Annotated in this window: 44 protein-coding genes and 3 tRNA genes (2 of these 47 running past the window's edge); 35 read left to right on the top strand and 12 right to left on the bottom strand. The window is 60.3% G+C overall.

The window, feature by feature from the left end; translation table 11 throughout:
- A protein-coding gene (locus TU74_RS02730) for a ribonucleotide-diphosphate reductase subunit beta (protein ID WP_047280794.1) crosses the window boundary here: on the bottom strand, nt 1-210 show its beginning. It extends 1,023 nt beyond the left edge of the window; the window shows 210 of its 1,233 coding nt (coding positions 1-210); it begins with the start codon at nt 208-210; its stop codon lies beyond the left edge, outside the window.
- A 219-nt stretch (nt 211-429) separates the two neighbouring features.
- Between TU74_RS02730 and TU74_RS02725 the strand changes: the two genes are divergently transcribed.
- Nucleotides 430-1,344, top strand: a complete 915-nt coding sequence (locus TU74_RS02725) for a LysR family transcriptional regulator (protein WP_048374974.1) — start codon at nt 430-432, stop codon at nt 1,342-1,344.
- Nucleotides 1,345-1,347: 3 nt separating this feature from the next.
- Here TU74_RS02725 and TU74_RS02720 read toward each other — a convergent pair whose 3' ends face one another.
- The gene (locus TU74_RS02720) at nt 1,348-2,289 is read right to left on the bottom strand and encodes a cupin domain-containing protein (protein ID WP_048374972.1); all 942 of its coding nucleotides are present in this window, start codon (nt 2,287-2,289) and stop codon (nt 1,348-1,350) included.
- 895 nt (nt 2,290-3,184) lie between these two features.
- Between TU74_RS02720 and TU74_RS02715 the strand changes: the two genes are divergently transcribed.
- Nucleotides 3,185-3,985 carry a glucose 1-dehydrogenase gene (locus tag TU74_RS02715; RefSeq protein ID WP_048374970.1) on the top strand — a complete coding sequence of 267 codons (801 nt, stop codon included), beginning with the start codon at nt 3,185-3,187 and terminating at the stop codon, nt 3,983-3,985.
- A complete protein-coding gene (locus TU74_RS02710) occupies nt 3,978-5,804 on the top strand; it encodes a glycoside hydrolase family 15 protein (RefSeq protein WP_048374968.1) in 1,827 nt (608 codons plus the stop codon). Before TU74_RS02715 ends, TU74_RS02710 begins: the two co-directional genes overlap by 8 nt.
- A gap of 55 nt (nt 5,805-5,859) precedes the next feature.
- On the opposite strand, the gene TU74_RS02705 is transcribed toward TU74_RS02710, so the two are convergent.
- From TU74_RS02705 to TU74_RS02685, 5 genes are all read right to left on the bottom strand, one after another.
- Nucleotides 5,860-8,337, bottom strand: coding sequence for a TonB-dependent siderophore receptor (locus TU74_RS02705; RefSeq protein WP_048374966.1), 2,478 nt, complete (start codon nt 8,335-8,337; stop codon nt 5,860-5,862).
- Nucleotides 8,338-8,505: 168 nt separating this feature from the next.
- Nucleotides 8,506-10,170, bottom strand: a complete 1,665-nt coding sequence (locus TU74_RS02700) for a cyclic peptide export ABC transporter (protein ID WP_047294319.1) — start codon at nt 10,168-10,170, stop codon at nt 8,506-8,508.
- A 213-nt stretch (nt 10,171-10,383) separates the two neighbouring features.
- Nucleotides 10,384-11,253, bottom strand: a complete 870-nt coding sequence (gene pvdO / locus TU74_RS02695) for a dihydropyoverdine dehydrogenase (protein WP_048375037.1) — start codon at nt 11,251-11,253, stop codon at nt 10,384-10,386.
- A 15-nt stretch (nt 11,254-11,268) separates the two neighbouring features.
- Nucleotides 11,269-12,618: a pyoverdine-tailoring dipeptidase-like protein PvdM gene (gene pvdM, locus TU74_RS02690; protein WP_048374964.1), complete on the bottom strand. Its 1,350-nt coding sequence runs from the start codon at nt 12,616-12,618 to the stop codon at nt 11,269-11,271.
- Nucleotides 12,619-12,735: 117 nt separating this feature from the next.
- A complete protein-coding gene (locus TU74_RS02685; protein WP_082149800.1) occupies nt 12,736-13,644 on the bottom strand; it encodes a LysR family transcriptional regulator in 909 nt (302 codons plus the stop codon).
- A gap of 95 nt (nt 13,645-13,739) precedes the next feature.
- Between TU74_RS02685 and TU74_RS02680 the strand changes: the two genes are divergently transcribed.
- Nucleotides 13,740-14,606, top strand: coding sequence for a pirin family protein (locus TU74_RS02680; RefSeq protein WP_047282711.1), 867 nt, complete (start codon nt 13,740-13,742; stop codon nt 14,604-14,606).
- Between the two features lie 88 nt (nt 14,607-14,694).
- Entirely contained in the window at nt 14,695-15,321 is a 627-nt protein-coding gene (ycaC, locus tag TU74_RS02675) for an isochorismate family cysteine hydrolase YcaC (protein ID WP_047294313.1), read from the top strand.
- Between the two features lie 97 nt (nt 15,322-15,418).
- Here the strand turns inward: ycaC and TU74_RS02670 are convergent, their stop codons facing one another.
- Nucleotides 15,419-16,600 (bottom strand): acetyl-CoA C-acyltransferase family protein, encoded by a 1,182-nt coding sequence (locus TU74_RS02670; protein ID WP_047276448.1) that lies wholly within the window; start codon nt 16,598-16,600, stop codon nt 15,419-15,421.
- A gap of 205 nt (nt 16,601-16,805) precedes the next feature.
- Here TU74_RS02670 and TU74_RS02665 point away from each other — a divergent pair, with 205 nt between their 5' ends.
- Nucleotides 16,806-17,264: a lipocalin-like domain-containing protein gene (locus TU74_RS02665; RefSeq protein WP_053069953.1), complete on the top strand. Its 459-nt coding sequence runs from the start codon at nt 16,806-16,808 to the stop codon at nt 17,262-17,264.
- 11 nt (nt 17,265-17,275) lie between these two features.
- On the opposite strand, the gene TU74_RS02660 is transcribed toward TU74_RS02665, so the two are convergent.
- Nucleotides 17,276-20,536, bottom strand: coding sequence for a bifunctional diguanylate cyclase/phosphodiesterase (locus TU74_RS02660; protein WP_048374959.1), 3,261 nt, complete (start codon nt 20,534-20,536; stop codon nt 17,276-17,278).
- A gap of 37 nt (nt 20,537-20,573) precedes the next feature.
- Nucleotides 20,574-21,470, bottom strand: coding sequence for a LysR family transcriptional regulator (locus tag TU74_RS02655; RefSeq protein ID WP_047275578.1), 897 nt, complete (start codon nt 21,468-21,470; stop codon nt 20,574-20,576).
- 130 nt (nt 21,471-21,600) lie between these two features.
- Here TU74_RS02655 and leuC point away from each other — a divergent pair, with 130 nt between their 5' ends.
- The 28 genes from leuC to TU74_RS24070 all read left to right on the top strand — a co-directional run bounded on the left by leuC (nt 21,601) and on the right by TU74_RS24070 (nt 54,354).
- Nucleotides 21,601-23,019, top strand: a complete 1,419-nt coding sequence (leuC, locus tag TU74_RS02650; protein WP_048374957.1) for a 3-isopropylmalate dehydratase large subunit — start codon at nt 21,601-21,603, stop codon at nt 23,017-23,019.
- Nucleotides 23,020-23,029: 10 nt separating this feature from the next.
- Nucleotides 23,030-23,671, top strand: coding sequence for a 3-isopropylmalate dehydratase small subunit (leuD, locus tag TU74_RS02645; protein ID WP_047294301.1), 642 nt, complete (start codon nt 23,030-23,032; stop codon nt 23,669-23,671).
- A gap of 30 nt (nt 23,672-23,701) precedes the next feature.
- A complete protein-coding gene (locus TU74_RS02640; protein WP_048374955.1) occupies nt 23,702-24,469 on the top strand; it encodes a class I SAM-dependent methyltransferase in 768 nt (255 codons plus the stop codon).
- Nucleotides 24,470-24,536: 67 nt separating this feature from the next.
- Entirely contained in the window at nt 24,537-25,619 is a 1,083-nt protein-coding gene (gene leuB, locus TU74_RS02635) for a 3-isopropylmalate dehydrogenase (RefSeq protein ID WP_048374953.1), read from the top strand.
- Nucleotides 25,620-25,687: 68 nt separating this feature from the next.
- Nucleotides 25,688-26,800: an aspartate-semialdehyde dehydrogenase gene (gene asd / locus TU74_RS02630; protein ID WP_047275568.1), complete on the top strand. Its 1,113-nt coding sequence runs from the start codon at nt 25,688-25,690 to the stop codon at nt 26,798-26,800.
- Nucleotides 26,801-26,951: 151 nt separating this feature from the next.
- Nucleotides 26,952-27,962, top strand: a complete 1,011-nt coding sequence (locus tag TU74_RS02625; protein ID WP_048374951.1) for an aspartate-semialdehyde dehydrogenase — start codon at nt 26,952-26,954, stop codon at nt 27,960-27,962.
- Nucleotides 27,963-28,149: 187 nt separating this feature from the next.
- On the top strand, nt 28,150-30,756 hold the full coding sequence (locus TU74_RS02620) for a motility hub landmark protein FimV (protein WP_048374949.1): 2,607 nt from the start codon (nt 28,150-28,152) through the stop codon (nt 30,754-30,756).
- A 195-nt stretch (nt 30,757-30,951) separates the two neighbouring features.
- Nucleotides 30,952-31,776: a tRNA pseudouridine(38-40) synthase TruA gene (gene truA / locus TU74_RS02615; RefSeq protein ID WP_048374947.1), complete on the top strand. Its 825-nt coding sequence runs from the start codon at nt 30,952-30,954 to the stop codon at nt 31,774-31,776.
- A 63-nt stretch (nt 31,777-31,839) separates the two neighbouring features.
- Nucleotides 31,840-32,463: a phosphoribosylanthranilate isomerase gene (locus TU74_RS02610; protein WP_048374945.1), complete on the top strand. Its 624-nt coding sequence runs from the start codon at nt 31,840-31,842 to the stop codon at nt 32,461-32,463.
- A gap of 272 nt (nt 32,464-32,735) precedes the next feature.
- Nucleotides 32,736-33,656: an acetyl-CoA carboxylase, carboxyltransferase subunit beta gene (gene accD, locus TU74_RS02605; RefSeq protein WP_047294292.1), complete on the top strand. Its 921-nt coding sequence runs from the start codon at nt 32,736-32,738 to the stop codon at nt 33,654-33,656.
- Complete coding sequence (gene folC, locus TU74_RS02600) at nt 33,653-34,960, top strand: bifunctional tetrahydrofolate synthase/dihydrofolate synthase (RefSeq protein ID WP_048374943.1); 1,308 nt, start codon at nt 33,653-33,655, stop codon at nt 34,958-34,960. The genes accD and folC overlap by 4 nt, the downstream gene beginning before the upstream one ends.
- A complete protein-coding gene (locus TU74_RS02595) occupies nt 34,944-35,573 on the top strand; it encodes an SPOR domain-containing protein (RefSeq protein ID WP_047275554.1) in 630 nt (209 codons plus the stop codon). The genes folC and TU74_RS02595 overlap by 17 nt, the downstream gene beginning before the upstream one ends.
- A gap of 106 nt (nt 35,574-35,679) precedes the next feature.
- Nucleotides 35,680-36,237, top strand: a complete 558-nt coding sequence (locus TU74_RS02590) for a CvpA family protein (protein ID WP_047275552.1) — start codon at nt 35,680-35,682, stop codon at nt 36,235-36,237.
- Nucleotides 36,238-36,278: 41 nt separating this feature from the next.
- Nucleotides 36,279-37,784, top strand: a complete 1,506-nt coding sequence (gene purF, locus TU74_RS02585) for an amidophosphoribosyltransferase (protein ID WP_048374941.1) — start codon at nt 36,279-36,281, stop codon at nt 37,782-37,784.
- 95 nt (nt 37,785-37,879) lie between these two features.
- A complete protein-coding gene (locus TU74_RS02580) occupies nt 37,880-39,091 on the top strand; it encodes an O-succinylhomoserine sulfhydrylase (protein ID WP_047276463.1) in 1,212 nt (403 codons plus the stop codon).
- Between the two features lie 8 nt (nt 39,092-39,099).
- A complete protein-coding gene (locus tag TU74_RS02575; protein ID WP_371057587.1) occupies nt 39,100-39,867 on the top strand; it encodes an SDR family oxidoreductase in 768 nt (255 codons plus the stop codon).
- 143 nt (nt 39,868-40,010) lie between these two features.
- A tRNA-Val gene (locus TU74_RS02570) sits at nt 40,011-40,086 on the top strand.
- Nucleotides 40,087-40,141: 55 nt separating this feature from the next.
- A tRNA-Asp gene (locus TU74_RS02565) sits at nt 40,142-40,218 on the top strand.
- 100 nt (nt 40,219-40,318) lie between these two features.
- Nucleotides 40,319-40,395, top strand: a tRNA-Asp gene (locus tag TU74_RS02560).
- Nucleotides 40,396-40,936: 541 nt separating this feature from the next.
- Nucleotides 40,937-43,747, top strand: coding sequence for a bifunctional glycoside hydrolase/polysaccharide deacetylase family protein (locus tag TU74_RS02555; protein ID WP_048374940.1), 2,811 nt, complete (start codon nt 40,937-40,939; stop codon nt 43,745-43,747).
- Complete coding sequence (locus TU74_RS02550; RefSeq protein WP_048374938.1) at nt 43,725-47,336, top strand: tetratricopeptide repeat protein; 3,612 nt, start codon at nt 43,725-43,727, stop codon at nt 47,334-47,336. Before TU74_RS02555 ends, TU74_RS02550 begins: the two co-directional genes overlap by 23 nt.
- A 28-nt stretch (nt 47,337-47,364) precedes the next feature.
- Complete coding sequence (locus tag TU74_RS02545; RefSeq protein ID WP_048374936.1) at nt 47,365-47,883, top strand: hypothetical protein; 519 nt, start codon at nt 47,365-47,367, stop codon at nt 47,881-47,883.
- Nucleotides 47,884-47,888: 5 nt separating this feature from the next.
- Nucleotides 47,889-49,253: a PelD GGDEF domain-containing protein gene (locus TU74_RS02540; protein WP_047276471.1), complete on the top strand. Its 1,365-nt coding sequence runs from the start codon at nt 47,889-47,891 to the stop codon at nt 49,251-49,253.
- A complete protein-coding gene (locus TU74_RS02535; RefSeq protein ID WP_048374934.1) occupies nt 49,231-50,217 on the top strand; it encodes a HEAT repeat domain-containing protein in 987 nt (328 codons plus the stop codon). The genes TU74_RS02540 and TU74_RS02535 overlap by 23 nt, the downstream gene beginning before the upstream one ends.
- Nucleotides 50,214-51,731 (top strand): GT4 family glycosyltransferase PelF, encoded by a 1,518-nt coding sequence (gene pelF / locus TU74_RS02530; protein WP_048374932.1) that lies wholly within the window; start codon nt 50,214-50,216, stop codon nt 51,729-51,731. The genes TU74_RS02535 and pelF overlap by 4 nt, the downstream gene beginning before the upstream one ends.
- Nucleotides 51,732-53,102, top strand: a complete 1,371-nt coding sequence (gene pelG, locus TU74_RS02525; protein WP_048374930.1) for an exopolysaccharide Pel transporter PelG — start codon at nt 51,732-51,734, stop codon at nt 53,100-53,102.
- A gap of 135 nt (nt 53,103-53,237) precedes the next feature.
- Nucleotides 53,238-54,131, top strand: a complete 894-nt coding sequence (locus tag TU74_RS02520; protein WP_047294278.1) for a DUF2242 domain-containing protein — start codon at nt 53,238-53,240, stop codon at nt 54,129-54,131.
- A gap of 40 nt (nt 54,132-54,171) precedes the next feature.
- Nucleotides 54,172-54,354: a hypothetical protein gene (locus TU74_RS24070; protein WP_139145704.1), complete on the top strand. Its 183-nt coding sequence runs from the start codon at nt 54,172-54,174 to the stop codon at nt 54,352-54,354.
- 21 nt (nt 54,355-54,375) lie between these two features.
- Here the strand turns inward: TU74_RS24070 and TU74_RS02515 are convergent, their stop codons facing one another.
- Nucleotides 54,376-55,410, bottom strand: a complete 1,035-nt coding sequence (locus tag TU74_RS02515; RefSeq protein ID WP_048374928.1) for an AraC family transcriptional regulator — start codon at nt 55,408-55,410, stop codon at nt 54,376-54,378.
- A 3-nt stretch (nt 55,411-55,413) separates the two neighbouring features.
- A complete protein-coding gene (locus tag TU74_RS02510; protein WP_048374926.1) occupies nt 55,414-56,544 on the bottom strand; it encodes a carbon-nitrogen hydrolase family protein in 1,131 nt (376 codons plus the stop codon).
- Between the two features lie 211 nt (nt 56,545-56,755).
- Here TU74_RS02510 and TU74_RS02505 point away from each other — a divergent pair, with 211 nt between their 5' ends.
- On the top strand, nt 56,756-57,671 hold the 5' end (the start) of the coding sequence (locus TU74_RS02505) for an NADPH-dependent 2,4-dienoyl-CoA reductase (RefSeq protein WP_048374925.1). It continues 1,121 nt past the right edge of the window; the window shows 916 of its 2,037 coding nt (coding positions 1-916); it begins with the start codon at nt 56,756-56,758; its stop codon lies off the right edge, out of view.

The following is a 57,671-nucleotide window of genomic DNA, read 5'->3' as shown; positions in this document are numbered from 1 at the left end:
GCCTTCCAGTTCGGCCAGGCCTTCTGCGATGTCCAGTTGGTTCAGCGCGGCCTTGGCGCGCAGCGTGGCGGGTGTATCGTCAGCTGTCGCCTGACGTGCTTTGGCCGCCTCCTGATCGCCGACGCGGTTGAGTGCATCCAGCGCAGGCGAGGCGGGTCGCACTGCTGATGTGCCAGAGGCTTCGTTGTCAGAACTGTCCCAATTCAACATAGGGGTTTCCTTTCGGGGGAGGCGGGTACGGCCACGAACAAGCTCGTGGAATAGAGTGAGTCAAACGCTAAAAACACATCATGTAGTGTGTCTTTGTGTTTCTTGGCACACCATATAGTCGATGCCCCGAAGGGTCAACCCGAAATTCCCCGGCGGTTTGCACGATCCAACGGGTGAATCTGATAGCCTTTGGCGACTTTTCCTTAGTGCAGGCCTGACATGGACTATTTCGCAGCGCTGAGTGCTTTTGTTGAGGCGGCACAGGCCAATAATTTTTCCCGGGCAGCCGAAAAACTGTCGATCAAAGCCTCGACGGTCTCGCGTTACATCAAGGACCTTGAGCAGGATCTGGGCATTGCCTTGTTCAACCGTTCAACCCGTACCTTGCGCCTGACCGAAGGCGGAGAGACGTTCCTGCACCATGCGTTGCGCGTACTCGACGCGCTGGATCACGCCAAACAGGCAACGTCTTCGCTTAATCAGCACCCGCGTGGCCTGTTGAAACTGAATCTGCCCCCGGCATTCGCCCGCCAGCACATCCTGCCGGTACTCGGTGAGTTCATGTCGCGCCATCCCGAAGTCCGGCTGGACCTCACGCTGGACGACCATCACGTGAACCTGATCAATGCAGGGGTTGATCTGGCCGTGCGCATCGGGGTCTTGCCCGATTCCACCCTCAAGGCGCGCAAGCTGGCCAATGAACGTACGCTGGTGTGCGTCAGTGCGGCCTATGCCCGGCAAAACGCGCCGCCGGCAACGCCCCAAGAGCTGAGTGGCGTGTTATTGAATGGCAATCTGCCGGATGAGGTGTTTTTCGTGCCCGCTGAAGGTTTTGCCCACGGGGTGCAGCGCGTGGCGGTGGCGGGGCCTTTGCGGATCAATGACCTGGAAGCGCAGTTGCGGGCGGTCGAACAAGGGTTGGGCGTGGCGTGCTTGCCCGACTGGCTGGTGGCCGGGCAACTGGCCTCGGGCGCGCTGGTTCAATGGTTTGCGCAGTGGCAGGTACAAGCGACGCACGTGCCTGCGTCGCTGTGGCTGGTGTACCCGCCCAAGCGCACCGTGTCCTCCAAGGTGCGCTGTTTCATCGACTTCATGGTCGAGCGGGTCGGCAGCCCGGCCTATTGGCAGCTCTGAGCGTCAGCTGAAACGGATATCCAGCGCCCGCAGGTAGGTTTGCAAGCCTGCGTCCTGAATAGGAATCAGAAAGGCCTCATCGTCCGACTCGTTGAAGTGCGCATGCCAGTAACCGGGCGGCGTGACAAACGCCAGCCCCGGCGCCCAGTCGACCCGGGTCGGATTACGGATCTGCCCGTTCTCGTCGATGTCCGTGCCCACCAGGGTGTAACACCCGGCCGGGCAATCAATGATGAAATCCAGTGCAATGGATTGGTGGCGATGGGGTTTTTGCACTGAACCGGCGGGCAAAATCCCGTACATCGCCCACAACACATGGGTCACCGTGCGTGTCTGGGGAAAATGCCGATTGCCCAGCAAGATACTGATCCGGCTCCGGTCCTGCGCCCGTGGGTCATCCGCCGCCTCACGCAGCTTGGCGTTGGCTGTTTGGGCCGGGTACAGCGTGGCGCTGAAGTGCTGTTGGGTGGGCGTGACGCCCAGATAACGCAACAGCGGCTCATCGTGAACGTAATAAAAACGTGCATCTTCATGGGCACTCAGTTGCAGCTCTTCCAGCCCCGGCACGGCAATAAAGCAGCCTTTTTCCCATTCAAACGCCACATCGCCTTGCACCAACTCACCGCGTCCGGCGATGACATACAACACCTGGGACGTCGCCGTGGGGGCTAAGGTTAGGTGGTCACCGGCATTGAGCCGGATAAAATTCGCCAGCAGCCCCGGCCCGGTTGCCGGCCCTTCGCAGCCCAGTGCCTCACTCAGGTCTAAAGGGACAAGACGGCTAGGGCCAGTGTCATACAGCGAGGATGGAAAGTTCTGGTAAGGAATACGCGAAATCAACCCGGCACTGATCGGATTCGCGGCCTTGCTGTATTCGAAATATTCAGCGTCATGCTCGGCATCCAGCAGATCGACGTGGTGCAGTGAGGCGTTCAGGCTATTCATGCAAACCCCTTCTTCTTGTGAGTGGCATAACGGGTACAGGTGCAAGCCACTATACGAAGCGCGGGTCCGCCCATTAAGGCCTCAAACGGAACAGCAGTTGTGCAGGGAAGGGGTCATGCGGTTTGGCGCAGTGAAAAGTTAATTCGAAGATAAACGACTGCTCAGGTTAGTCAGGCTACTGTCCTGACTCGGGCTCGACCTAGTTATTAGGAGTTTCAGATGTAGAAGTCCAGATGTGAGCTGGCAGTTTCTGAATTGGCCGTCGTGAGGTCAGTTAAATTCAGTTAGTTATGTTGGCCTGCCAGAATTTTTGCCATCCTCAACTATCATTGCCTGCAAGCGATCACAGCACTCAATACCTTTTTTCTTGATCATTCCAATCATTATTGTAGTGTGTCGGCACAAGGCACGATCAATCTACCTGCGCTTATAACCGCCCTGACACGCTCATATAATGTTCGCCTTATATCGAAGGTCTTGTTGTGGCTACACCGTGGATCATAAGTGTTAGCGCTTATTTATGTGTTGGGTTCTAAGTGTGTATCGATATTATTAGGGGGTGTTGTTGTCGTTATTGATATGGCTGAACAATAAGTGTGCGGTGTGTGGGTTGTAGGGTGATTAATGGTTTTTCAATGTTCGTTTTAAATATGATCGGGTCTGGTTTTTAGTTTTCTGAAGTTATAGTCTGGTGAAGTATGAAATGGGTATTTTCTTGTGGCTTAACGCCTCTGTAGGCTTTAAATATTCAGCGTTGAGTGTTTAAGCCGTTATTTAAATTCCCACGCGTGTAACGGGCTGCGCGGTGAGTACGTGGCGCTGATAGCGCATTGAACTCCTGCCTGCTTCTACCAGTCAGCACTCCAAGCCCACTCACAAACAGGTGCTGACACTCATGCAAATTTCTCTCGCGCAACAGGTGGCGCTGGTCACTGGCGGCAGTTCCGGGATTGGCGCGGCCAGTGCCCGGGCGCTGGCGGCGGCCGGTGCGGCGGTGGTGGTGCATTACAACGCGCAGGCGGAACCCGCGCAGGCGTTGGCGGCCGAGATCAAGGCGGCCGGGGGCAGGGCGATTGCTCTGGGCGGGGATGTGTCGAAAGAGGCGGACGTGGAGCGTTTGTTCGAGCAGACGCTGGAGGCGTTCGGGTACCTGGACATTCTGCTGGCCAATTCGGGCATTCAGCAGGACGCCCCGGCAGTCGACATGACGCTGGAGCAATGGAACGCCGTCATCGGTGTCAACCTGACCGGGCAGTTTCTGTGCGCGCGGTCGGCGCTGCGGATCTTCAGGCGTCAGGGCATTCGCGAAGGGGTGTCGCGGGCGGCAGGCAAGATTATTCACATGAGTTCGGTGCACCAGGTGATTCCCTGGGCCGGGCATGTGAATTACGCAACCTCCAAAGGCGGGGTGGACATGCTCATGCGCAGTCTGGCGCAAGAAGTCAGCCATCACAAAATCCGCATCAATGGCATTGCGCCGGGGGCGATCCGTACGGCCATCAACCGTGATGTGACTGAAGGCGAAGCTGAACAGGCGCTCCTGAAGTTGATCCCCTACGGCCGCGTAGGCGAGGCCGAGGAGGTGGCCAACGCGGTGGTGTGGCTGGCCAGCGATATGTCCGATTACGTGGTGGGCAGCACGTTGTTTATTGATGGCGGCATGAGCCTTTATCCGGAGTTCCGTGGCAATGGTTAAACCCGATACCGACACCCAAAGTCACATCGAAGCCCACGGCATCATTGGCGACATGCGCACCGCCGCGCTGGTGAATGACAAGGGCAGTGTGGATTTTTTCTGCTGGCCGGAGTTCGACAGTCCGTCCCTCTTCTGCGCGTTGCTCGACAGCCCTGAGGCGGGCATCTTTCAGTTGGCACCGGACATGCCCGACGCCCGGCGTGAACAGATCTACCTGCCGGACACCAATGTTCTGCTGACCCGCTGGCTGGACAACGAGGCGGTGGTGGAGGTCACTGACCTGTTGCCCGTCAGTGATTGTGCCGATGAGTTGCCCGTACTGATGCGCCGGGTGCGGGTGGTCAGTGGCCGGGCGACTTTCACGTTGCGCTGCGCGGTGCGTCATGACTACGCCCGTGCAGACACCCACGCCCGAGTAGAGGGCGCGGATGTGTGGTTTGAGGCCTCTGGCCAACCGGCGTTGCGCCTGGCAGCCAGCCAGCCGTTGAGCGTTGAGCATCAGGCGGCGTGCAGTACGTTCGCGTTGGCGCAAGGGCAGACCGCCGAGTTTGTCCTGGGCGCGGCTCAAGATCCGCGTGTCCGTGTGGGCAGCAGCGATTTGGCGTTGCAGCACACGGTGCAGTTTTGGCGGCAGTGGATTGCACAGTCGACCTACCGCGGGCGCTGGCGCGAGATGATTAACCGCTCGGCACTGGCGCTCAAACTCCTGACGTCTCGCAAAGAGGGGGCGATTATTGCCGCCGCCACGTTTGGCTTGCCCGAAACCCGCGGCGGCGAGCGCAATTGGGACTACCGCTACACCTGGATTCGCGACGCTTCCTTCACGGTGTATGCGTTTGTCCGACTCGGTTTTGTCGAAGAAGCCAACAACTTCATGCGCTGGTTGCGCGGTCGTGTCGGGGATGGCTGCGACCAGCCGCTCAAACTCAACATCATGTACGGCATCGACGGTCGTCGTGAGCTGCCGGAGCGGGAGCTGACTCACCTGGCCGGCCACGGTGGCGCCACGCCTGTGCGCGTGGGCAATGGCGCGGTGGATCAAGTGCAATTGGACATCTATGGCGAGTTGCTGGACGCGGTGTATTTGACCAACAAGTACGGCGAGGCGATCAGCCATGAAGGCTGGCAGCACGTGACGCAACTTGTTGATGAGGTGTGTGAGGTCTGGGATCAGAAAGATGTAGGCATTTGGGAGATGCGCGGCGAGAAGCATCACTTTCTGCATTCGCGGCTGATGTGCTGGGTGGCGCTGGACCGGGCCATCCGCCTGGCGTCAAAACGCTCGTTGCCCGCCCCCTTTGAGCGTTGGAACGCTGCGCGTCAGGCCATTCATGCCGATATCTGGGACAACTTCTGGGACGCTGAACGCGGGCATTTTGTGCAATACAAAGGCGGCACGGCGCTGGACGGCTCCATGTTGTTGATGCCGCTGGTGCGTTTTGTCGGCGCCACCGACCCGCGCTGGCTGGCGACCTTGCAGGCGATCGAACGCACGCTGGTGCGCGATGGCATGGTGTACCGCTATCTGAATGAGGAGGAGGTCATGGACGGCCTTGAAGGCACCGAAGGGGCGTTTGCTGCCTGTTCATTCTGGTACGTGGAATGTCTGGCGCGAGCCGGACAGGTAGAAAAGGCGCATCTGGAGTTCGAACAGTTGCTGCGTTATGCCAACCCGCTGGGCTTGTATGCCGAAGAGTTCGATTGCCACGCCCGGCATCTGGGCAACACGCCCCAGGCGCTGACGCATCTGGCGTTGATCAGCGCCGCCAGCTTCCTGGACCGCAAGCTTGATCATCAGAAAACCCAGTGGCAACCCTGAACGCACAAGCCCCGACGCAGTTGCGCCGGGGCTTGTCGGGTGAGGCCAGTGACGCTTAGAACGTGTACTTGGTGGTCAACATCAGGCTGCGCGGCTCACCGTAGTAGGTGGTGTTGAAGTTGCCCAGACCGGTCAGGTACTTCTTGTCGAACACGTTGTTGGCGTTGAGGTTGAACGTCAGGTGTTCGTTGTACTCGTAACGGGTCATCAGGTTGACCAGCGCGTAGCTGTCTTGCTCGATGATGTCGTAGTCGCCTTTGGCATTGTTGTAGATCTTGCCGTAGAACGGGCTTTGCCAGTTCACGCCACCGCCGACGGTGACCTTGTTCAACACGCCCGGCAGGCGGTAAGTGGTGAACAGTTTGGCCACGTTTTCAGGCTTGGTGGTTTCCAGCGGATAACCGTACACGCGCTCACCGTCGTCCGAGCGGGTCTGGGCGTAGGTGTAACCGGCGCTGATGTTCCAGTCCGGCATGATTTCACCGCTCAGCTCGAATTCCACACCCTTGGTGGTCGCACCGTCGAGGGATTCGAAAATGCCTTCGTTGGTATTGGGGTTGGTGCCGACCTGGATCGGCAGTTTCTTCTGCTCGGTGCGGAACGCCGCAATGCTGGCGTTCAGGCGACCGTCGAAATATTCGCTTTTGAGGCCGATTTCGTAGCTGTTGCCTTCCGTGGGCGCCAGGGTGGTGCCCGAAATGCTTCTGTCGGTGACCGGTTTGTAAATCGAGGTGTAGCTGGCGTACACCGAGTATGTGTCGTTGATGTCATACACGGCACCGGCGTAAGGCGTCACCCGGCCATGCTGTTTGGACGTGGTTTTGTTGTCCTCAAAGGTAGGCGGTGCCTGTACGTAGTACTTGTAGGTGCTGTTGTACTGGAAGTCGCTGACACGGGTGCCGAGGATCAAAGACAGGTCGTCGGTCGGTTTAAAGCGTGCGGCGATGTAAGCGCTGTTCTGGTTTTGATTGGTCTCGTACTTGCCGTTTTTCGGGAAGTCCGGCTTCGGGTATTTGCCCCTCCAGTCGAAAATACTGCCCGGCACTTTTTGGAACAGGCTGCCGTCAAAGGTTGCTCCGGTTTGACGGGACGCTTGGGAGGTATAGCCTACGACCATCTCATGTTCGCGGCCAAACAGGTTGAAGGGGCCGGTTGCGTTGAGATCGAATGTGTTCTGGACACGGTGGCCTTCCCATTTGCCCCAATAGAAGAACATGCCTTCACCCGTGACCGGATCGGGCATGTCGCCACTGGCCGATCCCAACTGTGTGTCGTGATCGTTGACCTGCTGGTTCAAGGTGCCTTTGATTTTCCAGTCATTGGCGAACCGGTGTTCCAGCGACGCGAACGTGGTACGCGCCTGCACGTCGCGACGGCTCCAGTCGGTGGCCGGATTGAACGAGCGGCTGAAATCGGTCTTGGTGTAGTTGGAGAAGTAGTACGGGTTGCCGGTCCAGGACGAGCCCCGCGGCTTGATGTCCTGGTAGTCCATGCCAAAGGTGAACAGCGTGTCGGGTGTGATGTCGGCTTCAAGAATGCCGTAGAACACCTGGTTCTTTTTTGAGTAATGGTCGAGGTAGGAATCGGCGTCCTGAAGCGCGGTGACGAAACGCCCGCGCACGCTGCCGTCTTCGTTCAGCGGCCCGGAAACATCGCCTTCAGTGCGGTAGTTGTCCCACGATCCCGCGCTGCCAGTGATCGAAGCCTTGAATTCACGGGTCGGTTTCTTACGGATCAGGTTGACGGTGGCTGAAGGCTCGCCTGAGCCCGACAAGAGGCCGGTTGCGCCTTTGACGATATCGACGCGATCATACAAGGCCATGTCGACTTTGGTGGCGCCCTCGTCGAAAACGCCGTCGTACATCGAGTTAACGCCGTCGTACTGAAAGTTGGTGATGGCGTAACCGCGGGCCGAATACTCCATGCGGTCGCTGTCATACGCCTGGGTCGAAATGCCCGGCGCGTTGCGTAGCACATCACCAATGCTCTGTGCGCCCTGGTCATCCATGTTCTGGCGGGTGACGACCGTCACGGTCTGTGGCGTTTCCCGAATCGAGAGCGGCAGTTTGGTCGAACTGCTGGTGGCGCCCGTTGTGTAGGAACCTGTGCCTTCGGTGGTCAGCGAATTACCCAGGCCCTGCCCGGAAATGGTCGTAGCCCCCAGCTCCAGCCCTTTGCCCTGTGGCGCGTTGAGGATGACGGTGTCGCCGTTGAGCTGGTAGGACATGCCGCTGCCTTGCAGCAGGGTTTCCAGGGCTTTGACCGGTTCCAGCGAACCGGACACGGAATGCGATTTGATCCCTTGAACCTGATCGGCGCTGTACAGGATCTGCAGGTTGGCCTGCTTGCCCAGTTCGTTCAGCGCGTTGGCCAGCGATTGTGCCGGGATGTTCAAGGCCACCGGGGCCGCTTGAGCAAGGGATGAACCCAGCAGCACCGAGGCTACCAACGCACTGGACAACAGCGTGCGGCGAACGGTCTGGCGCTGGGTAGCGATCGAAAGCGGGGTCCGTCTCAAGTTTGGTCGTTGCATTACGTGCCGAAGCTCCGAAGGAGGGGATTATTGTTTGTTAATGGGAATAGTTATTAGACGCAGCGCGATTGAGAAACCGGAAAGAAGTTCCTGAAATAGCGGAGATTTATTTTTTCAGCACGGTCTCCCTGCAGGCATCAGCACGTTAACGCCTACAGGGAAGGGGCTTCAGGCGGGTTCCAGCGCCGTGCTGACCTTGCCGCTGTCCATGCGCACCAATTGGTCGGCGACGTCGAAATAACGGTCGTCGTGGGAAATGACGATGATGGTCTTGCCCAATCGCTTCAGGTCCGGCAACAGTTCGGTGTAGAAAATCCTGCGGAACGTCGGGTCCTGATCGGCCGCCCATTCATCAAACACCAGCACCGGGCGCTCTTCGAGCCAGGCGTTGACCAATGCCAGGCGCTTGCGCTGGCCGGTCGACAGGTCGGTGGTGCTGAACTGACCGTCGTTGATGCTGACCTTGTGGGAGATTTCGAGACGCTTGAGGTACTGCTCGGCATCCTGCGGGATGTGCATGTCGCCCTGCACCACGTCGTCGAACAGGTAGTAATCGGCAAAAATCGTCGTGAACAGCTGCCGGTAATCGTCGCGGCTTTGGGCCGTCACGGCATGCCCGTTGAGGCGTATTTCGCCCTGTTGGGGGGCGTACAGGCCCAGCAACAGCTTGATCAGCGTGGTTTTGCCGCAGCCGTTTTCACCAACGATGAACACAATGTCGCCCTGATTGACCGTCAGGTTGACCGGCCCCAGACGAAACGGCGCGCTGCCGTCCACAGGCGGGAAGCTGTAGCCCACATCCACCAGCTCCAGGCGCTTGACGGTCTTGTCCTGGGCAGCGGGTTCACTGAGCAGCAGGTGCGGTTCAGGGGAGTTGAACTGCTCGGAGAGGTCTGCAATGCGGCGGAAGGCGATTTGCGCCCGGCTGATGATCGGCAGGGTGCTGATGAGGTGCTCCAGCGGGCCTTTCATGTACAGCAACACCAGTACAAAGCCGCTGATCACACCGGGGTTGGCACTGGGCCACACCGATTGCATGGCCAGCGCCAGGCCAATGACCACGAAGAACAGCATCGAGCCCAGGCTTTTGGCAATCACGAAGGTGTTGATCGAGCGCACCTGAATGTCGCAGATTTTTTGCGCCGTGCGCTGGATGCCCGCAACGAACATGCGCTGGCGACGCGGGCGGTGTATGCGCAGTTCCTTGGCGCCTTCGGCAATGGCGTTGTAGTGCTTTTGCAAATCGTCTTCGGCTTCGCGGGCCTCATTGAAACCGTTCAGGCCGTAGCCGCGTGCGATGTACTGGATCACTGTGCCGATCACGATGGCCACCAGCATCATCAGGAACATCGGCCACGAGAGCATGGCCAGGTAGCCCATGCAGCCGAGCGTTACCGTCAGGGAAATCGCCAGTGGCGCAAAGGCAAAGGCGAAGTCGCTGATAGTGTCGACGTCATGGGTCAGGACGGGGATCAGGCGATGGCTGCGATAGCGCTCGATCTGCGCGATCGGCGCTGACAGGACCTTCTCCCCCAGCTCTTTGCGCAGCCGGGCGATGATGTGCTGGCCGACATAGTTGCTGCCGATGTCCGAACAAATGGTGCTGATCAGCGCCAGTACGCACAGCCCGGCAAACAGGGCGACCACCTGCTGGGTCAGGCCGCCCTCGGTGTGCAAGGCACTGTTGATGGTGGCCAGCAACACCGTGACGCTCAGGCCGCCGACCATGCCGAGCAGGATGGACAAGCTGACAATGAGCCGGAACGGCTTGAGCAGATGGAACAGTTCTCGAAGAACCCCGGGGTTGGGTCGGGGCGTGGCGGGCTGGCTCATAAACAAGAGTTCCTTGGATCAAGGTAAGGACAGTCTCTTGTGAACGAGTGATTGGGCCATGGATTTAGCGTGGGTCAGTGCCGAGCCGCGAGGCGGCGGTTGAGGGCAAAGGGATCGTTCACTGCGCGTGCGTCGCTCGATCAGGCAAGCCCGGCACCTTGACGCTGCCCCGCACAGCTTGTCAGCGATGACGGGGCAGTGCCTACCCGGACGTTAAAGCTCGCGCTGTACCCGCATGCCCACCCAGTCTCCCCGTGTCTGCGGGTAGATGTCATTGCGGTTGCCGGAGCGGGAGAAGACCGGCGCCTCGCCCCAGTCGTTGCCGCGTATCTGGCGCAGTTCGCAGGTGCTGTCCGTCACCCAGGCGCTGCCGTCGGTGGGGGCGCCCACGTAGTCGTTGTGTTTGCAGTCTTCCAGCCACTCGTACACGTTGCCGTGCATGTCATACACGCCAAACGCATTGGGCGGGTAGCTGCCCACGGGAGAGGTGTAGCTGTAGCCATCCGTCGGGCCGTACGTGTTGGCATGTTTGGCGATGCTGTAGGCCTTGCCTTCATCCATAGGGAAGGGGAATGGGCCGGTGGAGCCTGCCCGGGCGGCATACTCGCGGGTGGCTTCGCTGACCATGCGGTAGGGTTTGCCCGTCTTTTTCGACAGCCAACTGACGTAGTGTTGGGCATCGTTGAAGTCCATGCACACCGCCGGTTGGCGTGGACCCTGTGGGTAGCGCGGCTTGCTGGCAATGCACTCGCGTCCCGGGCGGTCGTCGCCGTCGGCAATCTTGACCCCGGTGTCCTTGATGTAGGCGTCAAATTCGGCGGCCGTGACCTGGAAGCGGCTGATGGCCAGTGGCTTGCTGAACGTCACCTTGTGCAGCGGCCCCTCATCGGGTTCGCGGCCGACTTCATCGTCCGGGGTGCCCATCATGAAGCTGCCCGTGGGCAACACCACCATCTGCGGGCAGTCCTTGCAGTCCTTGAACACCGTCCCCGGCCTGGCCGGTTCGTCTGCGTGGGCAAGGGCGGGCAGGCTGCACAACAGGGCAGCCAGCGAGAAGCGATACAGCGGATTCAGCGTCAACATGGTCAGCACGTTCACTTATTGAAGAGAGACAGGTTTGGTGGCTTTTTGCACGGTGTCCCACACGCGCAGGAAGTTGCCGCCCCACAATTTGGCGATGTCGGCTTCCGAATAACCGCGTTGCAACAGCTCGGCCGTGACGTTGCGGGTTTCGCTGACATCCTTCCAGCCATCGAGTCCGCCGCCGTCGTTAAAGTCGGAGCTGATGCCCACGTGGTCGATGCCGATTTTTTTCACCGCGTAATCAATGGCGTCGCCGTAATCCTTGAGCGTGGCTTTCGGTTCTTCTTCGACGATGGCGTACAGCCCGGCCGCGTACTTCCCGAAGCGCTGCTCGGGCCAGACGGTAATGATCGGGTCGCCCGGCATCAGGGCCATTTCCAGGTTGTGCAGCGGCGGCAAATCGAACTGGCTGCGCAGGGTGTTGAGTTTGGCTTGGCTGTCCTGGCCAAGCGGGCGCAGGTAGGTCGGGAAACCGACGATTTGCACCACGCCCCCGCTGTCCTTGATGAGCTGCATTTCTTTGTCGCTGAGGTTGCGCGGGATGTCCACCAGCGCCCGCGGGGCCGAGTGCGAGGCCACCATCGGCGTGCGGCTGAGCTGGCTGACTTGCTCCAGTGCCTTGGTCGACATCTGTGACACGTCAATAATCACACCCAGATCGTTCAGGCGTCGTACCGCTTGCTTGCCGGTTTCAGACAGACCGTCGAGGGCATCAGGCGTGTCGTTGAAAAAAGGCAGCGGGCGCGAGGAGTCGGCCCAGTCGTTATTGCCGACGTAGCTGAAACCGAACATGCGCATGCCGCGTGCGGCCCACAGGTCCAGCTGATTGAGGTCGTTACCCAGCGGGTAGGCGTTGAGCATGCTGATGAAGATGGCGAATTTTCCTTCGCCGTGCAGGCGTCGCAAGTCATCCGGGGTGTAGGCGATGCCGACCTGATTGGGGAAGTCGCGGACCATGCCGGTGATGATCCGGTAGCGCGCCTGCTGCTCATTACGCGCGGCCTCGACGAAGCCGGCGGTCGGGCGGTGCGGCGCGTTGGGGCCGTTCCAGATTTCCGGCCAGCCGAACACGGTCAGTGCCGCGCCGGATAACCGGCCCTTGGCGGCCTTGGCCAGGTCAAACTGCCCCGGCCCGTCCTTGTCGGCTTCGTTGCCCGCCGTGCCGAATTCCAGTGGCACCGTGATGTGGCTGTCAAACGACAGGAGGCGGTCCTGAAGCGCGTCGGCCTGCTTGATGATCTTCAGCGGGTAACCCGGATTGCCCCGGTAAAACGTGTCCCACACCAGCACGCCCCCACCGATGGCGGCGGCCAGGGCCAGAGGAAGACCGAACAGCAGGGCTTTTTTAGAACGTGATTGAGTCATTGCCATCTCAGTAGAAATCCGCCGTCAAGGGGCAGGCGCGCGGCCTTTGCTATCTGGAAAGAACGAGGGGCAGTGGCATTAATTTAGAGGCAGGGGCGTCCATCACGTTCCGATGCGTTAAACCACGTCGCTGTGGCTGAATTCCTCGGCCAGAAAATCAATCAGCGTACGCACTGAAGGCAGTAATCCCCGGCGCGAGGGGAAGACCGCGTGCACGATCCCGCTTTTGGGCGCCCAGTCCGGCAGGACGTTGACCAATTGACCGCTGGCGATTTGATCGCGAACCACCACATTGGGCAGATGCACCACGCCCAAGCCTGCCACGGCGGCCTGACACAGGGCGGGCAGGTCATCGGTGATGAGTTTGGGTGTGTGAGGGATCAAGGCCGTGGCGCCCTCGGGACCAAACAGTTCCCAGGCGTAGTCGCGCCGGGCCGAGCCCCAAAACAGACTCGGCAGGCCGCTCAGGTCGGCGGGGCCGGGCGGGTTGGAAAAACGCGGCAGCAGCGCCGGGCTGGCGACCAGGCTCTGGAGGCTGTTGCCCAACACTTTCATCACCAGCTCACTGTTCTGCAGCGGCGCAAAGCGCACGCGGATCGCAATGTCAAAACCCTCTTCGATCACGTCCACCCGGCGGTTGGTGCTTTCAACGTGCAGTTCCACCAACGGGTACTTGAGCATGTAGCGCGTGAGCATGGCGCTGACCCACGAGTTGAGCAGCGAGGTCGGACAGCTCAAACGCACAATGCCTTGGGGTTCGGAGCGATTTCGTTCAATGACTTCAGCCGCTGCTTCGGCCTCGATGCGCATGGCCAGACACCGCTGGTAATACTCTTGGCCAATTTCCGTCAGTGAACAGTGGCGGCTACTACGCTGTATCAGCCGTACCCCCAGTCGCTCTTCCAGCTGGGCAATGCGTCGGCTGAGTTTGGACTTGGGCATGTCCAGCGCCCGGCCGGCGGCGGCGAAACCGCGGTGTTCGACCACTTGGGTGAAGTAATAGAGCGTGTTGAGGTCTTCCACCATCGTTCTCCAAATAGAACGCTAAGGTTCAAAAATGCAGTCTAGTCGACAAAATGCATCGAATCTAAGCTGTTGCCATGAATTACAGGAGGTACACGATGAAACACATTCTTGGCATTTACACAGCGCCGCGTGGCCACTGGGTCGGTGATGGTTTCCCGGTACGCACGATGTTTTCTTACGACCAGATGGGTAAACACATCAGCCCATTCCTGTTACTGGATTACGCAGGACCCGCCGAATTCACGCCGACTACCCAGCGTCGCGGCGTAGGGCAACACCCGCATCGCGGGTTTGAAACCGTCACCATCGTTTACAAGGGCGAAGTCGAACACCGCGATTCCACCGGTAACGGTGGGGTGATCGGCCCCGGTGATGTGCAATGGATGACGGCGGCGTCCGGGATCTTGCATGAAGAATTCCATTCCGAGGCATTCGCCCGCCGTGGCGGCACCCTGGAGATGGTTCAGTTGTGGGTCAACTTGCCCGCCAAAGACAAAATGGCCGCACCGGGTTATCAGGGCATTCTGGACCGGGACATCCCGGATGTAGCCCTCAAGGACAACGCCGGACGTCTGCGCCTGATTGCCGGCGAATTCGACGGTCTCCGTGGCCCGGCGCACACCTTTACTGACATCCAGGTGTGGGATATCCGGTTGCAGGCGGGCAAGTCGGCTACGTTTGATCTGCACGAAGGCCACAACACCGCACTGGTGGTGCTCAAGGGCGCCGTGCAACTGAATGGCCAAGAGATGGCACGCGAAGGCCAGTTGGCTTTGTTCGATCGAGATGGCACTCAGGTGCATGTCGATGCTGATCAGGATGCGGTGTTCTTGATCCTTAGCGGCGAACCGATTGACGAGCCCATCGTCGGTCACGGCCCGTTTGTGATGAACAGCGAGGCCGAGATTGAGCAGGCGTTTGTGGATTTTCAGTCGGGCCGTTTTGGTCGTATGCCCGCCTGATCTGAGTGTTGCAACGCGTTAAACCGCACGTCCGGGCCATGAAGGGTCATGGCCCGTTTTTTTGAATCACCCATGAGAGGAACACCCTGTGACGACTTCTTACAAGCGTTTGGACAAGGACAATGCCGCCGTTTTGTTGGTGGATCATCAGGCGGGTTTGCTGTCGTTGGTCAGGGACATCGACCCTGACAAGTTCAAGAACAACGTGTTGGCACTGGCCGATCTGGCCGCGTATTTCAAGTTGCCGACCATTTTGACCACCAGTTTTGAAACAGGCCCCAACGGCCCGCTGGTGCCGGAGTTGAAAGCGCAGTTCCCCGACGCGCCTTACATCGCCCGGCCGGGGCAGATCAACGCTTGGGACAACGAAGATTTCGTCAAGGCCGTCAAGGCCACAGGCAAAAAGCAACTGATCATTGCGGGCGTGGTGACCGAGGTGTGCGTGGCCTTTCCGGCGCTCTCGGCGCTGGCGCAAGGGTATGAAGTGTTTGTGGTGACGGACGCGTCCGGAACGTTCAACGAAATCACTCGCCACTCGGCGTGGGATCGTATGTCGGCCTCCGGTGCGCAGTTGATGACCTGGTTCGGCCTGGCCTGTGAGCTGCACCGCGACTGGCGCAACGATGTGGAAGGGCTGGGGGCGCTGTTCTCCAACCACATCCCGGACTACCGCAACCTGATCACCAGTTACACCACCCTGACGGCTGGCAAGTAACCGTCAAGGAAGCTGACGCTCAACGCGTCAGCTTCCTTGCGCTTCTATGTGTCATTCCCGCCAGATATCCCGCACCTAGGCGCTAGCCGCCAAGCAGTCAGACCCGTTCGAAAATCACCGCGATGCCCTGTCCACCGCCGATGCACATGGTGGCCAATGCGTAGCGGCCCTGAATGCGGTGCAATTCATGAATGGCCTTGGTCGCAATGATCGCGCCGGTTGCGCCCACCGGATGGCCCAGCGCGATGCCTGAACCATTGGGGTTGACCTTGGCCGGGTCCATGTCCAGCGCTTGCATCACGGCGCAGGCTTGGGCTGCGAAGGCGATATTGGCTTCGATCACGTCCATGTCGTTAATGCTCAAACCAGCGCGTTTCAGGGCCAGTTGCGTCGCCGGAATCGGGCCCAGCCCCATCAGTTCCGGTTCCACCCCGGCATGGGCGTACGCCACCAGGCGCGCCAGGGGCGCGAGGTTGCCCGAGGTCACGGCGCTGGCGCTGGCCAACACCAGGGCTGCGGCACCATCGTTCAGGCCCGAGGCGTTACCGGCCGTGACCGTGCCATCTTTCTTGAAGGCCGGGCGCATGCTTGCCAATTGCTCAAGGGTGGTGGCGCGCGGGTGTTCATCGACACTGAACAGCGTGCTGCCTTTGCGTGTCGTGATCTCGACCGGGGCTATTTGCTGATCAAAAAAGTGGTGTTCGAGTGCATGTGCGGCGCGCTGCTGATCGGCGTAGGCCAGGGCATCCTGGGTTTCGCGGTTGATGCCGTTGCGTTCAGCGATGTTCTCGGCAGTGATGCCCATGTGCATGCCTTGAAACGGATCGTGCAGCACCCCGAGCATGTAGTCCTGCATCAGCCCGTTGCCCATGCGCGCGCCCCAGCGTGCAGCAGGCAGCAGGTAGGGCCCGCGGCTCATGGATTCTACCCCGGCGCCGATGGCAAATTCGGCGTCACCGAGCATCACGGTGTGGGCTGCTGAAATCACGGCTTGCAGGCCCGAGCCGCAGAGGCGATTGACGTTGAAGGCCGGGGTCTCTTTGGGGATGCCCGCGCGGATCGCCGCGACCCGCGCCACGTAGGCGTCGTGGGGGTCGGTAGGGATGACATTGCCCATTACCACGTGGCCGATGCGTTCGGGATCAACCTGACTGCTGGACAGCGCGGCCGTCACGGCAACGGTGGCGAGGTCGCACAGGGGCACGTCTTTCAGCGCGCCGCCGAAGGTGCCAATGGCGGTGCGCCGAGCGCTGAGGATAAAGATGTCAGAGGTGTGCATGAGGCGTCCTTATTGTTCTTGTTGATCTGTGGGGCCGGATTATTTCACAGCGCCAACGGCTGCGGACTAGTCCGTTTGAGGGGGAATTCGATAAGTGGCAATGCCTATAGATGGACGTTGCCGCTTCGCCGTCTACGCTGTCGGTTTCGCGGAGCCTGGCGATCAGGCCTTGCTCTCCCATCCCGATGCAAAGGAAATGCATGCCATGTCTACCGTAGACCGAAATGCGCTAATCGGCGCCTGGAAACTGGTGAGTTTTGTGGAGCGCGATACCAACACCGGTGTTGAATCCCACCCCATGGGCACGACCCCGGAAGGGATCATCCTGTATACGCCTGACGGCTATATGTCGGCGCAATTCTGTCCGCCCGGCCGCAATGACCTGGTCAGCAATGACCCGTTTGATGCCAGTGAACATGAGTACAAAGAAGCGGGTAAAACGTACTTTGCCTACAGCGGCCCGTTTTATGTGGATGAAGCGCGCGGACTGCTGGAGCACGAAATGTTTGTCAGCTTCTTTCCTAACTGGCGTGGGCAACGTCAAGTGCGTACCTGCCGCATTGAAGGCGACATGTTGTACCTGGCGCCGGACGTGCCCGTGAACTTCAATGGCTCTATGAAGCTTGCCAACCTGGCCTGGAAACGGGTCAACCCCAACCTCTAGCCCCTACGGCGTCAGGCCTTCAGCAGGGTGCGAAACGCGTCGATCGGTACAGGGCGACTGTGCAAATAGCCCTGATAGATGTGGCATTCCAGGCTCTGTAAAAACTGCAATTGCTGTTGCCGCTCGACGCCTTCGGCCACCACCTTGAGCTGCAGGCTATGGGCCATTGCCACGATGGCGCGGATGATTTCCGCGTCATTCGGGTCGTTGATGGCATCGCGCACGAATGACTGGTCAATTTTCAGCGTGTCGACCGGCAAGCGCTTAAGGTGCGTCAGCGACGAGTAACCGGTGCCAAAATCGTCCATCGCAAAGCTCACGCCCATGGCCGTGAGCTGATGCATTTTTGCGATGGTGTCTTCCAGGTTCTGGATCACGATGCCTTCGGTGATTTCCAGTTTGAGCATGGAACTGGGCAGGTCATGGGTCAGCAGGCTGCGTTGCACGCGATCAACGAAGTTGCTCTGGCGAAACTGGCGCGGGCTGATGTTCACGCACAAGCTGAAATCTTTGGCCTGGATCAGGCCGTCATTGAGCAATGCACCGAAATCGCGGCAGGCCTGATCCAGAATCCAGGTGCCGACTTCAAGGATTAACCCGCTGTCCTCAAGGATTTTGATGAACTCGCTTGGCGACTGCGGTCCCAGTTGCGGGTGTTGCCAGCGCACCAGGGCTTCGGCGCCCACGATGCGGTGGGTGCGTGCATCGACCTGCGGCTGATAGTGCAGACTGAATTCGTTGCGTGCCAGGGCGGTGCGCAAGTCACTTTCGATGCGCATGCGCTCACTGGCGGCGGCTTGCATGTCGGGGTGAAACAGTTGCGTGGTGTTGCGCCCCGAATCTTTGGCCCGGTACAGGGCAATGTCGGCGCGCTTGAACAAGTCGGCCGGGTTGGCGCCGTGGTCAGGAATCAGCGCGATGCCGATACTGGGGGTGACTTGCAGGCGCTGGCCATCGAGAAACATCGGCTCGGCCAATAATTCGCGTAGCGTGTCGGCCGTGGCGCGCACGTGCCGGGTCACTTCCTCCAATGAACCGTGCAGGCCGCTGAGCAGGACCACAAACTCGTCGCCGCCCAGTCGTGCCACGGTGTCTTCGACCCGCACGCTGGCTTCAAGCCGGGCGGTGATGATTTTCAGCACCGCATCGCCCACCGGATGCCCGAGCGAGTCGTTGATGTGCTTGAAGTGATCCAGGTCGAGGAACAGCAGGGCCCCGCGCATGTCATGCCGCGACAGCAGGGCGTTTTGCTGGGTCAGGCGATCCATCAGCAAGGCCCGGTTGGGCAGGTTGGTGAGCGGGTCGTGATAGGCCAGATGACGCACCTGCGCCTGCGCGGCTTTCAATTGACTGATGTCACGGGCGATCAGCAGCAGGCAAGCGGTGTCGTTGAGGGTGATGCGTTCGATGGAGATCTCCACGTTAAGCAGATCGCCACGGCGTGAGCGCCCAAGGATTTCACGGTTGCTGATACGGCCTTTATCTTCCAGTTCGTCCAGCAGCGCCTGACGCAGCGAGCTGTCACCCCAGATCCCCAGTTCGTAAGGGCTGCGGCCCATGACTTCGGCGCTGGTATAACCGGTCAGCCGGGTAAAGCCGTCGTTGACCTCCAGGTAACAGCCGGTGGCGTAGTCGCTGATGGTGATGGCGTCGGGGCTTGAGTGAAACGCCTTGGCGAATTTCTCTTCGCTGGCTTTAAGCACGGCTTCGGCCCGCTGTTGCTGGGTGATGTCGCGCAAGGTGGCGACCATGCAGGCGTGCCCATCCAGTTCGATGGAACGGCTGGACACCACACACGTCAGGGGGTCGGTATTTTTGTGCAATATCGAGACGGTCAGGTTGTGCTGCGCCGGGCCCTGAATGGCAGCCAGCAAGGGTCGTAAATGTGTGGCCTGGTGGTCCGGGTCTGCGCGCAGATCGTTCATGTCCCAGCCAAAGGTCTGACTGAAGCTGGCATTGATCTCCATCACCTCACCGCTGCAGGCCTGCAGCACGCAAATGGGGTCGGGGCTGGTCTGAAACACGCTGGCAAACTTTTCTTCGGAAGCGATCAGGCGCTGCTCGCGCTCCACTTGTTCGGTGATGTCGAGCAGGGTACCCGCCATGCGCAGTGGCTGGCCATTGTCGTCACGGTACAGGCGGGCGCGGCTTTCCAGGTAACGCGAGGCACCGTTTTCGAGCTGAACCCGGTAGGTCAGTTGGTAATTACCGGCCGGGCCTTCGCGCAAGGAGCGGTAGGCGTTGCGCATGTTGTAGCGTTCCTCGATGGGCACCCCTTCAAAAAACGCTTCGAAAGATTCGTTGAACGCCACAGCCTCCAGACCGTGTAACTGGGCGGCGCGCGCCGAGCCGTAGAGCTGGCCGCTGGGAATGTGCCAGTCCCAGGTGCCCATCTGTGCTGAATCGAGGGCCAGGTCCAGTCGCTCCTGACTGTCCTTGAGCGCTTGCTCGGCCTTGTTGCGTTCGCTGGTGTCGAGAAAAGTGCTGACCAGGTATTCTTCGCCCTCTAGTTCGACTTTTTGGGCGCTGAGGATCCCGCCATGCAACTGGCCATTACGGCCGCGCAATTGCACTTCCATGTCCACCGGTGCCAGTTCGCGGCGGATCGCCTGGATGAAAGCGTTGCGTTGCTGCGGGTCGGGCCACAGCCCCAACTCCAGCGTGGTCCGGCCAATGGCGTGCTGAACCGGCCAGCCGAGCAGGCTTTCAAAGCAATGGTTGGCTTCGCTGATCAGCCCGTCTTCAAGGCGCACCAGCAGCACCATGTGCGGTGACAGGTGAAACAGGGTGGCAAAGCGCTCTTCCGAGTTGTTTAGGGCTTGCTGGCGCTGGCGTTGTTGGGTGACTTCTTGCAGGACGCCCATCATGCGGGGCTTGCCATCGGCAGTCGGCACCCGGCTGCCCCGGATCTCCAGCCAGTGCAAGGTGCCGTCTGGCCAGCGAATGCGGTGGTGAGTGCTGCGCTCTTGGGGGGCATTTTTGAGCACGGCATCAAAGGCCAACTGAGCTTTGGGCCAATCGTCGAACGGCAGGGTTGATAACTGATTGAGGTTGCCCGGCAAGGTCCGGTTTGCCGGCAGGCCGAACAGGGCGTGGGAGCCTTCGGACCAACTGATGTCGCCGCTTTCCATGTCCCAGCACCATGCACCCAATTGCGCCGCCTTGAGCGCAGCGAGCAATGGCGGGGTCTGACGCCCGTTTTGCTCCAGCGTTAACGGTTCGGTAGAGGGCAAACCGCTAGTAAGGTGCACAGAGTCAGCGGGTGTTGGCATTGGCTGCGGTCCTTGAACGGAAAAAGCGTCAGTACGGTCATGCGTCAGGCGCAGTGTGCCGGGTATCGACCTGGCCATCCAGCAGTGTCATGAAAGCGTGTGCAGCATTCGATAAAGTGCGTTCGGTATGCAAGATATAGCCTAGTTGGCGCGTCAGTTGTATGCCCGGCAAGCGGATCGATGCCACTTGTTCGTCAAGCATGGTGCGCGGCAGCACGCTCCAGGCCAGACCGATGGACACCATCATTTTGATGGTTTCCAGGTAGTTGGTGCTCATGGCGATATTGGGGGTCAACCCTTGGGCCTCGAACAGCCGCTGCACGATGTGGTGGGTAAAGGTGTTGCCACCCGGGAACACCGCCGGGTGGTGCGCGATGTCTGCCAGGCTGATCGGCCCTTTGTGCGTCAGCGAGTGCTCAGGCGCGACGACAAAATCCAGCGGGTCATCCCACACTGGCACGGCGCGAATCAGTGAATGCGGTTCGGGCGCCAGGGTAATGACCGCCAGTTCGGCACGGCCATGGAGGATTTCTTCGTAGGCCACTTCTGAATCGAGGAACTGAATATCCAGCGCGACCTTGGGGTAAGTGCGGGTGAATTCACGCAGCAGGGGCGGCAAGCGGTGCAAGCCAATATGGTGGCTGGTAGCCAGTGTCAGGCGACCGCTCACCTCTCCGTTGAGGTTGTTGAGCGCCCGGCGGGTGTCGTCCAGCACGTTAAGTATTTGATAGGCGCGGGGCAGCAGCGCTCGGCCGGCCTCGGTCAGGCTGACTTCACGGCCGAGTCGGTCGAACAGCCTGAGCTTGAGTTGTTGCTCAATGCTGGCGATGCGTTTGCTGATCGCCGGCTGCGTCAGGAACAACCGTTCGGCGGCACCTGAAAAGCTGCCGGTTTCTGCAATCGCAATGAAGGCATTGAGATTTGCGAGGTCCATGTTTCGAATTCCCTTTGGTTATCCAAACTATAAAAATTATGAATTTGAGTTATTAACTTTAACGCCATAGGATCGACCTCACAAGCCAAGTGGTTATTGGCACAGAAAGTAGCTGATGAGGAACCGTGTGATGGCCGGCAAAACGCTCTACGACAAGCTCTGGGATTCGCATTTGGTCAAGCAGCGCGACGATGGATCGGCGCTGATCTATATCGACCGTCACATCATTCATGAAGTGACCTCGCCGCAAGCGTTCGAAGGCTTGCGTCTGGCAGGGCGCAAGCCTTGGCGCATCGATGCCAATATCGCGACCCCGGACCATAACGTACCGACCACGCCGGAGCGCAAAGGCGGGATTGAAGCGATTGCCGATCAGGTTTCCCGTTTGCAAGTGCAAACCCTGGACGACAACTGCGACGAGTACGGCATCACCGAATTCAAAATGAACGACGTGCGTCAGGGCATCGTTCACGTGATCGGCCCTGAGCAGGGCGCCACATTGCCGGGCATGACCGTGGTCTGCGGCGACTCGCACACCTCGACCCATGGCGCGTTCGGCGCCTTGGCCCACGGTATTGGCACGTCTGAGGTTGAACACGTACTGGCCACCCAATGCCTTGTGGCTAAAAAAATGAAGAACATGTTGGTGCGCGTAGAAGGCCAACTGCCATTTGGGGTGACAGCCAAGGACATCGTGCTCGCGGTCATCGGCAAAATCGGCACGGCCGGTGGCAATGGCCACGCCATTGAGTTCGCCGGAAGCGCGATTCGCGACTTGTCCGTTGAAGGCCGCATGACCATTTGCAACATGGCCATTGAGGCGGGCGCGCGCGTCGGTCTGGTGGCCGCCGATGAGAAGACAGTCGATTACGTCAAGGGCCGCCCGTTCGCCCCCAAAGGCGCGGAGTGGAACCAGGCGGTTGAGGCCTGGAAATCATTGGTGTCGGATGCCGACGCAGTCTTCGACACGGTGGTCGAACTGGATGCGACCCGGATCAAGCCGCAGGTCAGCTGGGGCACTTCGCCGGAAATGGTGTTGGCCGTGGATCAGAATGTGCCCGATCCGGCGCAGGAAACCGATCTGGTCAAGCGCGGTTCGATTGAGCGTGCGTTGAAGTACATGGGGTTAAGCGCCAATCAGGCGATTACGGATATCCAGCTGGATCGTGTGTTCATCGGATCGTGCACCAACTCGCGCATTGAAGACTTGCGCGCGGCGGCCGTGATCGCCAAAGGCCGTAAGGTGGCCTCGACCATCAAGCAGGCGATTGTGGTGCCGGGCTCGGGGTTGGTAAAGGCTCAGGCGGAAGCTGAAGGGCTGGACAGGATTTTCCTTGAAGCGGGTTTCGAATGGCGTGAGCCGGGGTGCTCGATGTGTCTGGCGATGAACCCTGACCGCCTTGAGTCGGGCGAGCATTGCGCTTCGACCTCCAACCGTAACTTTGAAGGGCGTCAGGGCGCCGGAGGCCGCACCCACTTGGTGAGCCCGGCAATGGCCGCTGCCGCGGCGGTAAATGGTCGTTTCATCGACGTCCGCGAATTGATTTAAGGAGCGCAGCATGAAAGCTTTTACCCAGCACACCGGTCTTGTTGCGCCTTTGGACCGTGCCAATGTGGACACGGACCAGATCATTCCCAAGCAGTTTTTGAAATCTATCAAGCGCACCGGGTTCGGCCCCAACCTGTTTGATGAGTGGCGCTACCTGGACGTGGGCCAGCCTTATCAGGACAACTCCAAACGGCCATTGAACAAAGATTTCGTGCTCAATGCCGAGCGTTACCAGGGCGCCAGCGTGTTGCTGGCGCGTGAAAACTTCGGCTGCGGCTCAAGCCGTGAACACGCACCGTGGGCGCTGGAAGAATATGGCTTTCGCAGCATCATCGCGCCGAGTTATGCCGATATCTTCTTCAATAACAGCTTTAAGAACGGTTTGTTGCCGATCATCCTGAGCGACGCGGAGATTGACGAACTGTTTGCTCAGGTTGAAGCCGCACCGGGTTATCAGCTCAAGATCGACCTTGAGGCGCAGACGGTCACCCGCCCGGACGGCAAAGTGCTGAGCTTTGAAATCGATGCGTTCCGCAAGCACTGCCTGCTTAACGGTCTGGATGACATCGGTTTGACCTTGCAGGATGGCGATGCCATCGCTGCGTTTGAGAGCAAGCATCGCGCCAGTCAGCCCTGGTTGTTTCGCGACTGATTGCAAGCCCATGACCTGAAGGACACTCCAATGACCCGCACCGCTCAGCACAGTCAAGTCGTACAGAAACAGTTCGGTGAGCAGGCGTCGGCCTACCTGAACAGCACTGTTCATGCCCAGGGCGCCGAGTTTGCGCTGCTCCAGGCGGAGTTGGCCGGCAAGTCGGCGGCGCGGGTGCTGGACCTGGGCTGCGGGGCCGGGCACGTCAGTTTTCACGTAGCGTCGCAGGTCCAGGAGGTGGTCGCTTACGACCTTTCGCAGCAGATGCTGGATGTGGTGAGTCGCGCGGCCCTTGATCGCGAGTTGCCGAATATCCGCACCGTACGCGGCGCCGCAGAGCGCTTGCCCTTTGCTGACGGCGAGTTCGATTACGTGCTGAGCCGTTATTCGGCCCATCACTGGAGCGATCTCGGTCAGGCCTTGCGCGAAGTACGGCGGGTACTCAAGCCCGGCGGTGTCGCTGCGTTCATTGACGTGATGTCGCCGGGCAGCCCGTTGTTTGACACGTATTTGCAAACGGTTGAAGTGTTGCGCGACACCAGCCATGTGCGCGATTACGCGGCGGGTGAGTGGCTTGAGCAGGTCAGCCAGGCGGGGTTGCACACGCGCAGTACGCAGCGCCAGCGTTTGCGATTAGAGTTCGGCTCCTGGATTGCCCGTATGCGCACGCCCGACACCCTGAGCCACGCCATCCTCGCCTTGCAACAGTCCATGGGCGCCGAAGTGCGTGAGTATTTCGAGATTGACGCCGATGGCTCGTTCAGTACCGATGTGCTGGTGCTGTGGTGCGAAAAGTAAGCGCGTCACACGATTAAAATTTTCGGATGCGCCTGCGGGGGCATCGACAGACAAAAAAGAGGATCCCATGAGCAAACAGATTCTGATTCTTCCAGGTGACGGCATTGGTCCAGAAATCATGGCTCAGGCGGTCAAGGTGCTGGAGCTGGCCAACGACAAGTTTCAACTCGACTTCGCGTTGACCCATGACGTGATCGGCGGCGCCGCCATCGATCAGCATGGTGTGCCGCTGGCCGATGAGACCCTGGCCCGTGCCCGTGCGGCGGACGCGGTACTGTTGGGCGCGGTGGGCGGCCCTAAATGGGACACCCTCGAACGTGACATCCGTCCTGAACGGGGCCTGCTGAAAATTCGTGCGCAATTGGGGCTGTTCGGCAACTTGCGTCCTGCGATCCTTTACCCGCAACTGGCGGACGCATCGAGCCTCAAACCGGAAATCGTCGCGGGCCTGGACATCCTGATCGTCCGCGAATTGACCGGCGGCATTTACTTCGGTGCGCCACGCGGAACCCGCGAGCTGGACAATGGCGAGCGTCAGGCCTACGACACGCTGCCCTACAGCGAAAGCGAAATTCGCCGCATTGCGCGGGTCGGTTTCGACATGGCCCGAGTGCGCGGCAAGAAGTTGTGCTCAGTCGACAAGGCCAACGTATTGGCGTCCAGCCAGCTGTGGCGTGAAGTTGTCGAGCAAGTGGCCAAGGAGTACCCGGACGTCGAATTGAGCCACATGTACGTCGACAATGCCGCGATGCAACTGGTGCGCGCGCCCAAGCAGTTCGACGTGATCGTCACCGACAACCTGTTCGGCGACATCCTCTCCGACGAGGCATCGATGCTCACCGGCTCCATCGGCATGCTGCCGTCGGCCTCTCTGGATGCCAATAACAAGGGCATGTACGAGCCGTGCCACGGTTCTGCGCCGGACATCGCGGGGCGGGGCATTGCCAACCCGCTGGCCACGATTTTGTCGGTCTCCATGATGCTGCGTTACAGCTTCAATCAGCAGGCAGCCGCCGATGCCATCGAGCAGGCGGTCAGCCTGGTTCTGGATCAGGGGTTGCGTACGGGTGACATCTGGTCGGCGGGGTGTACCAAGGTCGGTACACAGGAAATGGGCGATGCAGTAGTCGCCGCGCTGCAGAATCTGTAATCTCTCGGGCCCGTTACTTCCTGTTGGTGGAAGTAACGACCCCACTTTTTGTTAAAGGTGTAGTTGCGATGAAACGTGTAGGTCTGGTCGGTTGGCGCGGTATGGTCGGTTCCGTGCTCATGCAGCGGATGCTGGAAGAGCAGGATTTCGATCTTATTGAGCCGGTGTTTTTCACCACCTCCAATGTCGGTGGACAAGGTCCGTCCGTGGGCAAGGATATTGCTCCGCTCAAGGATGCCTACAACATTGAAGAGTTGAAAACCCTCGATGTGATCCTGACCTGCCAGGGCGGCGACTACACCACTGAGGTGTTTGCGAAGCTGCGTGAGGCAGGCTGGCAAGGTTATTGGATCGATGCTGCATCGAGCCTGCGCATGCAGGATGACGCGGTCATTATTCTGGACCCGGTCAACCGCAAGGTGATTGACCAGCAGCTGGATGCCGGCACCAAGAACTACGTGGGCGGCAACTGCACCGTGAGTTTGATGCTGATGGGCCTGGGCGGTCTGTTCGAGGCCGGTCTGGTGGAATGGATGAGCGCCATGACCTATCAGGCGGCTTCCGGTGCCGGCGCGCAGAACATGCGCGAGCTGATCAAGCAAATGGGCGCAACCCACGCCGCAGTCGCCGATGAACTGGCCAACCCGGCCAGCGCCATTCTCGACATCGACCGCAAAGTGGCGCAGGCCATGCGCAGCGATGCGTACCCGACCGAGCACTTCGGTGTGCCGCTGGCAGGCAGCCTGATCCCGTGGATCGACAAAGAACTGCCTAACGGCCAGAGTCGTGAAGAGTGGAAGGCGCAGGCCGAAACCAACAAGATTCTGGGTCGCTTCAAAAACCCGATTCCGGTTGACGGCATTTGCGTGCGCATCGGCGCCATGCGTTGCCACAGCCAGGCGTTGACCATCAAGTTGAACAAAGATGTGCCGATTGCCGACATCGAAGGGCTGATCAGCCAGCACAACCCTTGGGTCAAGCTGGTGCCCAATCAGCGTGAAATCAGCATGCAGGAGCTGAGCCCGACCAAAGTCACCGGCACCCTGAACGTGCCAGTCGGCCGTCTGCGCAAGCTGAACATGGGGTCGCAGTTCCTCGGCGCCTTCACGGTCGGTGACCAGTTGTTGTGGGGCGCGGCCGAACCGCTGCGCCGCATGCTGCGGATTTTGCTGGAGCGTTAATCCGCGCCGGTGATTTCAGACCCGCCCCTCGCACGAGGCGCGGGTTTTTTTGTGCGCCGACGATGCACACCCTTTACAGCGCGCTGTGCGTTGCCTGGCGGGGTGGCGCCCGGTACAGTGCCGCTCCCACTGTTTCGCCTGAGGTAGATCCATGAACCAGTCCTTTGATATCGCCGTCGTTGGCGCCACCGGCACTGTCGGCGAAACCATTGTGCACATCCTTGAAGAGCGTGATTTTCCCGTCGGTGAGCTGCATTTGCTGGCCAGTCTGGAGTCCGCCGGAAGTTCGGTGCCTTACCGGGGCAAGAACGTGCGGGTGCGTGAAGTCGACGCATTTGATTTCACTCAGGTGCGCATGGTGTTTTTTGCGGCCGGGCCTGCGGTCACGTTGAGTTTCGCCGACAAAGCCCGTGCAGCGGGGTGTGCCGTCATCGACCTGTCGGGGGCCTTGGCGCAGGCTCAGGCGCCTCAGGTCGTGCCGGAGGCCAATGCGCAGAAGCTGCAAGGTTTACCCAAACCCGTACAAGTCAGTAGCCCAAGCCCTTCGGCGACAGCGCTGGCGGTGGTGCTGGCCCCTTTGCGTGGGCTGCTGGACATTCAGCGGGTGAATGTCACCGCGTGCCTGGCGGTCTCGGCACAAGGGCGTGAAGCGGTGTCGGAGCTGGCGCGTCAGACGGCAGAGCTGCTTAATTTGCGCCCTTTGGAGTCGACCTTCTTTGACCGGCAAATGGCGTTCAATTTGCTGGCGCAGGTTGGCAAGCCAGATGCCCAGGGCCATGTGCCGCTGGAGAAGCGTCTGGTCAGCGAGCTGCGCGACGTGCTGGGCATGCCTGGGCTTAAGGTGTCGGTAACCTGCGTGCAGGCGCCGGTGTTTTTTGGCGACAGCTTCAGCGTCTCGGTGCAATTGGCAGGCCCGGTGGATCTGGACGCGGTTAATGCATTGCTCGAAGCAGCCGATAGCATCGAACTGGTCGAGGCGGGCGACTATCCTACAGCTGTGGGGGATGCGGTCGGTCAGGACGTTGTGTATGTAGGCCGTGTTCGTCACGGAGTTGACGATACTTCTGAACTTAATTTGTGGTTGACGTCAGATAACGTACGAAAAGGCGCCGCCTTGAATGCCGTGCAGGTGGCCGAGTTGTTGATAAAAGACCAACTGTAAAAGATACTTGGCGTCAATTTGCAAAATGATTCTAGCCAGACGGCCAATCGTTGCAGTTCAGTTGCTGTCAGGGCTCGCAAGGCGTAATAGGAGAACCGACCCGGTGGTGGTGTAATCCGGGCGGGGTCTTCAGGCAGCAGCTATACAGATCCCGTAGGACGGGGTCTGTACCAATAAGGAAGAGGCTATGGTTCAAGTTCGCAAATTAGTGTTAGCAATCGCCGCCGCTTCGGCGCTGTCATCCGGCATGGCACAGGCGCTTGGGCTCGGGGAGCTGACGCTGAAGTCGACGCAGAACCAGCCGCTGCTGGCTGAAATCGAATTGCTGGATGTCAAGGACTTGACTGCTGCCGAAGTGGTCCCCAGCCTGGCACCGGCTGAAGAGTTCTCCAAGGCAGGCGTTCAGCGCCCTGCGTTTCTGGATGACCTGCGCTTTACCCCGGTGATCAATCCGGAGGGCAAAAGCGTGTTGCGTGTGACCTCCAGTCAGCCGCTGTCAGAACCTTTCGTCAAATTTCTGGTGCAGGTCATGTGGCCCAATGGCCGCTTGCTGCGCGATTACAGCGTGTTGCTTGACCCGGCCAAATTTTCGCCGCAAACGGCTGCCGCTGCTGCAGCCACCCCGGCGGCTGCACCTGCGGGCAGCCCGGCGCAATACACCACCAGTGCCCGTGACACCCTTTGGGAAATTGCCGCGAAGGCGCGCAACGGTGGGTCCGTCCAGCAAACCATGCTGGCGATTCAGGCGCTTAATCCCGATGCGTTTATCAATGGCAACATCAACCGCCTGAAAACCGGTCAGGTGCTGCGCTTGCCGGATGCGTCGCAAAGCACCCAATTACCGCACGCCAAAGCCTTGGCTGAAGTGGCCTCGCAGAACGCCGACTGGCGCAGCGGGCGTCGCACTGTGCCGTTGGCCCAGCAGTTGGATGCAACCGGGCGTAAAACCCCGGCGCTGGCAACGCCCAAAGAGGCGGTGGGCGACAATTTGAGCCTGGTCTCAGGGCAGGCGGCCAAGGGGGCTGGCAAAGGCGCGGCAGGTGATGTCAAACATTTAAGCGACAAGCTGGCGATGACCCAGGAAGGCCTGGATGCCAGCCGTCGAGAGAATGCCGAGCTGAAAAGCCGGATGCAGGATCTGCAAAGCCAGCTCGACAAGTTGCAACGTTTGATTGAGTTGAAAAACGATCAGTTGGCCAAGCTGCAGGCTGAGCCTGTGCCAACCGATCCTGCTGCGGCGATTCCGGCGCAATTGGCGGCGCAGGCAGCCGATGCCCCCGAAGCCGACATTCCGCCAGCCACTGAAGGAACACCGGCCACCGCCGTCCCTCCGGCGCCGGTGGATGACGCACAAGACCAGGAACGCAGTATTCAGGACCTGCTGGCCAGTCCGTTGCTGTTGGGTCTGGTCGGTGGCGGGGCCGTGTTGCTGTTGTTACTGCTGATGTTGCTGCTGGCGCGTCGCCGTAAAGCGCAACAGGCCGCCGAAAAACACCTGCGCATGGCGCGTGCTCTGGAAGAAGAGTCGGATTTTGCGGCTGATCTGGATATGCCGGAAAGCAGCTTTGAAGGTCTTGAAGTTCCGCCTCCAAGCGTCAAGCTCGCACCTGCACCTGCACCTGCACCTGCACCTGCACCTGCACCTGCACCAGTTGTTGAGTCTGTGGCTCCCGCGGTTGCGGCAGCCACTGTCGCCGCGGCGGCAGTCGTGGCAGCGGCCACACAGTCCAAACCCGACAGCGATGTGCTGAACGAAGCCGAACACCTGATTACCCGCCGCCAATTCAATGAGGCGCAAGAGCTGCTCACCTCAGCCATTGAGCAGGCGCCGCAACGCAGTGATTTGCGTCTGAAGCTGATGCAGGTCTATGGCGAACTGGGCGAGCGTGATGCGTTTATTGCCCAGGAGCGCCAGTTGGTTGCCAATGGCAAAAACCACGCTGAAGTCGAGCAGCTCAAGGCGCGTTACCCGGCCATGGCAGCTGCCGCCGCTGCCGGTATTGCTTCGGCGGCCCTGGCTGCCGAGCTGGATGCCCAGTTCGTCAAAGACATGCTTCAGGAAGAGCCGAATGCAGAGGCGCCCGTATCCGCCGAGCCGGTGAGCGAGGCATTCGATGAAGATTTCGATCTGAGTCTGGATGATCTGGAGGCTGCATCCCCAGCGGTGGTTGCTCCGACTGTGGAGCCTCAGGCTCCGGCACCTGCCGATGATGAGTTGAGCTTTGAGGCCGTGCTCGCCCAGCAGGCTGAAGCCCAGGCCGCCCATGATGACCTTGCTGACTTTGATTTGAACCTGCCGGACGATGAGCTTTCTGCTCCGACCCTGGCGGATGAGGATGTGCTGGGTCTGGAAGACGAGCTCAAGGGGTTGTCTGATGCCGAGACGCCGTTATTCGACATCAATGGCGTCGATGATCTGGATCTGCCCGCGGATTTCGACCTGTCATTGGCGGACGAAGAGGCACCGGCGGCGCCTGACAGCTTTTCGGTGGAGCTGGATGAAGTGAATGCCGAGCTGGAGCGTTTGTCGCAAAGCCTGGAGCATCCACCGATTGCCGAGCCGTTTGTCGATACCGACACATTCGCTGCTGACGATGCGGTGGAGCAGGGCGATGAACCCGAGTTCGACTTCCTGTCCGTCACGGACGAAACCGCTACCAAGCTCGATTTGGCGCAAGCGTATATCGATATGGGCGATGCGGAGGGTGCGCGTGACATCCTGATTGAAGTGCTTGGCGAAGGGAACACTGCGCAGCAGGCCGAGGCCAAAGAGATGTTGTCTGGGTTGGTCTGATCGCCAGCCCGCCATGCCAACGGCAGCCAGGGTGGCTGCCGTTGTCGTTTTTGCGAGGGGGGCGCGGGTGTGTCTAATCATTGGTGTGGCGTATTTGTTTCATGGCGTCTTGGCGCGTGCGCCTTATAATGCCCGCCTTTGCGTACATGAGCAGGCTGTAAGTCCTTGGCAAATTTAGATAACGCAGCCGCTGAAATGGCTGCCGAAGGTTTTTCCCGCATCGCGCTGGGCGTTGAATACAAAGGGTCGCGGTACAGCGGCTGGCAGCGTCAGGCCAACGGGGTGCTGACCGTTCAGGAAACCCTTGAAGAGGCGCTCTCGAAAGTCGCCGCGTCCCCGGTTTCATTGTTGTGCGCAGGGCGTACCGATGCCGGTGTGCATGCCTGCGGGCAAGTGGTGCACTTTGACACGCAAGCTGAGCGCTCGCTCAAGGCGTGGGTGATGGGGGCCAATATCAATTTGCCCCATGACATCAGTGTCAGCTGGGCCAAAGTCATGCCGGCGCATTTTCATGCGCGGTTCAAAGCCATCGCGCGGCGCTATCGCTATGTCATTTATAACGATCCGATACGGCCGGCTCATTTGAATCAGGAAATCACCTGGAACCATCGTCCGCTGGATGTCGAGCGCATGGCCGAGGCGGCGCAGTACTTGTTGGGAGTGCATGACTTCAGCGCTTTTCGCGCCGGTCAGTGCCAGGCCAAATCACCGATCAAAGAAATGCATCACCTGCGTGTCACCCGTCACGGGCACATGATTGTGCTGGACATCCGCGCCAGTGCATTTCTGCATCACATGGTGCGCAATATCGCCGGCGTGCTGATGACCATTGGTGCCGGTGAGCGGCCGGTGGAGTGGATCAAAGAGGTGCTGGAAAGCCGTCAACGTCGCTTGGGCGGTGTCACGGCGCACCCTTACGGCCTGTACCTGGTGCAGGTCGAGTACCACGATGAGTTTCAGTTGCCTGACAGGTACATCGGTCCGCATTTCCTGACCGGTTTTAGCGAACTGGCCGGCTGACGCCCGCGCACGCTTTTGTTACCATCCGCCACTTTCATGCACCAACCCGGAGGTGGAGTCGACATGTCAGCCGTTCGCAGCAAGATCTGCGGTATTACCTGCATAAAGGATGCGCTGGCCGCTGTAGAGTCCGGAGCGGATGCGATTGGCTTTGTGTTCTATGCCAAAAGCCCGCGCGCTGTAAGCGTTCAGCAAGCTCGCGCAATCATTGCGGCACTGCCTCCTTTCGTGACCACGGTCGGTCTTTTCGTCAATGCCAGCGCGTGTGAGCTCAACGAAACCCTCGACGCCGTACCGTTGGATCTGCTGCAGTTTCACGGCGACGAAACGCCGGAGCAGTGCGAAGGTTTTCACCGGCCTTATATAAAAGCGCTGCGTGTGAAGGCCGGCGATGACATTGCTCAGGCTTGCGCGCGGTATGGCAGCGCCAGTGGTATTTTGCTGGATGCCTACGTTGAAGGCGTGCCGGGGGGAACCGGCGAGGTCTTTGACTGGTCTTTGATACCTCGGGACCTGAGCAGGCCGATCATTCTGGCTGGCGGGTTGACACCCGATAATGTGGCGGACGCCATTCACCGCGTTCGTCCGTATGCCGTTGACGTGAGCGGCGGCGTTGAAAAGAGCAAGGGCATCAAGGATCACGACAAAATACGTGCCTTCATGCAGGCGGTTCGTGGAACAAACTGACGCGTGATGTGACGGTTGGCAGTCTGCCACCGTCCATCATTACCGCTGCTGTAAAGCGTGCGGGCCCGGTCGTTGGACGGGCAGAAATTAAAGTGGCAACCGCTCTGGAGCGTGTTGTCGGGAAGGCTGAGGGTTGCAGGGAGATGCCGGTTCGCCATGGGCTGACCGCAGGTGACTGCAATCATCGCCACATACCTAATGAATTTAGCTCAAGGGCATACACGGGGCCTGAACCAGGTGTTCAAGCCGCCCCGGTACTGGAGAAAAAAAGCATGAGCAACTGGTTGGTAGACAAACTGATTCCTTCGATCATGCGTTCGGAGGTCAAGAAGAGTTCGGTACCTGAAGGCCTGTGGCACAAATGCCCGTCCTGCGATGCAGTGCTTTATCGCCCTGAGTTGGAAAAGACCCTGGACGTTTGCCCTAAATGCAACCACCACATGCGCATCGGCGCGCGTGCACGCATTGATATCTTTTTGGACGCCGACGGCCGTGTCGAGCTGGGTGCCGACCTGGAGCCGGTTGACCGCCTGAAGTTCCGCGACAGCAAAAAGTACAAGGATCGTCTGGTCGGCGCGCAGAAACAGACTGGCGAGAAAGACGCGCTGATTTCCATGAGCGGCACCCTGTTGGGCATGCCGGTTGTGGTGTCTGCCTTTGAATTCTCGTTCATGGGTGGCTCGATGGGTGCCATCGTTGGCGAGCGTTTTGTACGTGCCGCCAACCATGCGCTGGAAAACCGCTGCCCGATGATCTGCTTCGCGGCGTCCGGTGGCGCGCGCATGCAGGAAGCCCTGATTTCCCTGATGCAAATGGCCAAGACCTCCGCCGTGCTGGCACGCTTGCGCGAAGAGGGCATTCCGTTCATTTCCGTGTTGACCGATCCGGTGTACGGCGGCGTTTCGGCCAGTCTGGCGATGCTGGGCGATGTGATCGTTGCCGAGCCCAAGGCGTTGATCGGTTTTGCCGGCCCGCGTGTCATCGAGCAGACCGTGCGTGAAAAACTGCCGGAAGGTTTCCAGCGCAGTGAATTCCTGCTGGAACATGGGGCTATCGACCTGATCGTTTCGCGTCAAGAGCTGCGCCCGCGCCTGGGCAGCCTGCTGGCACAAATGATGGGCTTGCCGACGCCGGTGTACGTCGCGCCTCCTGTTGAAACCATCGTTGTACCGCCGGCTCCGGCAAACCTATGACCCGGCGCACCCTTGGCCAATGGCTCGCTTACCTTGAGCAGTTGCATCCATCGGCCATCGACATGGGCCTGGAGCGCTCGCGAGAAGTAGCGAACCGTATGGGGCTGATCAAGCCAGCGCCTCGGGTGGTGACGGTCACGGGCACGAACGGCAAAGGCTCAACCTGTGCGTTTGTAGCGTCTTTGCTGCAAGCGCAAGGCCTGAAAGTGGGGGTGTATAACTCCCCGCATTTGCTGCGTTACAACGAGCGGGTGCAAATCGCGGGCGTTGAAGCGACGGACGAGCAGTTATGCGAAGCCTTTGCCGCGGTCGAGGCAGGTCGTGGTGAAATTTCCCTGACGTACTTTGAAGTCGGCACGCTGGCCGCTTTCTGGTTGTTCCAGCGGGCCGGACTCGATGCGGTGGTGCTGGAAGTCGGGCTGGGCGGTCGGCTTGATACCGTCAATCTGGTGGATGCCGACCTGGCGTTGGTCACCAGCATTGGTGTCGATCATGTGGAATACCTGGGCAATACCCGAGAGTCTGTCGCGTACGAAAAGGCCGGTATCTTTCGTTCAGGCAAGCCTGCCCTGTGCGGTGATTTGAATCCGCCCCAGACGTTGCTGGATAAAGCCCATGAACTGGGTTGCCCGCTCTTTATTCGCGGCCGTGATTTCGACCTGGCTACCACCGAACAGGTGTGGCACTGGCGTGGACTGAGCGCGGACGGGAGCGTTATTGAACTGCGCGATCTGCCCTTGCTTGACTTGCCCATGGAAAACGCTGCCCTGGCGTTGCAAAGCTACGCGCTGAGCGGCTTGCCCTGGCAGCCGGAGCGCATTGCGCAGGCGCTGCAGGCAACCCGTGTGACCGGCCGACTTGATCGTCGCTCGTTCAAGTGGCAGGGTAAAACCCTGAATCTGCTTCTGGATGTGGGTCACAATCCGCATGCCGCGCAGTATCTGGTTCGGCGCCTGATGCAGCGCCCGGTGACAGGCAAGCGCCTGGCCGTGTTTGGTTTGCTGGCAGATAAGGACCTGGACGGGGTGGTGGGTGAGTTTTCGGTGCCGGTCGAGCACTGGGCGGTAGCGCCGCTGGACACCCCCCGAACTCGCCCGGCGGCTGAGGTGGCAGCTGTCCTGCGACGTCAGGGCGCCTCTGTTTCAGAGCATGGCAGTGTCATGGCTGCGCTGGAGGCTCAGTGCGAGCGGGCCAGTGAAGCGGATGAAATTCTGTTGTTCGGGTCATTCTATTGTGTCGCCGAAGCCCTTGAATGGCTGGAGCGGCGCGCCACGGAGGAGGCTGCACATGGCTTTGCTGGATAAGGCGTACAAGCAGCGCATGGTGGGCGCGCTGGTGCTGGTGGCATTGGCGGTGATTTTTTTGCCGATGCTGTTTTCGCGTCAGGATGAGCAGCGTCAGATTCAGGTCGATGCCCCCACGGCGCCTCAAGTGCCCGTGATGCCGCAGGTTCAGGTTGAGCCGGTTGCAGTGCCCGAGCCGCAAGTCATTCCCGAAGAGCCTGCCCCGGTCGAGCAGGCCGTGGTGGCTGCGCCGCAACCGGAAGCTGTCGTGGTACCGCCGGTGGTCGCCAAGCCCGCCGTCGCGCCCAAGCCGCCAGCGGTCACCCCCGCACAAACGGTGGCGCAAGCGCCAGCCAAACTCGATACCACGCAAAAACGTGTCGATGGCAATGGTTTACCGATCAGTTGGTCGGTGCAGTTGGTCAGCTTGTCCAACCGTGCCAGTGCCGATAACCTGCAAAAAACCCTTCGCAATCAAGGGTATAATGCATACGTTCGGAGCTCTGGCGGGATGAACCGGGTTTTTGTAGGGCCTTTGTTGGAGCGTGCAGAAGCCGACCGACTGCGCGATTTACTGGGCAAGCAGCAAAATCTCAAGGGTTTTGTGGTTCGCTTTCAGCCTGAACGTGGCTGAGACTGAAAAAAGGTTCAATCTGTTACGTAATGCGCGTTCAAAGCGCCTTACCTGTGAGGCGGTGCTCTGCTAAAATGCGCCGCCTTATCTGTCTGTAGGCTGCACCGTGCCATTTACCTGGGTTGACTGGGCGATCGTTGCAACGATTGCCATTTCTGCACTGATCAGTTTGAAGCGTGGCTTCGTCAAAGAGGCATTGTCGCTGTGCACCTGGATCATTGCCGGTGTTGTCGCCTGGATGTTCGGTGGTTCCCTGTCGGAATATCTCTCTGCCTACATCGAAACACCTTCCGCCCGTGTCATTGCCGGGTGCACCATCATGTTTGTCGCCACCTTGCTGGTCGGCGCAATGATCAATTTTCTTATCGGCGAACTGATTCGCGTCACCGGGTTGTCCGGGACCGACCGGTTCCTTGGCATGGCCTTCGGCGCCGCGCGTGGCGCATTGCTGGTGGTCGTGGCGGTCGGGTTGTTAAGCCTGGGGCCGGTACAGCAGGACTCGTGGTGGCAAGAGTCACGGCTTTTGCCACAATTTCTATTGGTTGCCGACTGGTCGAAAAACCTCATTTTGGGGTTGAGCAGTCAGTGGCTCGCCAGCGGTATCAGCGTACCCGCTGATATTCCGTTCAAGGAGCACCTCTTGCCGGCTACCCAGCCCAAGTGAGCGGTGTTCAGTTCAGATCCATAAAGTAGGGGTTGCGTCGCATGTGTGGCATCGTCGGTATCGTCGGTAAGTCGAACGTCAATCAGGCGCTGTATGACGCGCTAACCGTCCTCCAGCACCGCGGCCAGGATGCTGCCGGTATTGTAACCAGCCATAACGGCCGGTTATTTCTGCGCAAGGACAACGGGCTGGTTCGTGACGTGTTTCATCAGCGTCACATGCAGCGCCTGGTCGGGAATGTTGGCATCGGCCACGTTCGCTACCCGACTGCAGGTAGCTCGACTTCAGCTGAAGCTCAGCCGTTTTATGTGAACTCGCCCTATGGCATTACCCTGGCGCATAACGGCAACCTGACCAACGTTGAGCAACTGGCCAAGGAGATCTACGAATCTGACTTGCGTCACGTCAACACCAACTCCGATTCGGAAGTGCTCCTGAACGTGTTCGCGCACGAGCTGGCCCAGCGCGGCAAGCTGCAGCCCACCGAAGAAGACGTATTCGCCGCCGTCACCGACGTGCATAACCGTTGCCGTGGCGGTTACGCCGTGGTTGCGATGCTGACCGGTTACGGCATCGTCGGTTTCCGCGACCCTAACGGCATTCGCCCGATCGTGTTCGGCCAGCGTCATACGGACGAAGGCGTGGAGTACATGATCGCCTCTGAAAGCGTTTCGCTGGATGTACTGGGTTTCACCCTGATTCGCGACCTGGCGCCCGGCGAAGCGGTCTACATCACAGAAGATGGCAAGCTGCACACCCGCCAATGCGCGGCCAACCCGCAGTTGACGCCGTGCATCTTTGAGCACGTTTACCTGGCGCGTCCGGATTCCATCATCGACGGCGTTTCGGTCTACAAAGCCCGTCTGCGCATGGGTGAAAAGCTGGCTGACAAGATTCTGCGCGAGCGTCCTGAGCACGACATCGATGTGGTCATCCCGATCCCGGACACCAGCCGTACGGCGGCTCTGGAGCTGGCCAACCACCTGGGCGTGAAATTTCGCGAAGGCTTCGTCAAAAACCGTTACATCGGCCGTACCTTCATCATGCCGGGCCAGGCGGCACGCAAAAAATCCGTGCGCCAGAAGCTCAATGCCATCGAACTTGAGTTCCGTGGCAAGAACGTGATGCTGGTCGATGACTCGATCGTGCGCGGGACCACCTGCAAGCAGATCATTCAAATGGCCCGCGAAGCGGGTGCCAAGAATGTGTATTTCTGCTCGGCCGCACCGGCGGTTCGCTACCCGAACGTGTATGGCATCGACATGCCGAGTGCGCACGAGTTGATCGCACACAATCGCACCACCCAGGATGTCGCTGATCTGATCGGCGCAGACTGGCTGATCTATCAGGACCTGCCTGACCTGATCGACGCCGTGGGCGGTGGCAAGATCAAGATCGAAAAATTCGATTGCGCGGTGTTCGATGGCAAGTACGTAACGGGTGACATCGATGACAACTACCTGGAGCGTATCGAGCGTGCGCGCAACGATGCCTCCAAGGTGATTGCGCAGGGGGTGGGTGCCACCATCGGCATCTACAACAACTAACGCTTCACCGAACCGGCCCCGAGGGGCCGGTTTGCATTTTTCCGATACGCAAAGTAGCCAATACACAGCAGTCATTACAGCAAGGAGTGGGCAGCATGAGTCAGGATTGGGATGCCGGTCGGCTGGACAGCGACCTTGAAGGCGTAGCGTTCGACACCTTGGCCGTACGTGCGGGTCAGCACCGTACACCTGAGGGCGAGCACGGCGACGCCATGTTCCTGACCTCCAGCTACGTGTTCCGCACCGCAGCCGATGCGGCTGCGCGGTTCTCGGGCGAGGCAGCCGGCAACGTCTATTCGCGTTACACCAACCCCACGGTGCGCGCCTTTGAAGAGCGCATTGCGGCATTGGAAGGCGCCGAGCAGGCAGTGGCCACGGCCACCGGCATGGCGGCGATCCTGTCGGTGGTCATGAGCCTGTGCAGCGCGGGCGATCATATTCTGGTGTCGCGTAGCGTATTCGGTTCGACCATCAGCCTGTTCGAAAAGTATTTCAAGCGTTTTGGCGTGCAGGTCGACTACGTGCCTCTGGCCGAGGTATCGGGTTGGGATGCCGCGATCAAGCCCAACACCAAATTGCTGTTTGTCGAGTCCCCCTCGAACCCGTTGGCTGAGCTGGTCGACATCGCCGCGCTCGCTGAAGTAGCCCATGCCAAGGGCGCGATGCTGGTGGTGGACAACTGTTTCTGCACCCCGGCCTTGCAGCAGCCGCTGAAGTGGGGGGCCGACATCGTGGTGCATTCGGCCACCAAGTTCATCGACGGGCAGGGCCGTTGCATGGGCGGCGTGGTCGCCGGTCGCAGCGAACAGATGAAAGAAGTGGTGGGTTTCCTGCGCACTGCGGGGCCGACCTTGAGCCCGTTCAATGCCTGGATCTTCCTTAAGGGGCTGGAAACCCTCAACCTGCGCATGCGTGCCCACTGCGCCAGCGCATTGGCCCTGGCCGAGTGGCTGGAGCAGCAGGACGGCATCGAGAAAGTGCATTACGCCGGTCTCAAGAGCCATCCGCAGCATGCTTTGGCCCAGCGCCAGCAGCGCGGTTTTGGCGCCGTGGTCAGCTTTGAGGTCAAGGGTGGCAAGGAGGGTGCCTGGCGCTTTATCGACGCCACTCGCCTGATTTCGATCACCGCCAACCTGGGTGACAGTAAAACCACCATCACGCATCCCGCCACAACGTCCCACGGCCGCCTGGCACCTCAGGAGCGTGAAGCGGCCGGTATCCGTGACAGCCTGATCCGCATCGCGGTGGGTCTTGAGGATGTGGCTGATTTGCAGGCGGACCTGGCACGAGGCCTTGCCGCACTGTGACGGACCTGATTCTCGAAACATCGGCGGGGGGAAACGGCCGCGTGGCACTGGTGACCGGGGCTGCGCGGGGCATTGGCCTGGGGATTGCCGCCTGGCTGGTCAGCGAAGGCTGGCAGGTGGTGCTCACGGACATTGACCGCGCACGCGGCTCCAGAGTGGCCAAGGTGCTGGGCGAAAACGCCTGGTTTGTGGCGATGGATGTGGCACAGGAGTCGGACGTTATTCAGTGCGTGGCGCAGGTGCTGGGGCAGTTCGGGCGTCTGGATGCGCTGGTGTGCAACGCCGCCATTGCGGATCCGCACAACATGACCCTTGAAAGCCTCGACCTCGAACACTGGAACCGCGTATTGGCGGTCAACCTGACCGGGCCGATGCTGCTGGCCAAGCATTGCGCCCCGTACCTGCGGGCGCACTGCGGTGCTATCGTCAACCTGGCCTCCACCCGTGCCCGCCAGTCCGAACCCGACACCGAGGCGTATGTCGCGAGTAAAGGGGGATTGCTGGCGTTGACGCATGCACTGGCCATCAGCCTTGGGCCGGAGATCCGGGTCAATGCGGTGAGTCCGGGCTGGATTGATGCCCGCGATCCGTCCGTGCGCCGTGCTGAGCCACTGGCCGATACCGATCATTCGCAGCATCCCGCGGGCAGGGTCGGGACAGTGGAAGACGTGGCGTCGATGGTGGCCTGGTTGCTGTCGCGCAATGCCGGGTTTGTAACGGGGCAAGAGTTCGTGGTCGATGGCGGCATGAGTAAAAAAATGGTGTATGACGCTTAGGTGTCTTGTGGTCTGAATGGATACGCAAGGTGATTGGGCCATAGTCAGGGATTATCGATTTCTGCTTTTTTTTTAAAAAGTTCAATCTCGTCCTTGACTTAGCTTCGATAGGTGCGTAAATTTCGCGGCCTCAACGAAGCAAAGGGTGATTAGCTCAGCTGGGAGAGCATCTGCCTTACAAGCAGAGGGTCGGCGGTTCGATCCCGTCATCACCCACCACTTCTTGAGTTTCTCGCAAGAGAAAGGTCGTTCTGAAGAGAACACCAACCGACGCGCAGCGGTAGTTCAGTCGGTTAGAATACCGGCCTGTCACGCCGGGGGTCGCGGGTTCGAGTCCCGTCCGCTGCGCCATATTTTTACAAATCAGGTGATCCTGATTTGCGATTGAAAAGCACCGAAGCCTTTCAGTCACGGTTTAACTGTTACAAACGGACGCAAGTCCGAGCGATACGCAGCGGTAGTTCAGTCGGTTAGAATACCGGCCTGTCACGCCGGGGGTCGCGGGTTCGAGTCCCGTCCGCTGCGCCATATTCGCCTCAGAGCCCTTGAACTCTCTGAAGCTAAAAATCAAGCGACCTCAGGGTCGCTTTTTTTGTGCCTGCGATTTTGCATCCCGCCCACCCAATACACGTTCAAGCCATTTCCCTTCCCCTGTGCTGCGTATCCGGAATGGATGCCAGTCAAACAAGCTGAATGGCCTCTTTTTCCCTATTCGATCGAATGGCAAGCGTCTAATCAGCTACTTTCCCGGTCGTGTCGATTTTCCAGCTAATCCAGTTGGATTTTCTAGCTCACGCTAAAGTCGTCAAAAAAACGGCGTTTATTCCGGTTTGATATAAAAAAACCAATTGGATCTCCGAATTTTGGATCCATAGGATTGCCCGCAATTGGTGCGCAGTGCTGTGTCCGATTGACTGCTCAGGGGCCATACCTCATTGCGTCGGCAACGCCGTCGCCAGGGCTATTCCCGTGTTCAATCAGCCTAGGACGCATGATCGCCTTGAGAATGCCGAGGTGACCGCACTGCAATAACTGCCCTGGATTCGGTCATTAAGGTCAAACGTTCGTTATGGAGCATAAGTTTCGCAGGAGGCGTGCGTGTACCGTCGCTTTACGCTTGTTTGCAGCGTTTTCACTGTGCATCACCGGCACCGCCAGCCAAGCGGCTGAACCCGCGCCCCGCAGCGTGGCGTTCTGGTACGCAGAAAATCCCCCGCTGCAGGAGCTGGCACAGTTTGAATGGGCGGTCGTTGAGTCCGGTCATGTGTCCACCGCAGACGTCGCGCGTATTCGCCAACTAGGCAGTCAGCCGTTTGCCTATCTCTCTGTAGGCGAGTTCGATGGCGACCGTGGCAGCCTGACTGAACTCGGGCTGGACAAAGGCGCCAGTGCCAAGCGCAACAAGGCCTGGAACAGCCAGGTGATGGACCTGACATCACCCCAATGGCGCAATCATCTGTTCGAGCGTGCTCATCAATTGCAAGCGCAAGGGTATGCCGGTCTGTTTCTCGACACGCTGGACAGCTTTCAACTGCTGCCGCCCTCGCAATGGCCCGGCCAGCAAACTGCGCTGGCCAGTTTTCTGCGTGAACTGCATGCCCGTGAACCGAAGCTCAAGCTGTTCTTTAACCGCGGTTTCGAAGTGTTGCCTGAACTCGACGGTGTAGCCGCTGCCGTGGCGGTCGAGTCGATACACGCAGGCTGGGACGCCGGGGCCAAGCGCTATCGGCCTGTCTCGCAAGCCGACCGCGAGTGGCTGGAGACCCATCTCAAACCGCTGCGCGACAAAGGCATGCCGCTGGTCGCCATTGATTACCTGCCGCCGAATCAGCGTGAGCAGGCACGTAAACTGGCCCGTCAATTACGCGATGAAGGCTTTATCCCGTTCGTGACCACCCCGGAACTCGACTACCTGGGCGTCAGCACCCTTGAAGTCCAGCCACGCCGCATCGCCATGCTGTATGACCCGCGTGAAGGGGACCTGACGGTCAACGCCGGGCATGTGATGCTCGGTGGTCTGCTTGAATACCTGGGCTACCGGATTGACTACTTCCCGGTCGACAAACCGCTGCCGGCCCATCGTTTCAAGGGCGTCTATGCCGGGGTGGTGAGCTGGATGAACACCGGCCCGCCGCAGGATGCACAGCATTTCAATGCCTGGATCACCCAACGTCTGGATGAAGACGTGCCACTGGTGTTTCTGGCCGGCATGCCGATTGAAAACGCCGTGCTGCTCAAGCGCCTCGGGTTGCACCAGTCAGTGCAGAGTGCCCCGACCTCGCTGACGTTGCTGTCGCAAGACGCGTCGTTGATCGGCGGTTTCGAAGCGCCCTTAAGGCTGCGCACCCGCGAACTGACGCCGTTGTCGATTTTGCCGGGTGGCCCGAAGCCGGGTCTGTTACTGGCCGACGACAAAGGCAACGAATTTGCGCCGGTCGCCATTGGCGAGTGGGGCGGCATGGTCATGGCGCCGTATTTGGTGGAGTCCAATGGCGAAGCCAGCCGCTGGATCATCGATCCGTTCGCGTTCATCCAGCGCGCATTGCGCCTGCCACTGCAACCGCGCCCCGACACCACCACGGAAAACGGTCGACGTATTGCGACAGTTCACATCGACGGTGACGGTTTTCCGTCCCGCGCAGAGATCCGGGGCACGCCCTACGCAGGGAAGTCGGTGCTGGACCTGTTTATCAAGCCTCATCCGTTCCTGACCTCGGTGTCGATCATCGAAGGGGAGATCTCCCCACGCGGCATGTTCCCGTTCCTGGCCAAAGAACTGGAACCCATCGCCCGGACTATTTTTGCCGACCCTAAAGTCGAGGTGGCCACCCATACCTTTAGTCACCCGTTCTTCATGCAGCCGGAAAAAGCCATGAAAGAAGACGGCTTCCATCCCGAATATGGCCTGAACATGAAAATCCCGGGGTACGACAAAATCGACTTTCGTCGCGAAGTGTTTGGTTCGCGCGATTACATCAACAACAACCTGACCACCGCGCAAAAGCCGGTGAAGATGATTTTTTGGCCCGGCGATGCGTTGCCCGACGAAGCCACCCTTCAATACGCGTATGAAGCGGGCCTGCAAAATGTGAACGGCGGCACCACCATCATCACCCACGCCAACCCGTCACTGACCGGGCTCTCGCCGTTGTTGCGGCCCACCGCAGGCGGCTTGCAGATCTATGCCCCGATCATTAACGAAAACATGTACACCAACCTGTGGAAGGGCCCGTTCTACGGCTTTCGCGACGTCATCGACACGTTCGAGTTGACGGACAAACCGCGCCGTTTGCGCGGCTTGCACCTGTATTACCACTTTTATTCCGGCACCAAGCAGGCCTCGATCAAGGTCATGGATGACATCTATGCCTTCATGATCAAGCAACAGCCGATCTCGCTTTGGATGAGCGACTACCTGCCACGGGTGCGCGGCCTGTATGAATCGAGCCTGGCGCGCACAGCCGACGGTGACTGGCAAATACTCGGCATGAACGCCTTGCGCACCGTGCGCATCGACCCGCAGATGGGCTGGCCAGACATGACCCGTTCTCAAGGTGTGGCCGGGGTCCGCGACCTGCCGCAAGGCCGATACGTGCATTTGAGCCGCGATCGCGCCTTGCTGGCCCTGCGCCTGGATCGCGACCCGCGCCCGGCATTGGAGGAGGCCAACGTGCCGCTCAGCGCCTGGCGATATGAGGACGACGGCCGCATCACGTTCGCGTTTGCCGGTGAGTTCGACATTCAGTTTTCAGTGCGGGCCGCAGGGCCGTGCCATGTCGAGATCAAAGGGCAGCGCTATTCCCCCCGGGCGGAAAATGGCCTGTGGTTCTTCTCATTACCGATCAAGCAGGTGAGTGATGCCCAACTCCTCTGCCAGTAAGAAGACCCGCCTGCTCAATCCATGGGCGCTGGGGGTGGTGGCCGTGGCGGTCGGCGGACTGCTGTGGATGACCTTTCAACAGGAAAGCGTGTTCTTGCCGGACAACCGTCAGCCGGACGCCGTCTCGGCCAACTACGCGGAACTGTTGCTCACCGCGCACCCACAAGACGATGCGTTGCGGATCAAACTGCTGGACCTGCTGATCACCTTGGGCGAGTACCCCAGAGCGCGCAAACACCTGAACCAATGGCCGCACCCCAATACCACGGTGGCCCGCTTGTACGCGTTGCAGCTCGATCAACTGACGTTGCCCAAGGACGCCGATGACGCCGCCCGCACTGCGTTAGTCGAGCGCTTGAGCACATTGGATCGCGCTCAGTTGCCGATAGCGGCACTGGAGCGCATGGCACAGTTGCTGTTGGTGCTGCAAGCGCCGGGCCTGGCGGGGCAATGCTATGCCGAGCTGGCCGAGCGAGACCCGGCCCGGCGCCTGGCGTGGTTAAGCAGTGCCGCGCAATGGTCGATGGCGGGTGAACAACCCGGCCGTGCCGCCGACCTGTACCTGCAACTGGAAGCGTCCAGTAGCACGCCCGAACAACACAAACACTACCTGCGCCAAGCCTTCGACGCCTTGATCGCGGCAGACCGCGGCGCTGAAGCGGCGGCGCTGTTGGGTCGACAAGTGGCGCAACTCAACGATCCTGTCAGCGATCCGCATTGGCTGGAGCAAGGCGTTGAAGCGGCCATCGCCCACGACCAGTTGCAGGAAGCGCAAGCGCTTCTCCAGCAGTGGCGCACCTTGCAGCCGGGCAACCTTGCCGCGTTACGCAAGGAGTTCCGCTTGCGCCTGGCGTTTGGCGATCAGGACGGCGCCTGGCGTGTGGGGCAAGAGTTGTTGCAAATCGAAGCCGGCGATGCTGCGTTCCTGCAGCAAATGGCCCGACTGGGCGAGTGGAAGGGCGACAACTATCAGGCGCTGGATTACTGGATGGCCTACCTCAAACTGCAGGATGACCCGGCGGCGTATGAGCATGCGTGGCGGTTGTCGATCCAGTTGTTTGATTTCGACCACGGCATCCCGTTACTCACCCGCCTTCTGGACACACGCAGCCTGACCGGCCCCGAGCTGGATGCGCTGGTGTTTGCCCACGAACAGCGGGGCACGCCGCAACTGGCCGAGGCGGTGCTGCGTGCCAGTTTGAAAAAATACCCGGAGCAGCGTCTGGCCTGGGTGCGCCTGAGCCAGAATCTGGAAAACACCGAGCAATACCCGGCCAAGACCGTGGTCATGCAGGCGATGGCGAAGCATTTTCCGATCACCGTCACCGAGCGCGTGGACTGGGCCGGGTCGCACCTGAGGTTTTTTGATACCCAAGGGGCGTGGCAGGTGCTGGACATCGATAACCAGGGCATTGAAGACCCCGAGTATTGGGCGCTGCGCGCGGCATTGGCGTGGGAGTTGGAGCGCGACGATGACTTGCAGCCAGCCCTCGAAAGGCTGCTGGCCATCAAGGGCTCGCTGCATTACGGCGAAGAGGAGCAACTGGCCAACCTGTACCGCAAGCGTGCGCCGCACAAGGCACTGGCGCTGATGATTGCAAGCTGGAACAAAACCCATAACCCGCAGCGTCTGGTGGTGGCGTTGCAAGTGGCGCAGGAGCTGCAGGACTGGGCTCAAGTGAGTGCATTGCTCGACAGCGCGCAGGCATGGCCACAGGCCAACGATCAGGAACAAGTGCTGGCGGCCCGCGCGGCGTTGGCCGTACACGAGCACCGCTTCCCCGAGGCTGAGCACCTGCTCAAGCAGGGGTTGGCGCGTTACGACGATGACAACCTGTTTCGCGAGCGCTTGCTGTGGCTGTACATCGATCAGGGCCGCACGGCTGAGATTGGCCCATTGCTGCAAAAATGGCGGGCGCGGGCGCGTAACGACAACCTGCTGTGGTTGCCGTTTGCCAGTGCCAGCCAGATGGTTGGGCGCACCCGCGAGTCGCTGGCCTGGTATCGCCTGTACCTCAAGGCCAACCCACAGGATTGGCTGGTGCAGGCCGGTTATGCCGACGCGCTGGAAGCGTCCGGCGCGTTGGCAGCCGCGCAGCGTTTGCGCTTGCAGTTGACCCGGACCGTGGACCTGCAACCGGGGCTTGAAGCCTCTCAACGTTATTCGATGTGGCTGCGCCTGTTGGCCAGCAGCTATTCGGCGCGTTTGGCCCAGAACAAGGCGTTGCAATGGCAGGACGGCTCGCCGGCGATGTTGCAACTGTGGTTCGAGCGCCTGCTGGCGCGGCTGGACGAAACCAATCAATCGGCCCAGAAAAATGACTGGCTGGCCTGGGCGCGCAGCCAGGGCCTGAAAGTCGACCGCTTTGAACTGATCCAGCAAGCGCTGCGTGACCGCAATCGCGACATGCTCAAGCAACTGCTGGCCAGCGGCGAACTGGACCCGGCGCAACAAGTCGAGGCCCTCAGTCAACTGGGCCATGACGGTCACGCCCTGAGCGTGGGGTTGTCGGCCTTGGGGGACGAGCAGTCGGCCCTGATTCGCGAGCAATTGCGGCGTCAGGCCGTCGAGATTCTTGACCGCACGCCGCAAGGCATTCAGTTGAGCTGGCAGAGCAAGGATTTTGGCGGGCTGGACATCACCGGTCCGCAACTGACGGTCGCGCGCCACCTCAATGACGACTGGTACGCCAGCCTGGTGCTGGGCCAGGGGCGCTATGACAGCGATCAACTGCGCGATGGCGAGTTGGGTCAGGAGCGCAACGCGCTGCTCACCTTGCGCCGTCAACTGAGTGACGGCAGTTACAGCCTGATTGCCGACCTCAGCACCCGCAAGGATCACGACCGCAACGGCGTTGGCCTGAGCCGAGCGTGGCAATTGAGTGCAACCGATGAGATCGAAACCGGCCTCGACTGGCATCGCCAGAGCGACGAAACCGGATTGATGCGCGCCTTCGGTCAGCACGACGGGGTGTGGGTCAAGGGCCAGCACGGTTTCTCGGCGCGGGACCAATTGAGTTGGGCGCTGTCGCATAACCGCTTTTCGACCCGTACAGGCGATGCGCTGGGCTCCGGGCAGGAGGCCAAGCTGGAACTGGCCCATACCCTGGAATTCGAAGGCCCCAACTGGGTGGTGCGTGCCGGTGCCGATTATCAGCGCAATACCCTCAAAAGCGGTGAGCTGAACGACCTCACGGCCTTCCTCAAACCGAGCTACGAGCCAGAGCCCATCGAAGATGACGAGGGCCAGGTGATTGGCGCGCGCGCCGTGGACGTTACGTCGCCGCTCACGGCCCGTGACTTGCTGCAAGCGCGTTATGGCCAGGTGTATGTCGGCAGTTCATGGCGGCGTGGCATGCCGGGGGCGTTGAACCGCACCAAGGCGCAATACACCTGGCTGGTGGACGTGACGGCGGGCTGGCAGTGGGTCGACAAGACCTTCAACTGGGGCGTGGACACAGGCCTGGGCATGGAGGTGCTGGGCGATGACGAACTGGCATTCACGTTCGGTTACCAGTCTTCGCCTCAGGGCGGCGCGGGTGCCGGTGGCACGTTGGGCGTGAGCTATGGCCTGCGGTTTGGGCGCTGATCTATCAATGATGATGTGGAGAAATACGATGCAAACAATCCGAAACCTGACGCTGGTCATGAGCGTGTTGCTCATCGCCGGGTGCAGCAGCTTCACCGGTAAAAACAGCCCGACCTTGTCCCGCAGTGCCCAGTGGGGCGTGGTGCCACTGGTCAACTATTCGCAAACCCCGCAGGCGGGTGAACGCAGCGAGCAAATCCTGCTCAGCGTATTGAGCAGCAAAGGCTTGCACCCCCAGGTGTACCCGGTGGGCGAGCAGGGCGAGCAAGCCCTGCTGGACGACAACGAGCGCTTGAGCGGCGCCATGGACTGGGCGCGTCAGCAGAAGCTCGATTACGTGGTGGCGGGCAGCGTCGAAGAGTGGCAGTACAAGAACGGTCTGGATGGCGAACCGGCGGTGGGGATCAGCCTTCGGGTCATCGAACCGGCCACCGGCCGTGTGCTGTGGAGCGAAAGTGGTGCGCGCGCCGGTTGGTCACGTGAAAGCCTGGCCGGTTCTGCGCAGAAAGTGCTGAACAAACTGGTCGGCGGCCTTCGGATCGAGTAACTGAGATGAATTCCCCCCATATGGATTTCAGCCTGGCGCCAAGAACCCAGGGCCTCGGCTCTTGGCTTGAAACGCTGGTCATCACCGCGCTGGCGCTCGGCCTTGGCCTGTGGCTGACCCCCGACGATCCGCTGCAAGTGCGTGGCGAGTTCCCTTGGCCCCTGCTGGCGCCGCTGTTGATCAGCGTGCGCTACGGGTTTGTGCGAGGGGTCAGCAGCGCGTGCCTGATCGTGATGGCGTTTTTCGTCTTGCGCCAACAAGGGTGGCCGCTGTACGCCGAGATTTCGCCTTCATTCATCGTCGGTATTTTGGTCTGCACCATGGTGGTGGGCGAAGTGCGCGACTTGTGGGACCGGCGTTTGCAGCGTTTGCAGATGGCCAACAATTATCGCCAGTACCGCCTCGACGAGTTCACCCGGCACCATCAGGTGTTGCGGGTTTCCCATGACCGGCTGGAGCAGCGGGTCGCGGGCAGCGATCAAAGCCTGCGCAGCTCATTGCTGGGCTTGCGCGAACGGTTGCGCACGCTGCAAGGCACCCCGCAACCGCTGGTGGCCCTGGCCGAACCGATTGTGGCGATCCTGGGCCAGTACGGGTCGTTGCGGGTAGCGGGCCTATACCCGGTGGATGCGCAACGCCGGGTTCAAGATGAGCCCTTGGCCACCCTCGGTGTGATGGGCCCGCTGTCGGTGCACGACCCGCTGATTACCTTGTGCCTTGAACGCAACGAGTTGGTCAGTGTGCGCAGCAACCTGACTGACAACGGCGAGCAGAGTGATTTTTCGTCGTTGCAGGTGTGCGTGCCGCTGATGGACACCGAGGGGCGAGTGCTGGCGATTCTGGCCGTGCGCCAGATGCCGTTCTTCGCGTTTCAGGAGCGCACCCTGAGTTTGCTCGCATTGCTGGCCGGGCATATCGCTGACTTGCTGAGCAGTGACCACCTGAGCCTGCAACTGCCGGATGCCGACGCGCAACACTTTGCCCAGCAACTCAAGCGATCCTTGATCGATGTGCAACAGCACGACTTGTCAGCGTGCCTGTTCTTCTTCGAGCTGACCGAACCCAACCCGCCATTGCTCAGCCTGTTTGAACGCAGCCAGCGCGGGCTCGATCTGCAACTGAACGTGCGCAACCAGCGCGACCATGATGGGCTGCTGGTGCTGTTACCGCTGACCAGTGCCGAGGGCGCCGAAGGTTACCTGACGCGTCTGAACACGTTGGTGCACGAACATTTCGGTCAGCAACACACCTTGCAAAGCCTGGGCGTTCGCGCATTCGCGTACACCCTGGAGCCCGCGTGCGAGCGCGGCGGCTTGCGTAACTTCCTGTTCAACGAGTGTGGCCTGAATGATCAGCAAGTGGCTATTTAGCCTTGGGGTAATGCTGGAGGCGAGCAGTTGGTCCAGCCTCTGGGTCGACCTGCCGCCGGGGCAGGCGTTCGTGCTGTATGTGATCGCCCATGGGATGGCCAGTGGCATGCTGTGCGCCGGGGTCTGGATGCTGCTGCCCGCGCGCTATCGCCAGCCCCTGCCCTGGAGCCCGCTGTTTCTGTTTTCACTGGTGTTTTTTATCCCGGTGGTCGGCGCCTTGGGTGTCGCGTGCGTGATCTTTCCGGCGCTGTATTGGCCCCGTCCTCGTGAGCAGCAAGCCTGGCAGGCGCTGGGCATCCCGAAGTTGCCGTTCCGGTCGCAACCGCTGCATTCGCCAATGTTTCGCGATGGCGGTTTACAGGACGTCCTGCGTCACGCACCCGACCCGGATCTGCGCCTGTCGGCGCTGCTGAGTACGCGGCGCATGCCGGGCAGAGACGCGATCCCGATTCTCAAACTGGCCCTGGCTGACCCCAGTGATGACGTGCGTTTGCTGGCGTATTCGATGCTCGACAAGCAGGAGAACGACATCAATCAGCGCATCCAGGCCGACCTCAAACAGCTGCCCTTCGCCAAACCGCCAGCCCGGGCGGCCTTGCACGCGACACTGGCGCGCTGGTACTGGGAGCTGGCCTATCTGGGGCTGGCCCAAGGCAGTGTGCTCGAACACGTGCTCAATCAGGCGCGCGAACATGCCGAGCAAGGCTTGCGCGCAGGTGAGGGCGGCGAGTTGCACCTGCTGGCAGGACGTATTGCGCTGGAAATGGATGCGCTGGACAGTGCGCTGATGCATCTGGAGGCCGCCGAACAGGCCGGTATCGACACCTCGCTGTTGATTCCGTTTCACGCTGAAATTGCCTTCAGGGCCGGGCATTACGCGCAAATTCCGTCTTTGCTGGCGGCCTTGCCCGCCGACCTGTTGCGTCGCCCCCCCTTTGCCGACCTCGCTAGGTGCTGGTTATGAACACACCCCCACATGATGCGCCAATGGCGGATGTTTGCCTGTTGCTGGAAGGCACCTGGCCGTACGTACGCGGCGGGGTCTCAAGCTGGATTCACCAGATGCTGCTGGGATTGCCCGAAGTCACGTTTTCGGTGCTGTTCATCGGCGGGCAACGTAACGCCTATAGCCGCCGCAACTACGACATCCCGCCGAACGTGGTGCACATCCAGGAGGTGTTCCTTGAAGACGCCTGGCAAGGCTGCTCGCCGGGCACCACCCGCGAGCAGGCCATTGCCCCGGAACTGGCCAACCTGTACCGCTTTTTGCACCACCCTGACGCGCCCGATGTGGCACAGGGCCAGCAGCTACTCGACGCGCTGGCACAGGATCGCCTCAGCCTGGCGGACGTGCTACGCAGCCGCGCCAGTTGGGAAACCCTGAGCGCGGACTATCTCCAGCACTGTAGCGATCCTTCGTTCGTCAATTATTTCTGGACCGTGCGTTCGATGCAGTCGCCCTTGCTGATGCTGGCCGAGGCCGCCCGCGACATGCCGAGGGCGCGGGTTTTGCATGCGATTTCCACCGGGTATGCGGGGCTGGTGGGCTGCATCCTCAAGCAGCGCTGGGGGTGTCGTTACCTGCTCAGCGAACACGGCATTTACACCAAGGAGCGCAAGATCGACCTGGCTCAGGCCAGCTGGATCGCAGAAAGCAGTGAGCAGGCCCTCAATGGCAGCCTGGACACCGGCACCGGTTACATGCGAACCCTGTGGATCCGCTTCTTTGAACGCATTGGGCGGCTGGTCTACGACCACGCCGACAACATCATTGCCTTGTATGACGGCAACCGTCAGCGGCAGATCAAGGACGGTGCCGATGCGGCGCGTACACAAGTGATCCCAAACGGCATCGACTTGCCGAAATGGACGGCCGCGTTGCAGGCCCGCCCTGACGGCCTCTTGCCGGTGGTGGGGCTGATTGGTCGCGTGGTGCCGATCAAGGACGTGAAAACCTTTATCCGCGCCCTGCGCGGCGTGGTCAGCGCCATGCCGCACGTGCAGGGCTGGATTGTCGGCCCCGAAGAGGAAGACCCGGCTTACGTCAGCGAGTGCCGCAGCCTGGTGTCCAGCCTGGGGCTGGAAGACAACGTGCTGTTTCTGGGTTTCCAGAGCATTCAAAACATCCTGCCGCAAGTGGGGTTGATGGTGCTGACCTCCATCAGTGAGGCCCAGCCACTGGTCATTCTGGAAGCCTGGGCGGCGGGGATTCCCGTGGTCTCCAGCGACGTGGGCTCGTGCCGTGAGTTGATCGAAGGCGGCATTGCCCAAGACCGCGACCTGGGGCTGGCCGGGGAAGTGGTGGCGATTGCCGATCCGCAAGCCACCTCCCGCGCCATTCTCGGCCTGCTGCGCGACCCGCAACGCTGGCAGGCCGCGCAAGCCAGCGGTTTGCAGCGGGTGCATCGTTATTACGGAGAAAATCTGATGTTCGAGCGTTATCGCACCCTGTACCGCGCAGCCATGGAGGCGGTGTGAATGGCTGGCATCGGTTTTGAACTGCGCAAAATCCTGTCGCGCGACACGTACACCGCGACCTTGCATGCCTATGTATACGCCGGGCTGATCAGCTCGGGGCCGTGGGTGCTGTCGATTGTCAGCGTGATGCTGGTGGGGGTGTTGAGCCTCGGGTTGTTGATGCCGGAAATGCTGGTCCGGCAGTTTTTGATCACCGTGACTTACCTGATGGCCACCTCGTTGATCCTCACGGGTGGCCTGCAACTGTTTTTCACCCGTTTCGTCTCCGACCGGCTGTTTGAACGCAAATTCTCGCGGATCTTGCCCAATCTGGTGGGAGTGCTGCTGCTCGTCACCCTGAGTTCGGGGGGGCTGGGCGCGCTGTTGCTGTGGGCGCTGTTTGACGAGCCGTTGATGTACCGGCTGCTGGTGCTGGCCAATTTTGTGACCCTGTGCAACCTGTGGCTGGTGATCATCTTTCTGTCGGGGATGAAGGCCTATAACCGGATTTTGCTGGTGATGCTGGTGGGCTATGCGCTGATGGTTCTGAGTGCCTGGCTGTTGAGCTTCATGGGGATCAACGGTTTGCTGCTGGCGCTGTTGATCGGCCACGGTGCGCTGCTGTTCCTGTACCTCTACGACATCCTGCGCGAATACCGCGCCGATACACTGGTGGCGTTCGACTTTCTGGACCGGCGTCAGGTGTTCACCAGCCTGCTGTTGACTGGGCTCTGCTACAACCTGGGGATCTGGATCGACAAGTTCATCTTCTGGTTCAACCCGGCCACCTCCAGCGCGGTGATCGGCCCGATGCGCTCGTCGGTGCTGTACGACTTGCCGATCTTCCTCGCGTACCTGGCGATCATCCCCGGCATGGCGGTGTTCCTGGTCCGTATCGAAACCGACTTTGCGCAGTGGTACGACCGTCTGTTCCGGGCGATCCGCGAAGGGGAGACGTTGCAGCATATCGGCCAGATCAAGACAGAGATGACGCTGTCGATCCAGCAAGGGCTGCTGGAGATTTGCAAAGTGCAGGGGCTGACGGCGGTGCTGTTGTTCCTGTTTGCGCCGTACTTGCTCGAATGGCTGGGGATTTCCAGTTACTACTTGCCGTTGTTTTACATCGATCTGGTGGGGGTGAGCATTCAGGTGGTGTTCATGGCGCTGCTGAACGTGTTTTTCTACCTCGACAAGCGGGCCATCGTACTCAAGCTGTGTGTGATGTTTGTGCTGCTCAACGGCGCTTTGACCCTGCTCAGCCTGTACCTGGGTCCGAGTTTCTTCGGTTACGGGTTTACCTTGTCGTTGCTGGTGTGCGTATGGGTGGCGTTGCAGCAGTTGTCGACGGCGCTGGATGACCTTGAGTACCACACCTTCATGCTCAGCCATTAAGCGGGAAACGCGGCCTGCGAGTACGGTGGTCATTGGCCTGTCCAGCGACCACAGGCCGCATCTTCGACTTGTTCTGGGCACGTCATCCGATCAAACTGCGCGCATTCGCCCGTACTGTTCTCTTCAGGATGTTCAATGTCTATGTCATTCCCCTTGCGGACCGCGGTTGTGGCCTTTGTGCTGAGCGGCCTCGCAGGTTGCTCGACGCAGAAAACCGCGATCTATGAGCATGAAAACTTCGATGACTCCGGCACGTTCTCGCGCAATTACCCGGTGGCCGACAAGGCGTCGTGCGAGGCCGCACGCCGCGCCTTGCTCAGTCAGGGTTACATCATCACCAGCCGTGATCCGAAAATGATCAGCGGCCATAAAAGCTTCCAGCAAACCGGTGAAAGCCATCTGGAGATCAGCTTTAACGTGGTGTGTGCCGATGACGGCGGGGCGGCGCATCACTCGACCATGTTCGCCAATGCCTTGCAGGACCGTTATGCGCTGAAGAAGGTCAACAACTCCGCCAGCCTGGGGGTCGGGGTGTTGGGCTCGGTGTCGATGCCAATCGGTTCAACCGATGATTCGATGGTTAAGGTGGCCAGCGAAACCGTATCGTCGGCGCAGTTTTATGACCGTTTCTTCTCCCTGGTAGAAGTCTTTCTGCCCAAAGAGGTGAAGAAAGCCGCGCATATCGAAGAAAAACCCGAGGCTGATCTGGGGGTGCCCGAGACCGCGCCTGCCAAAGTCGACGCGGCACCTGCGGCACTGACGCCCCAAACCCCGGCCGTCGTCGCGCCCGCCGTAACGCCGGTGAGCGCACCGCCAGCGGTCGAGCCCGTAGGGTCGCAGCCGGTGGTTCCGCCGGCAGAAGCAGCCCCCATCACGCCGATTGAAGTCCCTGTCACCCCTGAGGTGAGCGCGCCGACCGCACCAGCGGCCCCGGCTCCGGACGCGCCTGTGCCTGAAACGCCGCACCCGGTGACAGAGCCTGCGCCCGTCACGGCACCGGCCAGCCCGGAACCTGCTCCAGCGCAATAAATCGGGCCGTTAAATCTGAAATGATCTGCTACGTTTACAGTTGAGCGATAAAAGTGTTTGCGAAGGTGTCACGATTCCTTCATGCGGGCACTTTACGCTCGAACGAATACGACAACAGACGCAGAAGGATGCCGACATGGACGATTATCAGGAAGAACTGCTGGAGTATCAGGCGTCCCAACTGGACCCGCTGGAGCCCGCCGACGACGCCACCGAGCTTTGATCGGCACCGCGCACGGTCGTCTCACTGGCGCTGGCGGCGGCGGAACTCTCCGGGTGTTTCAGCGTTCCAGCGCTTGAAGGCACGCTGAAACGCCTCGGCTGAGGCAAACCCCAACAAATACGCGATTTCGCCAAAGGCCAGTTCGGTGTCCCGGATATAGGTCATGGCGAGGTCGCGACGTGTGTCATTGAGAATGGCGCGAAACCGCGTGCCTTCCTCCGTCAGCTTGCGGCGCAGGGTCCAGGTTGGCAGTTTCAGGCGTGCGGCCACTTCTTCCAGATCAGGTTCCCGACCGCCGTTGAGCAGCGGCCCCAACAACTGGGTGATGCGCTCGCGCAGGCTGCGGGTGCGGGTCAGTTGCTCCAGTTCGCGCTCGCACAACTGCAGCAGGTACGCCCAGGTGCTGGGGCAATGCTGCGGGTTGCGCCGATCAAGTGTGGCGTGATTGAGGCGTAACTGGTTGGTGTCGGCCCGAAAGCGCACCGGGTTGTGGCTCAGCACGCTGTACTGCTCGGCGTATTCAGGCTCGCTGAACTCGATCTCGATGTGTTCGCAGGTCAACGGGCGGTCGGCCACGGCGGACAATTGATGCAGCCAGCCCGAGATGATCGAATCCACCACGAAGCGGTTATAGGCGTTGTACGGGCTGATGGAGTAAAAGCGCAGCCAGGCGCCCTGGGCATCTTCGTGCAGGCTCGACTGGCCACGGTAGTTGGAACCGTACAGGGCCTCGAAGCGGATCAGGGTGCGCGCTGCTTCCCTTACCGTCGGGGCTTGCGCGGCCGTGACACCGGCCAGCCCGGCCTGACTCAGGCGGCTCAGTTGCCCCATGCGCAAACCCAGCGCGGGGTCGCCGGTCAAGGCAATCGCCGCATGCCCCAGGCGCATGTAGCGCGGGATCGAGAGCCGCGCCATCGGCTGGCTCAAGCGCGCCGCATCAAGGCCGTACTGGTCGAGCAAAGGCAAGGGGTCATGACCGCAGCTGCGCACCGCATCCGCCAGTTGCTGCACGAAACCGACCGACAAATCCCCCAAACGCATCGGCAACGGCTTCATCAGCTACAGCCAGAGGTTGAGCAAACGTGCCGTGGAGACGGGCCCGTCCGGGCTGGTGATGCCGTTGCGGCTGATAAAGCTCTGGCCGACGCTGTGTTTGTCCCAGAACCGGCCTTGGGAAAACACCGTGATCCCGGCTTCGGCGGTGCTGGTGGGCACGCTGCTGATCAGGGTCAGACGATGCCAGGCCGCGCCCTCACTGACTTCGCCGGGTTTGAGGCTGATTTCGCTGGGCGTCGACACGCTTTTATAGCCGCCCCACGGGTTATCCCACGTGTCTTTGCCGGTCACGAAAGCGGGCACCGCGATCAATTGCGCCTGTTGCTCGTTCAGCAACCGGTAGTTGTCGGGGTACCAGCTGTCGCTGCCCACCAGAATCCCGAGCCGCCCGGCCGGGGTGTCCACCACGTTCAACTGGTGGTCCGGGCTGGGCTGGATGTAGCTCTGTTCTTCGTAGGTGGGCAGCAACTGGCGCTGAGGCTTGCCTATCGGCGTGCCATTGCGGTCGAACACCACGCTGCTGTTGTACAGCGCGCCGGTGCCCGCCTGCAGGGTGCCGTTCTCAATGCGGGGGTCGGGCAGGGCGATGCTGCCTGCCACCAGGGTAACGCCAAATTCTTTGGCCAGCCCGCCGAACAGGGCCTGATAGTCGGCGGCCATGGGGTTGGCTTTCATGCGCAAGTGGGCGTCGTTGAGGCGGCTTTCGCCTTCGGCCCCCAGCCAGGCGCGGGCGAAGCTCAGCGGGTTACTGATGGCCAGCCAGTGCATGGCCTCATTCAGGTTTGCGGCTTGATACAGCTCGTCTTTTTCGCCGCGAAACATCAGCCATGAGCCAATGTGTTCGGGCATCACCACGATGGTTTTTTCGTTGAGCAAGCCAGCGTCGCGGGCCTTGTTCAAGTACGTCGCCAGCTTCAGATGCAGGAGATCAAGGCTTTGATAGTCGCGGGGCGACAGCAACGGCTCGATCCCCAGCAGGTTGCCACGCCCGGTGTCGACGCCGTCGTTAAGTGCCAGCTCGACCCGCAAGTCGGACAGGTAATGGCCGACGTCGCGTTGCTCGGTCCAGTACGCGTACCCGCCTGCAGCGGCGGCAACGGCGATCAGTAAGGTGCAGCCAATTAATTTACGCATGAGAAATAGAGCAGACAGCCATTGCGGGATTCGGCGTCTAGGGTAGGTGGCGCCTGCGCGCTTGCCAAGAGGGGCTGCGCAATTGGGTTAATAATTTGTCACTTTGGGTCATTGAGTGGGGTCGGGCAGGGCTTTACTGTGCCTGTCATTCAACGACGGGCGCCGCAGAGCATCCCGCGTTCCGTGAATCAGCCTGTTGTGGAGCAACCTGATGACTGCCACTCACTACCCGCATTTACTGGCCCCGCTGGATCTGGGTTTCACCACGTTGCGCAATCGCACCCTGATGGGCTCGATGCACACCGGCCTTGAAGAAAAGCCCGGCGGCTTTGAGCGCATGGCCGCTTATTTTGCCGAACGCGCCAGCGGCGGCGTCGGCCTGATGGTCACCGGCGGTATCGCCCCCAACGATGAAGGTGGCGTGTACAGCGGCGCGGCCAAGCTCAGCACTGCGCAAGAAGCCGAGAAGCATGTGGTTGTGACCCGCGCGGTCCACGACGCCGGGGGCAAGATCTGCCTGCAGATCCTCCACGCCGGGCGTTATGCCTACAGCCCGCGCCAGGTCGCGCCGAGCGCGATTCAGGCGCCGATCAACCCGTTCCAGCCCAAGGAACTGGACGAAGCCGGGATCGAGAAGCAGATCAGCGATTTCGTCACCTGTGCCCGTCTGGCCCAAAGCGCCGGGTACGACGGTGTCGAAATCATGGGCTCCGAAGGCTATTTCATTAACCAGTTTCTCGCGGCCCACACCAACCACCGCACCGACCGTTGGGGCGGCAGCTACGAAAACCGCATGCGCCTGCCGGTGGAGATCGTGCGTCGGGTGCGCGAAGCGGTCGGGCCGAACTTCATCATCATTTATCGCCTGTCGATGCTGGACCTCGTGGAAGGTGGCAGTGTCTGGGACGAAATCGTGCAACTGGCGCAGGCCGTCGAGCAGGCCGGTGCGACCCTGATCAACACTGGTATCGGCTGGCACGAGGCGCGCATCCCGACCATCGCCACCAAAGTGCCGCGCGGCGCGTTCAGCAAAGTCACGGCCAAATTACGCGGTGCGGTCAAGGTGCCGCTGATTACCACCAACCGCATCAACACCCCCGACATTGCCGAACAGATTCTGGCCGAGG

This window comes from Pseudomonas lundensis (genome assembly GCF_001042985.1).
GTDB classification, from domain to species: domain Bacteria; phylum Pseudomonadota; class Gammaproteobacteria; order Pseudomonadales; family Pseudomonadaceae; genus Aquipseudomonas; species Aquipseudomonas lundensis.
This window is presented reverse-complemented; position numbering and strand designations above follow the sequence as displayed.

Bases quoted from the DNA above. Each gene is read 5' to 3' on its own strand.
- TU74_RS02725 (WP_048374974.1), top strand. From the start codon at position 430: ATGGACTATTTCGCAGCGCTGAGTGCTTTTGTTGAGGCGGCACAGGCC.
- TU74_RS02720 (WP_048374972.1), bottom strand. From the start codon at position 2,289: ATGAATAGCCTGAACGCCTCACTGCACCACGTCGATCTGCTGGATGCC.
- TU74_RS02715 (WP_048374970.1), top strand. From the start codon at position 3,185: ATGCAAATTTCTCTCGCGCAACAGGTGGCGCTGGTCACTGGCGGCAGT.
- TU74_RS02710 (WP_048374968.1), top strand. From the start codon at position 3,978: ATGGTTAAACCCGATACCGACACCCAAAGTCACATCGAAGCCCACGGC.
- TU74_RS02705 (WP_048374966.1), bottom strand. From the start codon at position 8,337: ATGCAACGACCAAACTTGAGACGGACCCCGCTTTCGATCGCTACCCAG.
- TU74_RS02700 (WP_047294319.1), bottom strand. From the start codon at position 10,170: ATGAGCCAGCCCGCCACGCCCCGACCCAACCCCGGGGTTCTTCGAGAA.
- pvdO (WP_048375037.1), bottom strand. From the start codon at position 11,253: ATGTTGACGCTGAATCCGCTGTATCGCTTCTCGCTGGCTGCCCTGTTG.
- pvdM (WP_048374964.1), bottom strand. From the start codon at position 12,618: ATGACTCAATCACGTTCTAAAAAAGCCCTGCTGTTCGGTCTTCCTCTG.
- TU74_RS02685 (WP_082149800.1), bottom strand. From the start codon at position 13,644: ATGGTGGAAGACCTCAACACGCTCTATTACTTCACCCAAGTGGTCGAA.
- TU74_RS02680 (WP_047282711.1), top strand. From the start codon at position 13,740: ATGAAACACATTCTTGGCATTTACACAGCGCCGCGTGGCCACTGGGTC.
- TU74_RS02670 (WP_047276448.1), bottom strand. From the start codon at position 16,600: ATGCACACCTCTGACATCTTTATCCTCAGCGCTCGGCGCACCGCCATT.
- TU74_RS02665 (WP_053069953.1), top strand. From the start codon at position 16,806: ATGTCTACCGTAGACCGAAATGCGCTAATCGGCGCCTGGAAACTGGTG.
- TU74_RS02660 (WP_048374959.1), bottom strand. From the start codon at position 20,536: ATGCCAACACCCGCTGACTCTGTGCACCTTACTAGCGGTTTGCCCTCT.
- TU74_RS02655 (WP_047275578.1), bottom strand. From the start codon at position 21,470: ATGGACCTCGCAAATCTCAATGCCTTCATTGCGATTGCAGAAACCGGC.
- leuC (WP_048374957.1), top strand. From the start codon at position 21,601: ATGGCCGGCAAAACGCTCTACGACAAGCTCTGGGATTCGCATTTGGTC.
- leuD (WP_047294301.1), top strand. From the start codon at position 23,030: ATGAAAGCTTTTACCCAGCACACCGGTCTTGTTGCGCCTTTGGACCGT.
- TU74_RS02640 (WP_048374955.1), top strand. From the start codon at position 23,702: ATGACCCGCACCGCTCAGCACAGTCAAGTCGTACAGAAACAGTTCGGT.
- leuB (WP_048374953.1), top strand. From the start codon at position 24,537: ATGAGCAAACAGATTCTGATTCTTCCAGGTGACGGCATTGGTCCAGAA.
- asd (WP_047275568.1), top strand. From the start codon at position 25,688: ATGAAACGTGTAGGTCTGGTCGGTTGGCGCGGTATGGTCGGTTCCGTG.
- TU74_RS02625 (WP_048374951.1), top strand. From the start codon at position 26,952: ATGAACCAGTCCTTTGATATCGCCGTCGTTGGCGCCACCGGCACTGTC.
- TU74_RS02620 (WP_048374949.1), top strand. From the start codon at position 28,150: ATGGTTCAAGTTCGCAAATTAGTGTTAGCAATCGCCGCCGCTTCGGCG.
- truA (WP_048374947.1), top strand. From the start codon at position 30,952: ATGGCTGCCGAAGGTTTTTCCCGCATCGCGCTGGGCGTTGAATACAAA.
- TU74_RS02610 (WP_048374945.1), top strand. From the start codon at position 31,840: ATGTCAGCCGTTCGCAGCAAGATCTGCGGTATTACCTGCATAAAGGAT.
- accD (WP_047294292.1), top strand. From the start codon at position 32,736: ATGAGCAACTGGTTGGTAGACAAACTGATTCCTTCGATCATGCGTTCG.
- folC (WP_048374943.1), top strand. From the start codon at position 33,653: ATGACCCGGCGCACCCTTGGCCAATGGCTCGCTTACCTTGAGCAGTTG.
- TU74_RS02595 (WP_047275554.1), top strand. From the start codon at position 34,944: ATGGCTTTGCTGGATAAGGCGTACAAGCAGCGCATGGTGGGCGCGCTG.
- purF (WP_048374941.1), top strand. From the start codon at position 36,279: ATGTGTGGCATCGTCGGTATCGTCGGTAAGTCGAACGTCAATCAGGCG.
- TU74_RS02580 (WP_047276463.1), top strand. From the start codon at position 37,880: ATGAGTCAGGATTGGGATGCCGGTCGGCTGGACAGCGACCTTGAAGGC.
- TU74_RS02555 (WP_048374940.1), top strand. From the start codon at position 40,937: ATGGAGCATAAGTTTCGCAGGAGGCGTGCGTGTACCGTCGCTTTACGC.
- TU74_RS02550 (WP_048374938.1), top strand. From the start codon at position 43,725: ATGCCCAACTCCTCTGCCAGTAAGAAGACCCGCCTGCTCAATCCATGG.
- TU74_RS02545 (WP_048374936.1), top strand. From the start codon at position 47,365: ATGCAAACAATCCGAAACCTGACGCTGGTCATGAGCGTGTTGCTCATC.
- TU74_RS02540 (WP_047276471.1), top strand. From the start codon at position 47,889: ATGAATTCCCCCCATATGGATTTCAGCCTGGCGCCAAGAACCCAGGGC.
- TU74_RS02535 (WP_048374934.1), top strand. From the start codon at position 49,231: ATGATCAGCAAGTGGCTATTTAGCCTTGGGGTAATGCTGGAGGCGAGC.
- pelF (WP_048374932.1), top strand. From the start codon at position 50,214: ATGAACACACCCCCACATGATGCGCCAATGGCGGATGTTTGCCTGTTG.
- pelG (WP_048374930.1), top strand. From the start codon at position 51,732: ATGGCTGGCATCGGTTTTGAACTGCGCAAAATCCTGTCGCGCGACACG.
- TU74_RS02520 (WP_047294278.1), top strand. From the start codon at position 53,238: ATGTCTATGTCATTCCCCTTGCGGACCGCGGTTGTGGCCTTTGTGCTG.
- TU74_RS02515 (WP_048374928.1), bottom strand. From the start codon at position 55,410: ATGAAGCCGTTGCCGATGCGTTTGGGGGATTTGTCGGTCGGTTTCGTG.
- TU74_RS02510 (WP_048374926.1), bottom strand. From the start codon at position 56,544: ATGCGTAAATTAATTGGCTGCACCTTACTGATCGCCGTTGCCGCCGCT.